We start from the raw sequence: 55,836 nt of genomic DNA, 5'->3' as shown, positions 1-55,836 counted from the left end.
GCCGGCGCCCACCTCTGCTAGAGACGCGCACCCGGAGCCGCCCGCCAGGCTCCGGTGGCAACGCCTCGGCGTCTGCCGGTGGCCTCGTGGCGGAGTGGTTACGCAGAGGACTGCAAATCCTTGCACCCCGGTTCGATTCCGGGCGAGGCCTCCACCGAATTCCTGACAAACCGCCTTTCATCCGACCGCCAGATCCCGTTCAGGCGGCGATGGGCCGCCCGGTCAGGCGGCCGCGACCTGGGTCAGGAACGTCTCGATCGCCTGTTGCAGGCTGTGCGTCCCGGCATTCACCCGCAGGGCGCTGCGTCGGACATGCTCGGCCTGCGACTCGTTCGCGGCCGCCGTGGCGCGCACGCCCGCGACACTGTCCGAGACCTTCCGGGAATCCATCGCCGCGCTGGTGATCGCCCGGGCGATCACTTGGCTGGACTGCCTCTGCTGATCCGCCGCGACGGCGACGTCGGAGGCGATCAGGCTCATCCGTTCGATCGTCTGACCGACCGAACCGATCGAGCCGATCGCCCCGACCGTATCGGCCGCCGCCGCCTGGATCGCCCCGATCTGATCGGCGATGCGATCCGTCGCCTGTGCGGTCTGGGCGGCGAGTGCCTTCACCTCGGTCGCCACCACGGCGAAGCCCTGTCCAACCGTACCGGCCCGGGCAGCCTCGATCGTGGCGTTCAGCGCAAGCAGGTTGGTCTGTTTGGCCACCGCGCGGATCAGCGCGACCACGGCCCCGGCCTCGCCGGCCGCCTGCGACAGGGTCGTCACGGTGTCGACCAGTCCCCTGGTGTCGGCGAGCGCCGTGGAGGCGATCTGACTGGTGTTCCGAACCTTGCCTTCGATCTCCCGGGCCGCCCCCGACAATTCCTCGGCTGCGTTGGCGATGCTGATGACGATCCCGGGCGTCTGGTCGGATGCCTCCGCCACCACGGCCGCCTGCGCGGCCGTCTCACCGGCCAGGCCCGACAGCGCATCGGCGGAGGCCTGCATGGCTGCGGCCGATTCCGCGAGATCCGCCACCGTGCGATGCGTCTCGCTCTCGAAGACTCGGGTCGCCGCGGCCAGCCGCTCGGCCCGGACGAGGTCGCGGGCGCTGCGCGTCTGCGCATCGCGATCAAGGGTGCGCCTCTCGATCAGGGCTTCGCGGAACGCCGCGATGGCGTCGGCCATCTGGCCGATCTCGTCCGGGCGACAGGTGAAGGGAACTTCGCTGTCGAGGTCGTCGGCGGCCAAGCCCAGCATCGCGGTCTTCAGCCGGTGCAGCGGCCTTTGGATCTGCGCAACGATGATCCAGATCGCGGCCAGCAGACCCAGGGTGAGCATCACGGTCGGCACCGCGATCAGGGCGATCCGCGCCCGATTGCGCTCCAGGGAATGGACGGCGCGCCGGGTATTGAGGTTGGCCAGAACCTCACGCCCCAGCGCGCCGATCTCCGCCACGATCCGCTCGCGGTTCTTCACGGTCGCCTCGTCGGTCGCCTGGATGAGGGCGGCCTTCGGCGAGATCGTCAGGCCCAGCTCGGCCGTATCCGTCTGGTAGGCGATGAACTCCTTCACGAACAGGTCGAACCGCCGGCGCCGGTCCGGCGGCAGTTGATCCTCCATCGCCTCCAGGAACGGAACGCGGATCTGCTCGACCGCCGCCAGCGCCTCCTGGAGTGCAGACAGACGCGTCTTGGCCTCATCGATGTCGCTGGCGGTGTACAGGGCGGTGGCCTGCACGACGGCATGCTCGATCGCTTGGCCGAGGGCACCGGCCTGCAGACCGGCATTCCAGATCTTGTCTATGGCGACGGCGCGCTCCTGCTCCCAGTCCGAATGGCGCACGGCGAAGACCGAGAGACCGGTCGCTACGACGCCCAGCAGGCCGACGACCGCGGCCAGCCTGAAACCGAGAGAGATGCGCATAGCGGACACAACACCTTTGCCGATCGGGCGGACGCGGACTGGACTTGCGGCGGCGCGGCTCATCGGCCGGTGACGATCCGGTTCCGGACGGACCCTGCCGCGCCTCGGGGAAAGCGCGCGGATCTCAAGCGGCGCGCGACGCGCGGCGGCCGTCCCGACGCTCGTGGGGCGGTCCGATGCGGTGGCGTGACGGCGCCCCGGCATCGACGCCGTGGCCGCGATGGAGCGTAGGCCGCCGGGCCCCGCGCCGGGACGCGCAGGCCATTGCCTGACACCGGGTCCAGCCGGATCGGCGGCCAACCACAAGAAGATCGAATCGGCGGATCACGTAGACCACACTGCATTGCGCCTATCCTATAGAGATACGAGGCCAAAACGCCGTCGGTCAATGCCTTACATGGGCATCTGAAATCTATAAATATCGAACATCTATATTTATATAAATCGATAGCGGCGCCGAATTTCGCTCAATGCTGGAAAATAGAAACCGATATCTATAAAAATTTATTTGTAATAATGATGAAAATTCTGAAACCTCTTGTCCTCGGGTCTCAGGCAGATTTTTGGCACGACGCGATTGCTTCGTCGACGCGCGCAGACGGGGATGCCAACGACCACACGCGCTTACGCTTTAGACGGCGGCCGGGATCACACGTCGCAGTACAAGGTCGCCCGATGCCGGATCCGGCGTTCTCGCACCGATGACGCCCGGCGAGGAACGGCCTCGAACCGGATCAGAGCAATCCCCCGCGGCGGCCATCGCCCGTCAGGCGGCTTCCACCTGCTGCAGGAAGGTCTCGATCGCCTGCTGCAGGCTGCGGGTGCCGGTATTGACCCGGGAGGCGCTGCCCCGCACCTGCTCGGCCTGCGCCTCGTTCGAGGCCGCAGCCGCCCGTACGCCGCCCACGCTCTCCGACACCTTGTGCGAATCCGCCGCCGCATCCGCGATGGCGCGGGCGATCTCCTGGCTCGCACTGCCCTGCTGATCCGCCGCCATGGCCACCTCGGAGGCGATCAGGCTCATCCGGGCGATCGTCTGGCCGATCGACGCGATGGCGTCGACCGTGTCGGCCGCGGCCCCCTGGATCGATCCGACTTGTCGCGTGATGCGGTCGGTCGCGAGCGCCGTCTGGCCGGCGAGCGCCTTGACCTCCGCAGCCACCACGGCGAATCCGCGCCCCGCGGCGCCTGCCCGCGCCGCCTCGATCGTTGCATTCAGGGCGAGCAGGTTGGTCTGCTCGGCCACCGTGCGGATCAGGGTCACGACGGCGTCGATCTCCGCGGCGGCGCGTGACAGGCTCGACACCGTGACCTCCAGCTCCTTCGTATCGGTCAGCGCCGAGGTCGCGATCTCGCTCGTGTGCCGGACCCGCCCCTCGATCTCCCGGGCCGAGGCCGACAATTGCTCGGCCGCGCTGGCGATGCTGTCGACGATGCCGGCGGTCTGGTTCGAGGCCCCCGCTACGATGGTGGCACGGGTCGCCATGTCCCCGGCCGTGCCCGAGAGCGTGTCGGCCGCCATCTGCATCGCCTCCGCCGAGCCGGCGAGATCCGCCACCGCCCGGTGCGTTTCCCCTTCGAAGGCGCGGGTCGCCTCGGCGAGCTGTTCGGCCCTTCGGCAGTCGCGGTCGCGGCGCGCCTGCGCCTCGGCGTCGAGAGTCCGCTTCTCGATCAGGGCTTTCTGGAACGCCGCGATGGCGCCGGCCATCTCGCCGATTTCGTCCCGCCGATGTGTGAACGGGATCACGCCGCTGAGATCATCGGCGACCAGGGCCGTCATGTCGGCCTTCAGGCGGTGCAAAGGGCGCCGAACCTGCGTGACGATGATCCAGATGGCGGCGAGCAGGCCGAAGGCGAGCGCCACGGCCGGCACGACGATCAGCGTGACACGCGACCGACTGCGGTCCGCAGCGTCGGCGGCCCGGCGTTCGTTCAGCCGGGCCAGCACCTCGCGCCCCAGCAGGCCGATCTCCGCGACCATGTGCTCGCGGTTCTTCACGGTCGCCTCGTCGGTCGCCTGGATGAGGGCGGCCTTCGGCGAGATCGTCAGGCCCAGCTCGGCCGTATCCGTCTGGTAGGCGATGAACTCCTTCACGAACAGGTCGAACCGCCGGCGCCGGTCCGGCGGCAGTTGATCCTCCATCGCCTCCAGGAACGGCACCCGGACCTGCCCGACCGCCGCGAGAGCCTCGTGAAGCGCCGAGAGGCGTGTCCGCGCCTCCGCCGTATCTTCGGCGGTGTAGAGCGCGGTGGCCTGCACGACGGCATGCTCGATCGCTTGGCCGAGGGCACCGGCCTGCAGACCGGCGTTCCAGATCTTGTCCGTGGCGGCCGCGCGCTCCTGCTCCCACAACGATTGCCGGACGGCGAAGGCCGAGATGCCGGCCGCGACGATGCCCAGCAGGCCGACGACCGCCGCCAGCTTGAGGCCGAGAGAGATGCGCATAAGGCAAGACGCCGCTTATCGCGAGAATCGAACGAACCGCGATCTGACACAACAACAATGTCAGCAACGTGAATATAGCCGGCAAATACGGGGCAGTTCGATTTTATAATGCCCGACAATAGTGGTCCGACAGCCGCAGATATCGACCCAAAATTATAGAGATCGCAAAAAAATATTCGGTCGTCGCAGCGGGCTCGCGGCGAGAAATCTGTGTTTCGCGGCCGGGTGCGACTGGCGGACGCGGGCTCAGGCGACGTGCGCCATCATCCAGTTCGCCGCGACGCCGACGAGCAGGAAAGCGAAGAGTGATACCCCGATGTAGAGCGGCATGCGGCTCTCGCGATGCGGATAGACCGCGGGCACGTCATCGAGCGAGTCTAGATCCCGCCACATCGTCAGCGACCCGCTGGCGTGACCGACAGGGCCTCGCGCAGCCGTGCGGTCGGGAGCCGGTGGGCGTCGACGATCTCCCGGCGCAAGTCGTCGCGCTGTACCTCGACGAGGTCGGGCAGGATGTCATCGTCGTGTTGATCGACGGCGGCGATCAACCGGGGACCGCCGACAGTCCACTCGAACGTGACCTGGACTTCACGCTCGGCATACGGGTCTTGTGGATCGAGACAGCAATAGATCAGCATCTGGGAGGTCGATGTCAGCCGGTCGTGCCGGCGAGGCCGGTCCCCTAGGCGGCGGCCGTGACAATCGCATGAACCGGCGGGTTTGGATTCCAGGCTGGCGCGGATCCGCAGCCCGTCCGGTCCGCCCCGAGACCGGTCTCAGAAGTTTGGTCACGCCGAGCCACAGGTCGGGTTGGTGCAGAATTACAACACTGACGCTCGTGCCGTCTTCGCACAGCACCCCGCGGACGGATCCGCAGAGAGCGCGCTCCTCGGAGACCGCGCAGATCTGGCATCCAGGCCCTTGCGTCGCGCGATCTCGGTGTGTAGAGACGCGACCGTGATCCCCGATAGCTCAGTTGGTAGAGCAGGCGACTGTTAATCGCCTTGTCGCAGGTTCGAGTCCTGCTCGGGGAGCCATCTCACAAACAACATCTTCGGAACGCACGCTTGCGTGTTGGCTGCTGCGCTGGCCGTGCGGTGCGGGAAACCCGTCTCCAACACGCCAGTCTGAGCGCCGACGCCTCTGGGTGACGACGGCTCGGCGATGTTTCAGCCGCGGACCAACGGATGGACGCCCCGGCGCGTCATTCGGATCGATGCGCATTTCCGTTCGGGTCCTTACGGTTCGAGGGCAGGGATGGCCGGATGCGCGCGGCCGGCGGCTGCGCGATACGGTCGATGTCGGCCTCGCCGCCCGCAGATCATCCACCCTCGACCGGCAGAATCTGCCGTGCGGCCGATCCTGCCGGTTCGGCGCCCGGTCCGGGGCTTGAAATCAAAAGGAAAAATCTGGAACGCGCCATGCCTGCACCCAGGCGAGAGTTCGCGAGGGCGCCACATGTCAGTCGGTTCGGTCACAAGCAGCAGCCTTCAGAGAGATCTCGTCACAGCCTTGCGGCAGACGCGGGCCGCCGCAGCGCCGCAACTCGACGCGACGGCGTTCGCCGCGGCGAGCCAGAACACGAGTGCGACAGCGGGGACGGGCGGTACGACGCCGACGGCCGGCTCGGCCTCCGGCCCGGCATTGTCGAGCGACCTGATGGCCTCGCTGCTTCAGGTGCAGTCCGATTACAGCCAGATCGGCGTGCAGGGCGGTCTCGCGCCCTCCACGGATTCGACGAGCGCCGCCGATGGGTCCTCGTCCACCGTCGGGGCGGATCCCAGCCAAGTATCGGGGGATGCCGCACCGGTCCATCACCGTCACGGTCATCACGGGCGCCCCGCCGCATCGGACTCCACGGACAGCACGGACCCCCGCCAATCGGACGGCAGCAGCGCCGCCGCTTCGGCATCGACCACGACCGCCGGCACGGGGACGTCGAGCAGTCTCGAGGACGGCCTGCAATCCATCCTGCAGCAGGTCACGAAGGCGATCGCCGCTTACGCCAGCGGCGGACCGGTCGGTCTCGCAGCCTCCGCGCTCACGAGCACGCCGAAAGCCTGAACCGTCGGCCCGCGGCAGGACAGAGGCGCCGCCGCGGCGGACTCAGCCCCTGGAGCGGCGAGCCGCCCTCAGGCATGATCGGTCGAACCGGAGATCGCCATGCCCCTGACCGTGCCCGTGATCCTTGGGAGCATCCGCTCCGACCGCATCGGCATCCGCGCGGCCCGCTTCCTCGTCGCCCGGCTCGAGGCGCGTGGCCATGCCGCGCCGCTGGTCGATCCCGCCGAGCTGGCACTTCCGCTCCTCGACCGGATGTACAAGGAATTCCCGGCCGGGACCGCGCCGGCCCCGCTGAAGCGCCTCGCCACCCTCTACCGCAGCGCGGACGCCTTCCTGGTGGTCTCGGCCGAATACAACCACGGGGTCCCACCGGCGCTCTCGAACACGCTCGACCACTTCCTGGAAGAGTATTTCTGGCGGCCGTCCGCGATCTGCTGCTATTCGGCCGGCCAGTTCGGCGGCGTCCGGGCCGCGATGCCCCTGCGTGCGATGCTCGCCGAGATGGGCATGCCCAGCATTCCCTCGCTCCTGCCGATCCCCCGCCTCCAGACGGCGCTCGACCGCGACGGCGCGCCCGCGGAGGCGTGGCTTGAAGAGGCCGCAGGCCGGTTCCTGGACGAGCTGGAATGGTACGCCGAGGCGCTGCACGAGCGGCGCCAGCGCGGAACGCCGTATTGAGTGCTGTCGGCGGCACGGCGGTCGCGATCGAACCCACGCCGCCGGCACGACCTCTTCCACGCCGTGCTTCCCCGGTCCGTCGAGCGTCGGCCCCATTGGATGAATCGTACGCGCATCAATTCACAACCCCTCGCAGTCTAAAAAATCCACAATTGGCCGTCAGCCTCTCAGTACGCGCGCCATTTTGCGGCAATAGACAGATCATCTTCCTCAACCGCGGCCATTGCGGCCTCGATAGCGCGGATACTTTCGACGACGAGACTGTATAGCCCTGTTGCAAAAAGGTGGCTGCACGATCCGCGCAAGTGTGAGATCTTGGTCCCGTTCCCGAAAACGGACCTATTCCGATGAAGATCGACGAGAGGGCGCTCCTTCAGGAGCGTGTGCGCACCCTTGTCCTCCGTCACGCCCTTGAGGCCGTGCTCGGGCGGCTCGCGGCCGCAACGCGGGAGACGGGCAAGGACCCCGAGGCCGAACTCCTCAGCCTGGAACATGCTCTGATCTCGGCGGCCCGCACCATCGCGGACCGCACCACCGCCCAGAAGCTGGCGGTTTTGATCGCGGTGGAGGATGCCAGCGCCACAGTCCGGGCCGCCTTCGACAACGCCCATAGCCGTCTGGACGCTGTCCGGCCGGCCCCCTTGTCGAGCGTCGAGCCCCTGAACGCGGTCGCGGCGTAGCCCGAGCGGCCGCGCGCTCGTCCAACGCGGGCGAGCCGCGCCGGATCGTGTCACCGCAGGGCGATCACTGCTTGGCGCGGTTGATGATCGTCCAGAGCACCCGGGCGACCGGCTCGGTCACGGTGCGGCGGTATTTGCGGTGAACGAGCTGGCCGTTGTGGTAGACGTCCTGCTCGACGTAGAGCCGCTCGCCATCCCACCGGACGATGTTGTCGGACTCGATGGTCTCCTCGACGCCGAGATCGCCCCGCAGGATCGTGTTTCCAGTCTGGGTGAGCATACGCGCGTCCTTGTTCACGCTGTCGATTCCGCGAAGGGGTGCGACCTCGCGGTCCGCGCGGTGCGATGCCCGGTCGGCCCCCACCGGGGCACCATAGGAGCGCACCGCCGCACACGCCAGCGACCCGGAGGACGCATTCAGACGACCGTAACCGCGGGCCGGTCCATCGAGCGCCTCACCACAGGTCGCGGGTCGGCTTCACGTGATCGATGTGCGTTTCGACACGCCAGATCGGGCGCGGAGATGGGATGCTCCGGTTGCGCGTCAGGGCTGCACTCCGGACATCTTCGGAGGCAGCAACGTCGCGCCGGAGGCGCCCATGCTCGCTCGCCCGTTCCGATACGTCGCCCCGGTGCTCGCGGCCTTCGGCCTGATTGCACTGCGGCTCGCCAGTCCTCTCATCGGGCCGGTGGCGGCGGCACCGCCCGGGGCCGCGGAGGACGGGCGGGTCGTGTTCCGGCACTACGTCTGAGGTTCAGCCGCGCCGGCTGAGAACTGCCCCCGGCACCGCGCAGGCGGGCAGGGCCGAGGGACCGAGGATGATGTCGCCCTGCCGTGGGTTGTTCACCGTGAACGGGGCGGTCTCCTGCGCGCCGAAGAAGCCGCGGCCGAGTTGGGGCGTGAACAGGTCGGTCCCGAAGCGCACGAAGCAGCGGTCGAGCACGGCCTCGTAGCCGAAGCGCGCCTGCGTGACCGGCGTCCCGCCGGCTTCCGGAAGGCCGCAATAGGCCGCCAGCTCGAACTGGCCCGGCTGCGACAGGCGCACCGGGAGGGACCTACCGGGGAGCAGGGTGGCGGGCGGTCCTCCGTCCTGGCGGGCGACGAGGACGTAGCTCGAGCGGTTGTAGATCCGGCGCAGGCAATCCGCGGAGGCGTCGGAGACGCCCGCGATTGTCCCGGTGAGGCCGAGGGCAACAGAGGCCCATGCGCACACAATACGCTTCGTCACCGTAAATCCTCCGCCGGTCGGCCGATCCATCAGCAGGACGGTCGGCCATGACTTGAACAGCCCCCGAGGCCGCCGCGCAAGACGAACGCGGCAACAGCGGCCGCGTTCGGCCACGCCGGCTTTAAATTCCCCGCGCTCGTCCGCGCCAAGGCGGAAGGGCAGTCCGTTCAGCGGCGCTCGTAGAGCAGCCGCGCCCGGATCGTGCCGGGGATGGCCCGGATCTGGATGAGCAGCGCCTCGGCATCGGCGTTCGTGGCGTCGGTCTCCAGCACCACGTAACCGACCTCGCCGTCGGTCTGATAGAACTGGGCCGCGATGTTCACGTGGCTGCGGGAGAACACGTCGTTGAGGCGCCCGAGCATTCCCGGGAGGTTGCGCTGAACGTGAATGAAGCGCGTGCCCGTCGGCCGGGCCGGCAGCTGCACCTGCGGAAAGTTCACGGCGCCGACGGTGGAGCCGATATCGGAATAGTCCACGAGCTTGCGGGCGACCTCGGCGCCGATGCGCTCCTGGGCCTCCTCGGTCGAGCCGCCGATATGCGGCGTCAGGATCACGTTCTCGATACCCTGGAGCGGGCTCACGAACGGCTCCGCGTTAGAGCCGGGCTCCAACGGGAACACGTCGACGGCCGCACCCTTGAGATGGCCGTCGCGCAGGGCCGACGCGAGGGCGTCGAGATCGACCACGGTACCGCGCGCGTTGTTGATCAGGAAGGCGCCCGGCTTCATCGCCCGGATCTCGGCCGCTCCGATCATGTTGGCGGTGGCCTCGGTCTCGGGCACATGCAGTGAGACCACGTCGCTCTGCGCGAGCAGGTCGTGGAGGGTCTCGGTCGGCTCCGTGTTGCCGTGGCGCAGCTTGTCGGTGTGGTCGTAGAATAGGACGCGCATCCCCATCGCCTCGGCGAGCGTCGAGAGCTGCGTGCCGATATTGCCGTAGCCGACGATGCCCAGTGTCTTGCCGCGTACCTCCAGGGATCCCACCGCCGACTTGTCCCAACGGCCCGCATGGGCGCCCACCGAGCGCGGCACAATCCGGCGCAGCAGCATCACGATCTCGCCGATCGTCAGTTCTGCCACCGAGCGGGTGTTGGAGAACGGCGCGTTGAACACCGGGATGCCGCGGTGGCGCGCCGCCTCCAGGTCGACCTGATTGGTGCCGACCGAGAAGCAGCCCACTGCGAGCAGTCGGTCTGCCGCCTCGAAGGCGGCCGCGTCGAGCTGGGTGCGTGAACGGATGCCCAGCATGTGCACGCCCTGCAGCGCCTCGTGCAGGGCCTCCCGATCCAGCGCCTTCGGAAGTCGGGTCAGATTGGTGTAGCCGGCCGCCTGCATCAGCCCGACGGCGCTGTCGTTGATGCCCTCAAGCAGCAGGACCCGGATCTTGTCCTTCGGCAGGGAGAGCTTGTCGGGGATCATGGGCGTCGTTCGTCTGGCGGCGGGGCGGACCCGTGCGGCGGCTTGCGGCAGCCGGCCTGCGAATCCGGGTTGCCCGGAGCGATACGAGGCTGCCCTGTGCGTTGCAACAAGGCGCCGGACACGGCAGGGCTGCACCGCGCACGCGCATCCCGGCGGACACCGATCGCGCCGTCCGAGCCGTGCCGCGTGGTCGGGCACCGGGTCCGGCGGAAACAGGAACGCGCAACGGAACCCGTGGCCCACTTGAGGTTTATCGGGCGCCATAGATCAGTCGCCCGCCCCTCGACACGGCTCGTCGCCGGTCCCGTCCACGGTTGTCCAAGATGCACGTCCACACCGGCTTCACGATCGCCTTCGTCACGTTCGGCCCGACGCCGATGAACCTGCTCCTGAATGTGCGGCCGGAGCGCCGGGGCGATCTCGTCACCCCGGAGGTGATCGCGTTCGATCCGCCGGTCCCGGCGCGCCAGCATGTCGACGCCTTCGGCAACGTCTGCACCCGGATCGTCGCCCCCGGCGGCCGCATCACCCTGTCGGCCGACTTCACCATCGCCGATAGCGGGCTGCCGGACGACCAGGTCCCGGATGCCCGCCAGATCCCGGTGGCTGCACTGCCCGATGACGTACTGATGTACATGCTCGGCTCGCGCTACTGTGACACGGACAAGCTCTCGGGGATCGCGTGGTCGCTGTTCGGTGGCACGCCCGAGGGATGGGCGCGGGTGCAGGCGATCCTCGATTTCGTAAACGACCGCCTGCGCTTCGACTACAAGCAGGCGGACGCGACGCGCACGGCCTTCGACGGTTATACGCAGCGGGTCGGCGTCTGCCGGGACTTCGCGCATCTTGCGATCACCCTGTGCCGGTGCATGAATATTCCGGCCCGCTATGCCACCGGCTACCTCGGCGACATCGGGGGGCCGAAGGATCCGGCGCCGATGGACTTCTCCGCCTGGTTCGAGGTCTATCTCGATGGTGCCGAGGGCGGCCGCTGGTATACGTTCGACGCCCGGCACAACCGCCCGCGGATCGCCCGGATCGTCATGGCCCGCGGGCGAGACGCCGCCGATTGCGCGCTGACGACCAGTTTCGGCACGGCGCATCTGGTGCGGTTTGACGTGCACACCGACGAGGTGATGGATACCCGCAACGCCTGGGCCAAGGCAGCCTGAGCCCACGGCCGCCCTGATGTTTCGTTGGCTGGCCCCGCGCAGACGCGAAGCGGGACCGCGGCTCCGGCCGGCCCGCGCATCGGAAAAGCGTTTCGGTTGAAGTCGCAGGCCCGATGCTGTATGGAGCGCGCGTCCTCCCGGATCCGCTCTCGCGCTCGTCTTCTCGCGTCCGCCGGGCCGCCGGCTGGACCGCCCTCGTCATCCGTATCGACGCGTCGGCAAGCCGGCTCCCAGGGGACCGGTCGCCTCTCCCGAAAGACAAAGGGAGCGGTCGCGGCGAACGGGGGTGCGTGCAACGCGAGCCGCCGACGCAACGGGCCTCCGCTGGAGGCCGTTCAGGAGACAGAATGACCGCAGGTACCGCTCTGGGGCGTGGCCCGAGCCGCGAGGATTTCGCAGCCCTCCTCGAGGAGAGCTTCCTCGAACACGAGATCACCGAAGGCTCCGTCGTCAAGGGTCGCGTCGTCGCGATCGAGAAGGACGTGGCCGTCATCGACATCGGCGCCAAGACGGAAGGCCGTGTCGCGCTCAAGGAATTCACCGGCCCCGGCCGTGAGGGTGAGCTGAAGATCGGCGACGAGGTCGAGGTCTACGTCGACCGGATCGAGAACGCGCTCGGCGAAGCCGTGATCTCGCGCGACAAGGCGCGCCGCGAGGAGAGCTGGGTCAAGCTTGAGAAGTCGTTCGAGAACAACGACCGCGTCACCGGCACGATCTTCAACCAAGTCAAGGGCGGCTACACCGTCGACCTCGACGGCGCCGTGGCGTTCCTGCCGCGCTCGCAGGTTGACATCCGCCCGGTCCGCGACGTCACCCCGCTGCTCGGCACCCCGCAGCCGTTCCAGATCCTCAAAATGGACCGTCGCCGCGGCAACATCGTCGTGTCGCGCCGCACCGTCCTCGAGGAGAGCCGCGCCGAGCAGCGCTCGGAGCTGGTGGCCAACCTCGAGGAAGGCCAGGTCATCGACGGCGTCGTCAAGAACATCACCGAGTACGGCGCCTTCGTCGATCTCGGCGGCATCGACGGCCTGCTGCACGTCACCGACATGGCGTGGCGCCGCGTGAACCACCCGTCCGAGGTCGTGACCATCGGCCAGACGGTCAAGGTCAAGATCATCAAGATCAACCACGAGACGCACCGCATCTCGCTCGGCATCAAGCAGCTGCTCGCCGATCCGTGGGAGGGCATCGCCGCCCGCTACCCGGAGGGTGCCAAGCTCAAGGGCCGCGTGACCAACATCACCGATTACGGCGCCTTCGTGGAGCTGGAGCCGGGGATCGAGGGCCTGATCCACGTCTCCGAGATGAGCTGGACCAAGAAGAACGTCCATCCGGGCAAGATCGTTTCCACCTCCCAGGAGGTCGAGGTTCAGATCCTGGAAGTCGACCCGGTCAAGCGCCGCATCTCGCTCGGCCTCAAGCAGACCCTGCAGAACCCCTGGGAGGCCTTCTCCGAGAAGCACCCGGTCGGTTCCGAGGTCGAGGGCGAGGTGAAGAACAAGACCGAGTTCGGCCTGTTCATCGGCCTCGAGGGCGATGTCGACGGCATGGTCCACCTGTCGGATCTCGACTGGAACCGTCCCGGCGAGCAGGTCATCGAGGAGTTCAAGAAGGGCGACATGGTCCGCGCCCAGGTTCTCGACGTCGATGTCGAGAAGGAGCGGATCTCGCTGGGCGTGAAGCAGCTCGGCGGTGACCCCTTCGCCGAGGCCGGCGAGATCAAGAAGGGCCAGATCGTCACCTGCGAGGTCGTCGAGGTGAAGGATTCGGGCGTCGAGGCGAAGATCGTCGACACCGACATGACCACCTTCATCCGCCGCGCCGAGCTCGCCCGCGACCGGGGCGACCAGCGTCCCGAGCGTTTCGCCGCCGGCGAGAAGTTCGACGCCCGGGTGGTCCAGTTCGACCGCAAGGCCCGCCGCGTCCAGGTCTCGATCAAGGCCCTGGAAGTCGCCGAGGAGAAGGAAGCGATGGCCCAGTTCGGCTCCGCCGATTCCGGCGCCTCGCTCGGTGACATCCTCGGCGCGGCCTTCAAGAAGGCTCGCACCGACGACGAGTGAGAGTTGGTTCCCGCTGCCCGGCTCAGCCGGGCGGCGGCTTCCGGAAGCTCAGGACTCGCGTGGGACACCAGTCCCGCGCGGGTCTTTTTTTCGTGCCTCACCCCGCTGCCGTGCAACGCGTCGGGGCCGCGGCGAGACGTCGACGCATTTTCTTCGCACGGCCCATATCCAGGCCCGCGGAAAATGCTCTAGAACACCGGCCTCGCGTGTCTCTGGCCGCGCGAGCCGAAGGAAACCAAGGACTTGCCCGGCGCGGGGCCTCACCCCCGCACCCCTGACGGGGTTGACCGGGGAGGCGAGGGGAAGCGTACGCATGGCAGCCGACGCCGAACTGCTGATCGACCGGCGGCGCCTGCGCCGCAAGCTGTCCCTCTGGCGTGTGGTCGGGGTCGGCGGCCTGATCGTGGCGGTGGGCGCCCTCGGCTACCGGGTCCGGACCGGCGCCGATGGCGCGTTCGCGGTGCGGCCGCAGATCGCCCGCATCTCCGTCTCGGGCTTCATCGCCGGCAGCGAATCGACCGCCAAGCTGATGCAGCGGGTCGGGGATTCCGATGTCGTGAAGGGTGTGGTCGTCTCGATCAACTCGCCCGGCGGGACCACCACCGGTTCGGAAGAGATTTTCCGCAACCTGCGTGCGCTGGCCGCCAAGAAGCCGCTGGTCGCTTTCGTGGATGGTACCGCGGCGTCAGGCGCCTACATCACCGCCATTGCGGCGGACCATATCGTCGCCCGCGAAACCAGCCTGGTCGGCTCGATCGGCGTCCTGTTCCAGTACCCGGATCTTTCGGGGCTCTTGGACAAGGTCGGGGTCAAGGTCGAGTCGGTTAAGTCCTCGCCGCTCAAGGCCGAGCCGTCGGGCTTCACGCCGACTACCCCGGAGGCGCGCGCTGCCCTCGCAGCCGTGGTCGGCGACACCTACGCTTGGTTCAAGGGTTTGGTGGTCGAGCGCCGGGGCATGGACGCGAACCAGATCACGGCCGTGTCTGACGGAAGGGTGTTCAGCGGCCGCCAGAGCGTACCCCTCAAGCTCGTGGATGAACTGGGCGGCGAGCGTCAGGCCGTGGCGTGGCTGGAGACGACCCGCGGCGTCCCGAAGGATCTCCCGGTCAAGGACTGGAAGCCCCGCAGGGAGAGTGATTTCTCGCTCTGGTCGGCGGCCGGCATCGGTGCAGACCTCCTGGGTCTCGAAGGCCTCGCCGCGCGCCTGCGGGCCGTCGGCGCCCAGGCCGAGACCGCCAGCGGCGGCCTGCTCGTCCTGTGGCGACCGGAGCCCTGAGCGCCCCCGTCCACGAAGCCCGCCCCGATCCCGCGAGAAGACGCAGACGCCATGATCAAGTCGGAGCTCGTCCTCAAGATCGCCGAGCAGAACCCGCATCTCTACCAACGTGACGTCGAGATCCTGGTCAACGCGATCCTCGACACCATCTCGGACGCTCTGGCCCGGGGCGACCGGGTGGAGCTGCGCGGCTTCGGCGCCTTCTCGGTCAAGCGCCGTGAAGCGCGGCGGGGACGCAACCCGCGCACCGGTGCGGCCGTTGCCGTGTCCGAGAAGGCGATCCCCGTGTTCAAGACCGGGAAGGAGATGCGTCAGCGCCTCAACGCCGCCGGCATCGGCGAGAGCGCGTCGGCAGCCGAATAGGAAGAGGTCTGTGAGCGCGATGATCCGTTTCCTGAAGAGCCTCCTGCTCCTGCCGATCGCCGCATTGGTGATCCTGCTGGCGGTCGCAAACCGAGCGCCGGTGCAGCTCTCCTTCGATCCGTTCACCGCGGATGCCCCCGTGTTCAGTGTCGACCTGCCGCTCTACGCGATCCTGTTCGGCGCCGTGGCCCTGGGCATCGTGGTCGGCGGCGTGTTCACATGGCTCGGCCAGGGCACGACCCGCGCTCGCGCCCGCTACCATCGGCGCGAGGCGAACCGCTACGAGCGGGAGGCGACGCGGCTGCGCGCGTACGCGCCGGACAGCGAGACGCCCGGCCCCTACACGGTTCCCAACACGAACCGCACAGCTCTGCCGGCACCGCGCTAGCGCGCCGCCTTCAGCCAGAGGCGCGGACGGCCGCCACGAAGGCCGCGATCCTGTCCGGGTCCTTGACGCCGGGCGCGGATTCCACACCCGAGGAGACGTCGACCGCACCGAGCCCGGTGCGAGCGAGCGCCGCACCGACATTCCCGGCATCGAGGCCGCCCGACAGCATCGTGCCCGGCGGCAGATCGGCGCCCGTGAGGATCGTCCAGTCGAAGCAACGGCCGTTGCCCCCGGGCAGAGCGGCCTCGGGCGGCGCCTTGGCGTCCAGCAGGATCCGGTCGGCGACGGCGGCGTAGGCCGGCACGCTTTCCAGGTCCGCGCGGGTCTCGACACCCAGCGCCTTCATCACTGGGCGCTTGGCCAGGGCACGAACAGCCGCGACGCGGGCGGGGCTCTCATGACCATGCAGCTGGATCAGGTCCGGATCAGCGGACTCGATGGCGGCCGTCACCAGGGCGTCGTCCGGATCGACCAGCAGGACCACGCGCTGGGCCCGCCCGCGGGCGAGGGCCGACAGGGCGGCGGCCCGGGCGAAGTCCACGTGCCGCGGGCTGCGCGGGAAATGCACCAGACCGATCCAGTCCACGCCGGCATCGAGCGCGGCCGCCAGGGTGGCGGCGGTGCTGAGGCCGCAGATCTTGATGCGGGCCGGCGGGATCGTTTTCGAAGTCATGGGCGCGTTATAGCCGATCGCGGGATTACGATCAGAGCCGGTTCCGCATCTTTTCCCGCACGCGGGTCGAGGGCGGAGGCCGTCTAGTACAGGGCCGGCAGGTAGACGTTCGGAATCGGAAATCCGCTGAAGACCAGACGCCCGTTGACGAGCTTGAGGGGCGGAAGGGGCTTCAGCGGCTCAGCATCCGCCCGCGCGTCCGGGCCGGGCTGTCGGCTCAGGCCCAGGAGACCGCCCACGAGCTGGCCGACCAGGGCGCCCTTGTCCGACCCGAAGCGCTGACCGACGATGCTGCCCACCAAAGCATCGACGCCCGCAGCCCGAAGGTCGAGCTGCCCGGCGGGACGGTGAGCGGCGTCCAGCGCGAGTTCGCCCGTCGCCTGGACGCGCTGAGCGCCCTTGGCGAGCGACAGGGACGTGAGATCGAGAGCGCCGCCGGCGCCGCGCCAGCGATCGAGTTCCCGCGCCACCGCCCCAGTCCTCAGCACGGTCGCATGAGTGAGGATCGCATCGAGCGATAGGTCGGCCGGAGCCGGGTTGCCGGTGAGCGCGTCGAGTTGCGGAACCTCGGCCTGCGCGAAGCGCAGGCTCACGTCGACTGCCCCTTCGGATTCGTAACGTCCGGGCGTCGGCCTACCATGCAGCTCCAGGTGCCGGCCCGCGACCGAGATCGGTCCGGGATCGGCCCCGGTGACGGTGACGTTCGGACGGTCCACCACAAGGGAGACGCGACTGAAGCCATCCGAGGCGCCGTGGAAGCTACCTTGGATCCCGCTCCAGGTTACCTCCCCGCTCAGCGCGCCCTGCTCGACATGGAAGGGTCCAGCGCTTTCGAACAGGACGAGGCGCGGCTCGTAGATCTGCGCCACCGCGGTGGACGGGCCGAGTCGGAACCGGCCGTCGGAGCGCTCGAGGGTGACGGCGCTGCAGCGCAGCTCGATCCGGAACGGGTAGCCGGCAAGCCTCCGGTCGGCACAGGTCCAGTTGCGGCCGGCCGCCGCCTCGCGGGCAACCCAGCCGTCGATCTCACTCGCCGCGCGACCGCGGATCCAGAACCAGCCGGCCGACCAAGCGACCGCGACGAGCGCCAGCAAGATGTAGGGCAGGAACAACCCGATCCGGAAACGCCCTGAAGTCCGCGACGGCAACGCCTGCGCGCCGCTGCCCGGCTGCGTCCGATCCTGCGTCATGCGTCCCATTCCCCCACCACGCGCCCCGCTCAGGGGCCTTACGACCCCGCCTTGAGGCCACGCACGGGGCGAAACTGGGGCGGAACCGGCCCCGGTCGACCGTGACCGAGACCCCTTCCGGGTCAGACCTGTGCCGGCTCGATCGTATCGACCTGCAGGTCCTGAACGATCGCCACCCGTTCGGCCTCGCCCTCGGCGAGGCGATGCACATGCATCTCGGTGGCACCTCGGCGGCGAACCCGGTCGAGCCATGTCCGCCGGAGGTGGTCGCGCGGGCTCTCGGCCGAGGTCGCGACCGACACCATCTCGGCAATGCCGGCATTGTCGCGGCGCACGGCGATCACCACCGCCTCCGCCATCTCGTCAAGGTCGAAGCCGCCGGCCGGATGGATCCCGACCACATAGCGGCGGCCCGAGCGTCCGCGCCACGCCGAGAGCGGGAGCGCGGGCGAACCGCGCAGGCCGGCGGTCGTCTTGAGGCGTTCTTCACGCACATCCTGTCTCCGCGTGCGATCGTCCTTGAGGTCGCGAAGCGCGGCCGACCAGGACAGGGCTCGTCTGTTCGCCATTTGTTCCAACCTAGCGCGCGATATCCACAGGCGTCAAGCGCGACGTTCCGCAGCAAGGATGTGGTGTTCGGGTGAGTTATCCACAAGCACCAGACGCCGCTACACCGCGGCGCTCCGACCCAGGAATCCCGACACGACGCGCCGGGATATTCAGCGCCGGGGTGCAGCCGCGGCGGATGCCTCGGCGGCCGGAGCCGGATGGCCCTCGGCGGCGAGCCCGTGAAGCCCGCCCTCCACCAGGGCGTTCGAGGCCGCCTCGATTCGCTCTTGCGCGAGGGCCTGGAAATCCTGGCGCGGCAGTCCGGGCGGGATCGGCTCCAGAAAGTGAATCACGGCCGTTCCGGGCCGGCGGAGGAGGCTGTTGCGTGACCAGAACAGGCCGGTGTTCAGCGCCACCGGCAGGCAGGGCACCTTCAACGCCACGTAGAGGTGCGATAGACCCTGTTTGTAGGACGGCGGAGCTCCGACCGCGCGGCGCGTCCCCTCGGGGAAGATGATGAGTTGGCGGCCTTGGCCGATCGCACTCGCAGCGGCGGCGTTCATCAAGCTCATTGCCCGGGCGCCCCTGGAGCGGTCGATCGCCACCATGCCGCTGCGGGACAGGTACCAGCCGATCAGCGGGATGAACAGCAGCTCGCGCTTGAGGATATAGGCGAAGTCCGGGAACAGGGTGCAGAGCGCCAGCGTCTCCAGGGCCGACTGGTGCTTGGCCGCGATCAGCAGCGGCCCCTCCGGGATGTTCTCGAGGCCGCGAAACTCGACCCGCGTGCCGGCAACCACGCGCAGCAGCCACAGGGTGATCCGTCCCCAGATTTGGGCCAGCCGCAGCACTGCGCGGTGGGAGACCACCGCGGGCAAGCCACCGATCGCGAGCAGCGTCGTGACGGCGTAGAAGCAGACGTTGAAGGTGAGAGAGCGCAGGGCGAGCATCGGGATCCGCTTCGTGGCGGTTCCCTCTAGCGCGGGCAGACGTCCGCGGCCAAGCGCGGCCGGTTCGACGGATGCCTTGGATCAGGCGCTTCCGTCATCACGATCGCCCCGGGACGGCCCGGCGCTGCGCCCCGCCACCAGCCAGTAGACGAGGCCGGCGCTCGCGCCGACGAGGAAGAGAATCAGCGTCAGGCGCGCCTCCGCGAGCAGGAGGCTCGGGTCCCGTCCGGTCGCCTCAGGCCGTGGCACGCCGCGGGTGAGCCAGGGTAGGGCGGCTGTCAGCAGACCGGATCCGGCGCCGTACCAGAGGAGGCCGCGCCGACCGAGGATCTCGCCGCCGAGACCGACCAGGGCCGGCGGAACGAACAGCAGGACGAACAGCGCCTTGGCGAGGCCGGCCACCAGCAGGGCGAGCCCTTCCGGCGGGAGGCCCGCGGAGAGGTCGGACAGGGCCATGTCGACGGTGGCGAGCGCCCCGCCGGTCAGCCACGCATTCGCCGCGGGATCGACGAGGAGCGCCAGCACGAGGATTGCGGCGCCCGCGGGCACCGCGAGCAGGAGCGCGAAGGCTGCGAGGAGGAGGCGGCCGAGGAGGTGCATGGCGCAAGCCTCTACACCGGCGGATGGCCCCCGTCGCGCAGGAGCCGCCCCCGACCGGTCAGGATCGGGCGCGGCTCCCGGCTGCGCAGCCTTGTGATCCGCCGGCAGCTTCCGGCAGCTCTCTTCAGCCGTGGGCGGGTGCTGCCCCGCCGTGGTCGTCGTGCGACGGCTTGCGCCGCAGGCGGCCGAGCCAGAGCGAGAAGTGCCGGATCACCACGTAGAATACCGGCGTCAGGAACAGGCCGAAGAAGGTCGCGCCGATCATCCCGAAGAACACCGCCGTACCCAGAGCCTGGCGCATCTCCGCGCCGGGGCCGGTGGCGATCACCAGCGGCAGGGTGCCGAGGATGAACGCGAAGGCAGTCATCAGGATCGGGCGCAGGCGGAGCCGACAGGCTTCCACCGCCGCCTCGACCGGACCCCGGTGCTCGCGCTGCTCGATGTCGTGCGCGAACTCGACGATCAGGATCGCGTTCTTGGCCGCGAGGCCGATCAGCACGATCAGGCCGATCTGGGTCAGGATGTTGTTGTCCTGGCCGCGGAGTTGCACTCCGGCCAGGGCCGCGAGCACGCCCGTGGGCACGACCAGCAGGATCGCCAGGGGCAGCGCCCAGGATTCGTATTGCGCGGCGAGCACCAGGAAGACCAGCAGTACGCCGAGAGCGAAGACGGCTCCGGCCGTCCCGCTCGCGGCCTTCTGCTGGTAGGCGATCTCGGTCCAGTCGTAGGCGTAGCCCTCGGGGAGCGCCTTCTTGGCGATCTCCTCCATGGCGGTCAAAGCCTGTCCGGTGGAGACCCCCGGTTTTGCCACGCCCTGCACCGGGACCGAGTAGTACAGGTTGAACCGCTGCACGATCTGGGGCCCGGTCACGTCGCGCACGGAGGCGAGCGTGCCCATCGGCACCAGTGCGCCTGTGGAGGAGCGTACTTTGATCTGCGAGATGTCCTGGATCGAGCTGCGGAAGGCCGCATCGCCCTGTAGGCGCACCTGGTAGATGCGGCCCAGGGTGTTGAAGTCGTTGACGTAGGTGCCGCCGAGATCCGCCTGGACCGAGGAGAACACGTTGGCCAGCGGCACGTCGAGCATGCGGGCGACGGTGCGGTCGATGTCGAGGAAGAGTTGCGGCGTCGAGTTGTCGAAGGTCGTGAACACGCGCTGCACGTCCGCGCTCTGGTTCGCCTGACCGATCACCTCGCCGGCCGCGGCCATCAGCGGGCCGATCTCGGAGGATTGGCGGCTCTCGATCTGCATCTTGAAGCCGCCGCCGCTGCCGAGACCGCGGACGGGCGGAGGCGGAATCACGATCACCCGGGCTTCCTGGATGTCGGAGGTCGCCTTGAGCACATCGCCGGTGATCACCGCGGCTGTACGTCCCTCCGCGGCGCGCTCCTTGGCCCCTTTGAGGGTCAGGAACATCACGCCGGCGTTGGTGGTGTTGGTGAAGGTCGCACCATCGAAGCCGGCAATGATCACCGCGTTGGCCACGCCGTCGACGGTCCGGGCCTGCTTGGCCGCGCGCAGGATCACGTCCGTGGTGCGGTCGAGGGACGCGCCGGAGGGAAGCTGGACGACTCCGATCAGGTAGCCCTGGTCCTGGTCCGGGATGAAGCCCGTGGGTGTCGTCTGCGCGAGGTGCAGCGTGCCGGCGATCACAGCTGCGTAGACCAGCAGCATCGCCACGAGCCCAACAAACCCGCCCGTCAGCACGCGGATCGTCCGGCCGTAGAAGTTGGAGGTAGCGTCGAAGGCCCGGTTGAACCCATTGGCGAGCCAGTTCACGAACCGGGTCAGGAAGAATTTCGGCTCCTTGCGCGCGTGATGCGGCACGAGCAACAGCTTGCAGAGCGCGGGGGACAGGGTGAGCGAATTGAATGCGGAGATGAGGGTCGAGGCCGCGATGGTGAGCGCGAACTGCTTGTAGAACTGGCCGGAGATGCCCGGGATGAACGCCGTCGGCACGAACACCGCGGCAAGCACCAGCGCGATGGCGATGACCGCGCCCCCGACCTCGTCCATGGTCTTGTGGGCGGCGTCGCCCGGCGACAGGCCCTCGGCCATGTTGCGCTCGACGTTTTCCACCACGACGATGGCGTCGTCGACAACGATGCCGATGGCGAGCACGAGCCCGAACAGGGTCAGGTTGTTGAGCGAGAACCCGAAGGCCGCCATCGCCGCGAAGGTGCCGATCAGCGAGACCGGAATCGCGATGACCGGGATCAGGGCAGTCCGCCAGCTCTGAAGGAACACCAGCACCACGATCACGACGAGGCCGACCGCCTCGAACAGGGTCTTGTAGACCTCCTGGATCGATTCCTCGATGAACTCGGTCGGATTGTAGGCGATCCGGTACTCGACATCCGGCGGGAAGTTCTTCTTGACAACCTCCATCACCTTCTTGACCGAGGCGGCCGCATCGAGGGCGTTGGTGCCGGGCCGCTGGAACGCGCCGATGCCCACCGCGGGCGTGTCGTTGAGGTAGGAGTTGGTCGTGTAATCCTTCTGGCCCATCTCGACGCGGGCGATGTCCTTGACCCGGACGAGGCGCCCGTCCTGGGCCTTGATGATGACCTCGGCGAATTGTTCTGGGGTCTTGAAGCGCGCCTGCGACTGAACGACGAGCTGGAACGCCTCGCCCCTGGCCGCCGGCGGCCCGTTGAGCTGGCCGGCCGCCACCTGAACGTTCTGCTCCTGCAGCGCCGTGGTGACGTCGGTCACCGAGAGGCCGTAGGCGGCGAGCTTGTTCGGATCGACCCAGATGCGCTCGGCGTATTCGTTACCGCCGAAGATCGTGATGTCGCCGACGCCGTCGAGGCGCAGCAGCTCGTCACGGATGTTCAGATAGATGTAGTTGGCGAGGTAGTTCTGGTCGTAGGTCTTGTTGGGCGAGAGCAGGTGCACGACCAGCATCAGGTCGGGCGAGGCCTTGCGCACTGTCACGCCGAGGTTGCGCACGTCCGGCGGCAGCCGCGGCTGCGCCACCGAGAGCCGGTTCTGCACCAGCACGTTGGCGATATCGAGGTTAGTGCCGACCTTGAAGGTCACGGTCAGCAGCATGTTGCCGTCGTTGGTCGACAACGACGTCATGTACAGCATGTTGTCGACGCCGTTGACCTCCTGCTCGATCGGCGTCGCGATGGTGGCGGCCACGGTCTCGGCGTTGGCGCCGGGGTAGGAGGCGCGCACGGTCACGGTCGGCGGCACGATCTCGGGATATTGCGAGACCGGCAGGCTCTCGTAGGCCACGAAGCCGAGGATCAGGAAAACGATCGACGTGACGGACGCGAAGATCGGCCTGTCGACGAAGAAATGGGCGAAACGCATCGGTCAAACCTCTGAGGCCCGCCGGTCACCCGGCCGGGGCCCTGCGTCGTCGGTGCGGCACGCGCGGCGCGGCGCGCTCGAAGGCAGTCGTGTCGAGCCTTGCAGGCTCACGTCTTGCTCGGTGGCAGCTCGATGGTATCCGGGCTCACCTTGGCCCCGGGACGGACGCGGGCGATCCCGTTGACCACCACGGTCTCGTCGCCCTTCAGGCCGTCGCGGATCACCCGGTAGCCGTCGACCTTCGGCCCAAGCACCACGTCCTTCTGCTGGATCACGTTGTCCGGCCCGACCAGGTAGACGATGCGCTTGTCCTGGTTGGCGGCCACCGCCTCGTCGGGGATCATCACACCCTGGAACGGCTTGGTGGCGGGCATCGACACGATGCCGAACAGGCCGGGCTTGATGAACAGGTCCGCATTCGGGACCGTGGCACGCAGCAGGATCGTGCCGGTGGCATTGTCGACGCGGTTGTCGACGAAGTCGAGGGTACCCTTCCGGGTCGGCTTGGCCTCGCCGGAGAGCGCGATCATGATCGGCACGCCCTTGCCCTGCTGGGTCTGCCCCATGCCGATACCGAGGCTGCTCTGGTACTTCAGGAACGACTTCTCATCGACCGTGAAGCTGAAATAGATCGGGTCGAGAGACACGATCGTGGTCAACAGAGTCTGGTCGGCGATGACGATGTTGCCCTCGGTTACCAGCCGCCGGCTGATGCGGCCGTTGATCGGGGCCTTGACCTCGCTGAAGTCGTAGTTGAGCTGCGCGTTGTTCAGGGCCGCCTGAGCGCTGTCGACGTCGGCCTGCGCGGTCTGCGAAGCCTGCCGGCGCTGGTCGGTGACCTGCTCGGAGATGTTGCCGCTCTTCGAGAGGGTCTGCGCGCGCTCGAGGTCGGTCTGCGAGAAGGACTGGCGGGCCTTGGCGGAGGCCAGGGCGGCCTGGGCCTGCTCCAGCGCCGCCTTGTAGGGGCGCCGGTCGATGACGAAGAGCACGTCGCCCTTCTTCACGGTCTGGCCGTCCGTGAAGTTGATCTTCTCCAAATAGCCGGTGACCCGCGCGCGGACCTCGACATACTCGATCGGGTCGAAACGGCCGGTATACTGGTCTTGCTCGACGATCTGGCGCACCACCGGCTTGGCCACGGTGACCTTGGGCGGAGGCCCGCCGGGCGCCTGCGCATGAGCGGACGGGGCGAGAGGCCCCGAGACGGCGAGGCCGGCGACGAGACCGGAGAGCACGGTGAGGAGGCTGGGAAGCCGGCTGCGCATCGGGTCCTGCTGTCCGTTGGCCGACCCGTCGGTCGAACCGAGCTTGACGATTAATCCACGGCAGACGCGCCGTAACCCGTGCGCCCCGTTATTCTTTGTGCGAGAGCGCACATCGCGGCCCATGGGGCCTGATGATCCGGGTGAGCTACTCGATTGCTTCGCCGGACCCGTACCAATCCTTGAAGCCGCCCTGGTAGTGTTCGGCGATATCGAGACCCGCGTTCTGGGCAGCCATCAGCGCGTGCCTCGATCGCACGCCCGCCGCGCAGGCTAGAACGGGTCGGCGCCCATCCTCGGCGATGAGCGCGGCGAGGGCCTGCGGGTCGAACGCGGAGAGCGGATGCGAGACGGCACCCGGGATGTGTCCGCCCTCGTATTCGTGTTCCTCGCGCACGTCTATCAACAGCATCGTGCCGTCGCTCAGCCCGCGCTTGACCGCGTCGCGATCGAGGTCGATCACCCGCATCGGCAGGATCTCCGTTCCGCCCAAGTCTCGGCCAGCCTTGCGGACTGACGCTTTTCCTTATTCGTCAGGTCGAACCGGCGCAACTCGCGCACCGCGGACAGTTCCGGTCAGATCGCCGCGAGTGTCGGTCCCACGGCCGCGAAATGGGCGTCCCAGCCGGGCGGCACGTAGCCGTTGAGGCGTCCCGCGAGTTCGGCCCGGAGCGAGGCGTTCGGCTGTGCGAGCGCCTCGATCGCCTCGGCCCAGCCCGGGCCGTCCAGGGGATCACGGAACAGGGCGAAGCCGCCGGCGATCTCCCGATGAACCGGTATGTCCGAAGCCACCACAGGGAGGCCCGAGGCCGCGGCCTCGACGATCGGGATGCCGTAACCTTCCGTGAACGAGGGCATCAGCAGCGCGGTGCAGCTGCGCGTCAAGGCGGCGAGACCGTGTGTCGAGAGCCCGGTGACCTCAATCACGTGAGCGCGCACGCCGGGGCAGCGCTCCAGCATGTCGATGGCGCTCTCGGCCTCCCACCCACGGCGTCCCACCACGACCAGGCGGGGTGTATCGGCGCCGTGCCGCTCGGCCAGAAGCCGCCAGAGCTGGAGCAACAGCAGGTGGTTCTTGCGGGACTCGATCGTGCCGCAGACCAGAAAGGTCGGCCGGTCCGGCCGGAACCGAGGCCCCGCACGCCCGAAAGCCGGCTCGACACCGAGATGTCCCACCGCCACCGGCGGCCGGGCGAATCCCTCCGCGGTCAGGTGGGCGAGGGTGCGCGCGCCGGTATCCTCCGAATTCACCAGGATCGCAGCGGCGTGTCGGCCGATCGTGCGCATCCGGACCCGGTGGCGGTCGGCCTCGCCGGGGCGACCGTATTCTGGATGCGTGATCGGGATGAGATCATGGACGAAGAACGCCGCGCGCACGTCCCGCCGCTCGTAGAGCCAGTCGAACCGGCGCGGGTTGTCGAGGCGCAGATGCGAGGTGTGCAGGTAGAGCGCATCCCGGGGCAGCGCCGCGATCGGGCGAGCACGCAGGGCGATGTCGGCCGCGCGCCGCGCCTGGATCCGGCGCCGCTCGGCGGCCCCGGTCCCGGGTCGCGGTGGCTGCCCGGTGGCGGTAGACGCCAGCGGGTCGCCGAGGCGCTTCGCCAGCCCGCGATAGACCGGATCGGAGGCCGCGTCTCGGTCCTCGACCCAGCCGGCCGACACCGCCTCCACGATGTCGACCGCGCGCGCGCGGTCGATGACGCGGGGCCCGAACGCCGTGGAGACCACGCCGACGCTCGGTCCCGGCCGCCCGAGATAGGCGCGCGCATAGGCGAGGTCGACGCGGTCGATCCCGGATGGGCTCGCGTGGCGCAGGCGCGTGACCAGGCGCGTGAGATCGAAGGCGATCGGTCGGTCCGTCATGATCCTCGATGGCATAGGCGACAGCCGCTCCCCGTAGCGGGACAGGCCGGCGAGGGCCAGGGCCGCCCTTAGCCGCAACCGCCGAAGGGGTTGCGCGGGCGGGGCACGAAGGCTATGAGCCCCGAGCCCTTGTGGCGTCGGAGTGTAGCGCAGCCCGGTAGCGCACCTGTCTGGGGGACAGGGGGTCGTCGGTTCAAGTCCGGCCACTCCGACCAAAATACCCCATTGTTTACAGCGAGTTATGCAAGGTGGCCGACGGGTCGCCATTCTCATTTCTGCGTTCTGGGGTTCACCTGGGGTGCCGATTTTCGGTGGAGATTGCCGGGGTTCGGAACCCCGGCGGCACCCCGGAACCTGCGGATCGGCTCACCGCCATCCAAGCATCACGACGAAGCCGGAAAATGTGAGGGCGGAGGCCGTGAGGGCGAACGCTATCGTGTCTATCGGTTCCGGGTGGCCGGCGGCCTGCATGCCGGCCCTCAGGCGTTCAGCCACTGCAGCATGGTGGCGGCGCCGCTACAAATAGTATCGGCGCTGCTTCACCGGATAGGTGGCCTATCCCGGGAGAAAGACGCACGCCCGACCTCACCCGGAGGTAACCGCGGTCGCCAATCATGCGGTCGGGCCGCGTTGCGTATCGGCGAACGCTTGTGAGATCGGACGCTTCCCCGCCCCGTGAGCGGATCCCGGCGGGTCCGAGCGGCCGATACTTTCGGGGGTCACGCCCATGACGGACGAGCCAGGCCAGAATCTGTCGGACGAGGAACTCGACCGGCTGGCGCGCAAACTGTTCGCTGAGGTTCGGGCTGAGAGCCCAGAGGCGATGGCGGGAAGGGCCCTCGAGACCGCCGGTGACGTGGCTGGGGACGTGATCCCCGGTCTGCCCGACTGGCTGCTGGATGCCGGCGATGACGCTGGTGATGGCGACAGCACCGACTGAGCCGGCCGCGTAGACCTGCGGTTGCCGGATCTTGCCCGGGTGGCGAGATCCCCTCAGGCAGCCCGGGAGAGCCTCATGTTGAACATCGATCCGCTGATCGCGGTGGGCGTAGTCGCCGCCACTGCCGTCACCGACGGGGCCTACGTCTTCTTCAATGCCGCCGTGGCCGCCCGCCGGCGCATTCCGGCCGCGAACTGGAGCGCCTGTTGGTACCTCCTCTCCGCGTTTGCCGTGATCAACTATACGGAGAACGCGGTTTACGTAGCCTTTGCCGCCCTCGGCTCCTGGCTGGGGGCTTTCGCGTCCGTCACATGGCTCGTGCGGCCTGCGCCTCCGCGATAGTGTGCTCGCTGGCGGTGGCGAGCCGGTTGGCGTGTGGTAGTGGCGCGGCCGCAACTGCGCGCGGCTGACCCCATCTTGTAAGCACGGCCGCCCGGCATCCCAAGATCCCACATTCTCCTGCTTACATCCGTCGTGGTGGACACTTCCGCGCTCGCCGGATCCTTCTCGCTTATCGCCGTGCTGGCCGATTAAGGCGGGCAACCTTCACCGACACCACGTTGCCCAGCCTCTGCTTCGCTACCGGTGCGGCAGGCCTACTTGACGCCCGCAACAGGCTTGTGCGGATTATCTTGGTCGGAAAGGCTGCCCAGGAACGCGCCCAGCTGATCCGCCCAAAGATCGGCGTGGAAAATGCCGGCATGCCCCCAGCCGCCCGGCAGCAGTACGAACTTGCCTGAGGCGAGGTGCTCAACGGTCTCGCGCGCAACAGGCAACGGGGCTGGGTTCACCTGGTCGTCAGCAAAGTTGAGGGCGAGCATCGGTGCCTTGATGCGGGCTACCTCAGGGGCGGGGTTGTAGTCGGCCGAACTCTCGTAGTCGTAGAGCGCGTCACCGGCATCGCGTCCCCGGTACTGCGCCGTCAGTTCGTCCTCGTAGGCCAGCGTTTTGGCCCGGTCCGGCCCGGCGGCCTGCAGGCGCTCGGGTGTGCTGACCATGAGTGCGAACATCAGCGCAGCGCTGCGCGTCCAAGCTGTCGGGGGATCCGCGCGATCATAGTCGCCGCCGTTCCACTTCGGGTCGCTGCGCACGGCGTCGGAGACGATCTGGCGCCACATCAAGTTCCGGCCGCTGATCTGAATCGGCATGCAGGCAATCGGCATCACCCCGTCCATGGCGTCCGGGTACTGCTCGGCCCAGAGCCACGTCTGCATGCCACCCTGCGAGATGCCGGCGACCAGCCGCAGATGGTCGATGCTCATGGCCTGGAGCATGGCATGCTGCGCCTCGACCTGATCGCGGTAGCCGTAATGCGGGAAGCGCCCGTGCAGGCCGTCAGATGGCTTGGTGGAGCCGCCGAAGCCGATGCCATCCGGCAGCACGATGTAGTAGCGCTGGGTGTCCAGCGGCTGACCCGGCCCGAACAGGTGATTGGCGAGTGTCGGCACGAGGAAGGTCTTGCCGGTGCCGGTCGTGGCGTGGAGCAGCAGGACCGCGTTGGTGATCTTGCCGGCCGCATCGCGCTGCGGTGTGCCGAGCGCGGTGTAATGCAGACGCAGCGGGGAAAGGCGCTCGCCATTGCGGAACGTGAACTCGGGTAGATCTACGTCTCCCTCATGCTGAACGGCCTGAAGGTTGGGCCCAGCAGGTGCTGTTGGCGCGGCTGCTGGCGGATCCGCGCGGGCAGGCAGGACCGGCACCGAGAGCAGGAGAGAGGCTGCAAGGAGAGCACAGCGGTGCCTATTCCGATCGACCATGCAGCGTCCCCATCCCAGGTTTTGTTGACCGACCCTCCTTCAGCGGAGGGCCAACCACAAGCCGTGGGTGAGCTGGGATAGTGACAGGGCGGGCACCTGCTCAACGCGGGCCTTGTGGGCTGCTGCCCCTGTGCCAACCGCGCATCGAGCGTGCGCCGGATCACGCCCGGGGCGGCTGCCTCCGCATCGCGCAGCTGCCGGGCTTCATGCACCTGCTTCCGGGACAGGGGGTCGTCGGTTCAAGTCCGGCCACTCCGACCATATCTTGTCCGCACACTTTGCGCCTTTGGCGCGTGCGGACCGGAAGGCGCACGCGGCCGACTTACCGAAGCCCTTATCGTCGACACAGCGTCGCTCATAGGTTGCGCGCCGCTCAGTTCCGTGAACCGGCGGCTTCCGATTCACCCCCCTTTAGGTCTTGATGCGGCAAACCTCCTTTCGGCACGGGGGAGACGGATAAAGACATGCCGGGTGAGACCTCGACCGCCTGGGGCCGCGGCGAACTGTACGAGACGCTGTGCCTGCTCACGATCGGCGCCGGGATCTGGTTCGTCGGCGCCAGCCTCGGGACGTTCGATCTGCTGAACGGCTTCATCAACGCGTACCACCTCAACGATCTGCTGATCCTGGCCGCCTGCATGGGTCTGGCCCTGTTCGGCGCCAGCGTCCGGAAATCGATCCTGTTGCGCCGGCTCATGCTGGAGCGGGACGCGGCGGCTGCGCAGGCGGAAGCCATCGCCCGGCACGACGGCCTCACCGGTCTGGCCAACCGCCGCCGGTTCCTGGAGGCGGTGGAGCGGGCGCACACGGCGGATCCCGAGCCGACATCGGCCGTGCTGCTGATCGACCTCGACCGATTCAAGCCGGTCAACGACCTCTACAGCCATGCCGCCGGCAACGCCGTGCTCTGCGCGGTCTCCGAGCGCCTCCAGAACCTCCTGCCGCCCGGTGGTGTGGCGGCGCGCCTCGGCGGCGACGAATTCGCCATGCTGGTCCCTCTGGACCAGGGCAGCGAGGGGCTGACGCGCTTGGCGCAGGCGGTGATCGCCAGCATCTCCGAGCCCGTCACCTGGAACCAGAATGACCTGAAGGTCGGCGCGACGGTCGGCGTCGCCATCGTCGCCGGCGATCATGCGGATGCCGACGCGATCCTGCACGCGGCCGACCTCGCGATGTACCAGGGCAAGAAGGACGGCCGCGGCAGCTACCGGTTCTTCCGGAGCACCATGGACGAGGAACTGCGCGCCCGGGCCCGGCTGGAGACGGAGCTGCGCACGGCGATCGAGACCGGCGCGATCGAGCCGTACTATCAGCCCGTGGTCTCGCTGCCCGGCAAGGAGATCGTCGGTGTCGAGGTGCTCGCCCGGTGGCAGCACCCGGAGCGCGGCCTCGTCGGACCCGCAGAATTCATCCCGGTGGCCGAAGAGACCGGGATGATCGGCGACCTCAGCTACAGCCTGATCCGGCGTGCCTGCCTGGATGCGCAGAGCTGGCCGGCCCACCTGATTCTCGCTGTGAACATCGCCCCGCACCAGTTCCAGGATGCGTGGCTGGCCGAGCGCATCCTGGCCATCCTGACCGAGACCGGGTTTCCGCCGGGGCGCTTCGAGGTCGAGATCACCGAGAGCGCCCTGATTCAGGATCTGGAGGCGACGCGCGCGACCCTGCTGTCGCTGCAGCACCTTGGCGTGCGCATCGCGCTCGACGATTTCGGCACCGGCTATTCGAGCCTTTATCATCTGCGCGAGCTGAAGTTCGACAAGCTGAAGATCGACCGGAGCTACGTCGACGCGATCACGATGAGCGACGAGCGCGCCAAGCTGGTCGATGCGATCATCAAGCTCGGCACGAGCCTGGGCCTCTCGACCACTGCCGAGGGCATCGAGACGGATGCCAGCGTCGACTGGCTGTCGGACCAGGGCTGCGATTTCGGGCAGGGCTACCTTTTCGGCAAAGCCGTGCCGAAGGCCGAGATGGATGGCATGCTGGGCCTCGACAGCCTTCCGCGAGACCGGTCGGCCCCGATCCGCGACCTGGCGGTCGCCTCGTAGCCGCCGGGCGGACGTTCACCGGACGGCGGCCCCGCGCACGGCACGGATGGACGTTTTCGGCGATCGACGCCCGGGTTAAATCGCCTTGCAGCGTGCCTCGGATCGCCGGGGCGGGCCCCGGCGACGGGCCAGTCCGTGCATCGCGTCAGGCGACGTGCACCCCATATTGCGAGCCTCGACGTTTTTCACCCGTTGCAGGTCACAGCATGGCACCGAGCCCGCTCGCCCTCATTGCGTCCACCGCCCTCGTGGCGCTGGTCGCCACCGGCACGGGCGCGATCGTCCTGCAGCAGGGTTCGCGGTTCAGCCATCCGCGCCGGGTCGGGGGCGCCTTCGCCATGACGGATCTCGACGGGCACCCGGTGAGCCAGGCCGACCTTCTCGGCAAGCCGACCGCCCTGTTCTTCGGCTTCACGCATTGCCCCGACGTCTGCCCGACCACGCTCGCCACCCTCGCGGGCGCCCTCGGCCGGATGGGCCGCGACGCCGACCGCCTCAACGTCGTCTTCGTCACGCTGGACCCGGAGCGCGACACACCCGCCACCCTTAGGGAATACCTGGCCTCGTTCGATCCCCGCATCCGCGGCTTCGTCGGCACGCTCGCGCAGGTCGCCCGCATGGCGGACGCCTACCACGTCGCCTACCGGCGCGTGCCGACGAAGGACGGCGACTACACGATGGAGCACTCCGCCACGGTCGCCCTGTTCGACAAGAGCGGCCGCATGGTCGGGGAGATCGGCTACGGCGAGGATGAGGATCGCGCGCTGTCCAAGCTGATCACGCTGGCGCTGCCGGGCCAGTGCGCCCCCGGGGGCGGTGCCGACCTCTGGGCCACCAACGGCACCACCAACGCCTGCGGCCCGAGGAGCTGAGTCACGCGCCCGCGCCCGGACGCGAAAAATTGCGCCGCCGCGCCAGCGTGGCTAGAGGGCGGCAGGGGCCGCATGGCCCGGCCGAATCCCGAGAGCGCAGCTTGATCACGCGACGCGTCCTGACAGCCCTCGGCCTCATGGCCCTCGCGCCGCTCCCGGGCCTCGCCCTGGCGGCTTCCGGCGGACCACGCCTGGCGCCTCCCGAGCCGATGGATTTCGACCGTCTGAAAGACCTCGCCCGGGCCCTGCGGGACCGGCCTTATGCGCCGCCCGCCGAAGCACCGGCTTCAGCCGCGCTCGATGCCCTGACCTACGGCCCCCTGCAGGAGATCCGCTATCCGCCCGGCCACGCGCTGTTTCCGGAGAGCCCGTACCCGGTCACCTTCTTCCATCTCGGCAACTTCTTCCGGCATCCGGTGAAGGTCTTTGCCCTCGAAGTCGGCCAAGCCCGCGAGCTCCTCTATTCCCGCGATCTCTTCGCCTACCCGGCCGGCAATCCTGGCAAGGACCTGCCCGACGGCGCCGGCTTCGCGGGCGTCCGATTCCAGAAGGTCCCGGCTGGCCAGCCGGGCGATGACGGCGACTGGCTGGCCTTCCTGGGGGCATCCTACTTCCGCGCCGCCGGGGATGGCGCGCAATACGGCGCGTCGGCCCGGGGCATCGCCATCGACACCGCGCCCGGCCCCGGCAAGACCGAAGAATTTCCCGTCTTCACCCGCTTCTACGTAGCGCCGGCCTCGGATGGGGCGGTCACCGTGCTGGCCCTGCTCGAAGGACAGAGCCTCACCGGCGCCTATCGGTTCACCGCCCGGAAGGAGCCGCACGTGGTGATCGACGTCGCCTGCACGCTCTACATGCGCAAGGCCGTCGAGCGGTTCGGCGTGGCGCCGCTGACCTCGATGCTCTGGTACTCGGAGGGGATGAGCCGGTTCCTTGCCAGCGATTGGCGCCCCGAGGTGCACGATTCCGACGGGCTGCTGATGCAGACCGGCGCCGGGGAGATGATCTGGCGCCCACTCAACAACCCGCCGCGCCTCAGCGTCAGCGCCTTCGCGGACCGCTCGCCCAAGGGCTTCGGCCTGCTTCAGCGCGACCGGGCCTTCGCCAACTACATCGACGACGGCTTCGAGGAGAACCGGCCCGACATCTGGGTCGAGCCGCAGGGCGATTGGGGGGCGGGCAGCGTGCAGCTCGTCGAGATCCCGACTCACCAGGAGACCGACGACAATATCGTCGCCCTGTGGGTGCCGGCCGATCAGCCGGCCGCCGGCGCGGAGCGCAGCTTCGCCTATCGCCTGCACTGGCCCGTCGCGGAGCCGGTCGCCACGGATCGCGCCCGGTGCGTCGCGACCCGGGCCACCAAGGCGTCCTGGCTGCCCGACCCGGACAGGCGCCCGGGCCGCGCGAACCTGGTGCGCCAGTTCGTGCTGGAATTCGAGGGCGCGGCCCTGGCTGGCCTCGATCCCGAGAAAGCCACGGTCGCCCTGACGCTCTCGCGCGGCAGCGCCGAGGAGGCCGGCGCGACCTGGGCGCCTTACGGCAAGCCGAGCCCGTGGCGCGTCTTCCTCAAGGTCTATGCCGAGGGCCCGGATCCGGTGGAAATGCGGCTGCAGCTGAAGCACGGCGAGCGGCTGCTCTCCGAGACCTGGGCCTACCAGTACTATCCGGAAGCACCCGGGCCGAGCCCGTGCCCTGGATCCCCATCGCCGCATCGGAGGCCGCCATGAACGGCGAACGACCGCCCGGCATCGAACTCCCCGAGACGCTGACGCGGCTGTTGAGAGCGCCCAAGAGCGCGATCTGGCCGACCCCCGAGGACAGGCATCGCCTGCGCCTCGGCCGCCAGCGGCCGCAGCAGCCGAGCCGGGCCGTGATGGGCGTCTGGCTCTGGGCGATCCTGTACAACCTGATCGGCTTCGCGATCCTCGCGACCCTGTGGCGGACGATGCATTGACCCGATGAACTTACCCGGCTCGAACCTTTCCCGTGCGCCCGGCCCGGCGGTGGCGCTGCTCCTTCTCGGCTTGGCCGGCGTGCCAGCCGCAGCACAGATGCCGGGAGGCGCCCTTAACGCGGATGACGGCACCGGGGCGATCAAGGTCTGCTCGCCGGTGGCGATGCCGCGCTGGCGCTCGATGACCCCGGTGCCCCAGACCTGGACGTTCCTGGATTGCATGGGCTTCTCGGGCGAGATGGGCGCGAGCCATTTCCAGCTCGGCTGCCTGTTCACCAACGTCACGCCCTACGCGCAGAAATACGCCTGGGGGCCGATGGTGCCGATCGAGAAGGCGGCGCTCGCCAAGCCTCAGCCGCCCGTCCCCAATTGCGGCTGGTAACGCAGCGGATCAGCGGCCTCCGGGCAGATCGTCCGACCAGTCCAGCGCGAGGTCGAGCCGGGCTCGGAAGACGACCAACCCGGCCTCGTCCCGCACCAGAGCCTCCATGTGAAGGCCGAGGCGGTCGCGTGTGAAGAGCGGCGCATGCCTGCACCGAAGCGTGTCGTGTGCGATTTCCACCAAGGCTTCCGCGGCCGATCGACAGGCCTCGCGTCGATCTCCGAATTCGAGCCCCTCCTCGTCGCGGGAAAGCGCTGAGCCGTCGATGAAGTCGGTGTAGTAACGCACGACGCATCGCCTCAAGAGGCAAACAGGAGGTCTGCCGCGACGCGTCTTGACTGTCGCTAACGTGTGTGAAGGCCCCCTGCACTATCGCCGCACAGGGCCCGGCCAGATGCGACCCGGGGTGAGACCCGGAGCGGGCGGCGGCAAGAACGTTTGCGTGACAGGCCCTTGAGCCGCATGGCCTCGCGCCGTTCAGACGAGGGTGCCGATGCCGACAAGGCGGCGCCCGCAAGCGCGCAAAGCTTCGTTAAAGACCCGCCCCGAGAGTCATCCGCGGAGACTTGCCCGCAGAGACGCAGCGACTGACATTTCGCGGCGCATCGAGCGGAATGTGACCGAGGGGCCACGCGATCGATGCGCACGCACAGTTTCCAACACCGAACTGCGGACGTACTTTGACGCGCGCTCTCGAACGGGCTAGTGATAATTTCACGCGAGTAGCAAGAACCATGCCGGAGGTAACGCAGCTCCGGTTGGCGGACCGCGCTGGAAAGGCTCGAGGCCTCGCATGAGTTTGGTGCAACGGCTGGAAGTGCGTCAGGGCCAGGCCCTGGTTATGACGCCGCAGCTCCTGCAAGCGATCAAACTCCTGCAACTGTCGCAACTCGATCTCGCCGCGTATGTCGAGGCCGAGCTTGAGCGCAATCCGCTGCTGGAGCGCGCCGAGTCCGATCTGCCCGCAACGAGTGAGCCCACCGAGGCGGGCGGGCATGGGGACGAGGCGGCCTCCGGCGACGGCTTCGACGCGGCAGATCCCGAAGCGTGGCTGCCTTCCGAACTCAATCCGAGTCGCGGCGAGATCGAGACCGATTTCGACACGCGGCTCGACAACGTCTTCCCGGATGACACCCCGACGCCGATACGGGAGGCGGGCGGCGGCGACATGCTCTCGCTGACGCCGCCGCCCTACGGCAGCGCCGGCGGCAGCTTCGATTCCGAGGCGCCCGATTTCGAGGCGACCCTCACGGCCGAGACCTCCCTGCGCGACCACCTCGCGGGCCAGCTCGATCTGGCGACCCGGGATCCCGTCGATCGGCTGATCGGAGGCTTCCTGATCGACGCGGTCGACGAGGCCGGCTACCTGCGCGAGACGGTCGAAGGGGTGGCCGAGCGCCTCGGCGCGGACATCGCCGCCGTGGCGCGGATGTTGTCGCTGGTTCAGAACTTCGACCCGCCCGGCATCGCTGCCCGGGACCTCGCCGAGTGCTTGGCGATCCAGCTGCGCGAGCGCGACCGGTTCGACCCGGCCATGCAGGCGCTGGTTTCGCGCCTCGATCTCGTGGCCAAGCGCGATTTCAGCGCCCTGCGCCGACTCTGCGGCGTGGACGATGAGGATCTGGTCGACATGCTGGGCGAGATCCGCCGGCTCGACCCGAAGCCGGGCCGGGCCTTCGGATCGAGCGCCGTCGAGGTGCTGATCCCAGACGTGTTCGTGCGTGCGGCGCCCGACGGGTCCTGGCTGGTCGAGCTGAACGGCGAGGCCCTGCCGCGGGTGCTGGTCAACCAAAGCTACTATGCCCGCGTCGTGCGCGGTGCGAGCGCCGAGGGCGACAAGGCCTTCCTGTCGGAGGCGCTGCAGACCGCCAACTGGCTCACCCGCTCCCTGGAGCAGCGCGCCCGCACGATCCTCAAGGTCGCCACCGAGATCGTGCGCCAGCAGGACGGGTTCTTCGTCCACGGGGTCACGCACCTGCGCCCACTGAACCTCAAGACCGTGGCGGAGGCGATCGGCATGCACGAATCGACTGTCTCCAGAGTGACCTCCAACAAGGCGATCGGCACGAGTCGCGGCACGCTGGAAATGAAGTACTTCTTCACCGCGGCTATTCCGGGCGCGGCCGGCATGGCGGCCCATTCCTCCGAGGCCGTGCGCCACCGCATCAAGCAGCTCGTCGACGGCGAGACGCCGGACGATGTGCTCTCCGACGACGCGCTGGTGCAGAAGCTGCGCAGCGAGGGCGTGGACATCGCCCGGCGGACGGTGGCCAAGTACCGGGAATCCCTGCGGATCCCGAGTTCGATCGAGCGACGACGCGAACACTACGCCCACGGATCCGCGCACCACGGTGCGCTCGCCCTGCGCTGAGACCCGCGGCCGCGGCGGCCTTGCGCTACGCGTCCGTCCGGCCCATCCGTCGCGCGCCGTATCACGACGCCTGGACCCGCGATGACCCCGACCGCAACGCCCCCGCGCAGCCTCACCGCCATCGTGCTCGCGGCCGGGAAGGGTACGCGGATGCGCTCGAACCTGCCGAAGGTGCTCCACCGGATCGCCGGGCGCAGCATGCTCGGCCACGTGCTCGCCGCCGTGCAGGCGGCCGGCGCCGGCCGGATCGCCGTGGTGGCGGAGCCCGGCCGCGCGGACGTCGCCGCCGAGATCGCCCGGGAGGCGCCCGGCGCGCAGGTCTTCCCGCAGGCCGAGCGGCTGGGCACCGCGCACGCGGTTCTGGCCGCCCGCGACGCGCTCGCCGAGCCGGGCGACGACGTGGTCATCGCCTTCGGCGACACGCCGCTGATCACCGCTGAAACGTTCCTGAGACTGCGTGCGCCTCTGGCCGAGGGCGCAGCCGTCTCCGTGCTCGCCTTCGAGACCGCCACGCCCGCCGGCTACGGCCGGGTGCTCACGGAGGGCAGCCGCGTCCTGGCGATCCGCGAGGAGAAGGATGCGAGCCCGGCCGAGCGCACCGTCACCCTGTGCAATGCCGGGCTGATGGCGCTGTCGGGACGGCACGCGCTGGCGCTGCTCACTCGCATCGGCAACGACAACGCGGCCGGCGAGTACTACCTGCCGGACGCGGTGGCCCTCGCGGTCGCCGATGGGCTCCCGGTCACCGTCGTGCCGGTGGACGAGGCGGAGGCGCAGGGCGTCAACGATCGGGTGCAGCTCGGCGTCGCCGAGGCCGCCATCCAGGCCCGGCTGCGCCGCAGCGCCATGCTGGGCGGCGCAACTCTCGTCGCCCCCGAGACGGTGTTCCTCAGCCACGACACGCTGCTCGGGCGCGACGTCGTGGTCGAGCCGCACGTGGTGTTCGGACCGGGGGTGCGGGTCGGCGACGGCTGCACCGTACGGGCCTTCGCGCATCTGACGGAGACGTCCCTGGAGGCCGGCGTCCGGATCGGGCCGTTCGTGCGACTGCGCGGGCACGCCGTCCTGGAGGCTGGCGCGGAACTCGGCAACTTCGTCGAGCTGAAGAACGCCCGGATGGGGCCCGGCGCCAAGGCCGCGCACCTCACCTATCTCGGTGATGCGGACGTCGGGGCGAAGGCCAATATCGGCGCCGGCACGATCACCTGCAATTACGACGGCGTGCTCAAGCACAGGACGACGATCGGCGCCGACGCCTTCATCGGCTCGAACTCCGCCCTCGTGGCCCCGGTCACCGTGGGGGAGGGCGCCTACGTGGCTTCGGGTTCGGTGATCACCGACGACGTGCCCGACGGCGCCATGGCGATCGCCCGCGGCCGGCAAGCGGTTAAGCCGGGATGGGCGGCGGAGAAGCGGGCCGCGCTCCTGGTGGAGAAGGCGCGGCGCGGCAAGGGCTCCTGACGACGGGAGGCCCGAGCGCGGCCGGGGCTGGCCCTGCGCGGCCTCGATCCGGTACAAGCCCCCGGGTCGGCACCGCCTTCAGCGGCGCGGCCCGGACCTTGCGCGGCCTGCGCGTGCACGGGGTCCGGGCGCCAGAGCGAGAGACAATTCCATGTGCGGCATCGTCGGCATCGTCGGACGCGACGCGGTGGCGGGGCAGGTGGTCGAGGCCCTGCGGCGGCTCGAATACCGCGGCTACGACTCCGCCGGCATCGCCACCCTGGAGCACGGGCGGCTGGAGCGGCGGCGCGCATCCGGCAAGCTCATCAACCTGGAGGAGCGCCTCGAGCGTGAGCCGCTCACCGGCACGATCGGCATCGGCCATACCCGCTGGGCGACCCACGGGCGCCCGAACGAGACCAACGCCCACCCGCACGCGACCAAGCGGCTCGCGGTCGTGCATAACGGCATCATCGAGAACTTCCGCGAGCTGAAGCGCGAGCTGGAGGCCGAGGGCGTCGTGTTCGAGACGGAGACCGACACCGAGGTCGTGGCCCAACTGGTGAGCCGCAACATGGACCAGCAGATGGGCCCGGTCGACGCGGTCGCCGCCGCCCTGCCGCGCTTGCGCGGCGCCTTCGCGCTGGGCTTCATCTTCGCGGGCGAAGAGAACCTGCTGATCGGCGCGCGGCACGGCGCCCCGCTCGCCATCGGCTTCGGTCACGGCGAGACCTATCTCGGCTCGGACGCCCTGGCGCTCGCGCCGTTCACGGACGCGATCACCTATCTCGACGAGGGCGATTGGGCGATCCTCAATCGGGACGGTGCGGAAATTCGCGACCAGACCGGAGCGCGCGTCGAGCGGCCGCGCCAGAAGATCGCCACGCAGGCCTACCGGATCGACAAGGGCAACCACCGCCACTTCATGGCGAAGGAGATCCACGAGCAGCCCGAGGTGGTGGGCCGCACGCTGGCCCATTACGTCGACATGGCGAACGGCCGGGTCCTTCTGCCCGAGGCGCTGCCCTTCGACTTCGCCAAGCTCAGCCGCGTGTACATCACCGCCTGCGGCACGGCCTTCTATGCCGGTCTCGTGGCCCGCTACTGGTTCGAGCAGGTCGCGCGGCTGCCCGTGGAGATCGACGTGGCTTCCGAGGCCCGCTACCGCGAGGCGCCCCTGGAGAAGGACGGGCTGACGCTGGTGATCTCGCAATCGGGCGAGACTGCCGATACGCTGGCCTCCCTGCGCTACGCCAAGAGCCAGGGTCAGCACACGCTCAGCGTCGTCAACGTGCCGACCTCGACGATCGCGCGGGAATCCTCCGTGGTGATGCCGACCCTGGCCGGTCCCGAGATCGGCGTGGCCTCGACCAAGGCGTTCTCCTGCCAACTCACCGTGCTCCTGTGCCTCGCCATCGCGGCGGGGCGCGCCCGCGGCACCCTCGACGCGGCGGGCGAGCGCCGGCTGGTCGATGCGCTGATCAAGGCGCCCGGCCTGATGGCCGAGGCGCTCACGCGTGAGCCGGAGATCGAGCTTCTGGCCCGGGAGGTCGCGAAGGCGCGCGACGTGCTCTACCTCGGGCGCGGCACGAGCTACCCGATGGCCCTCGAGGGCGCACTGAAGCTCAAGGAGATCAGCTACATCCACGCGGAAGGCTACGCGGCGGGCGAGCTGAAGCACGGGCCGATCGCGCTGATCGACGAGAGCGTGCCGGTGATCGTGATCGCGCCCCACGACGCGGTGTTCGAGAAGACGGTCTCGAACATGCAGGAGGTCGCCGCCCGGGGCGGGCGGATCGTGCTGATCGGGGACGCCAAGGGCGCGGCCGAGCACGGGCTCGACACCATGGCGACCGTGACGATGCCGGACCTCGACGCCACCGTGGCACCGATCGTCTACGCGGTACCGATCCAGCTGGTGGCCTATCACACCGCGGTGTTCATGGGGAAAGACGTCGACCAGCCCCGGAACCTCGCGAAGTCGGTCACCGTCGAATAGCCGCCTCACGGATTGCGGATGACCTGTAGACAGCCAAAAAGTCGGTCCAAATAATTATTTTGTCCAAAATGGCCTGAAAATAAAGTCTGGCCATTTGGACAAACGGAGGACGGGATCACGCCCTCATTGGGCATTGACCGTGATTTGACACCAAGCGCTGATCCGCCATGATCAATTTGTGTCCGTGGACGGTGTTGGTCATGCAGCCCATCGCAACCTCCAGTGTGTCCGAGCGCCGTCGCGAGAAAGAGCGCGCCCGGCAGGACGATCTCGTGCGCATTGAGCAGGGCCTCGAAACCCCGGCCGAGGTGCGTGACCGCAATGGGCTTTTCTCGGCCCTCGATCCGTCGCGCGTTCGCTTGGTCGGTCGCCGGCGTCGCATCGCTCTGGACGTCTGAGCGCGCATCGAACTGAGCCGGTTTACGGCCGTCAGCGTCATACTTATTCCGTCGCGTATGCGCCGAGCTTGGTTAGTTGCCGGTGGGCAGACATTCCGCCTGAACCGAGCGATCGACGTCCTGCGGTCAACGCGGACGCACACACCTCTCTCAATGGACTTACCTCGGAGAAGTGGAGAGCTCTTTCCATGAAGGAGGGGGCCACCGATGGCAGAACCCAAGAAGCAGGTCACACCTGAGTTTCGCGCGGAGGCGGTCCGGCTCGCCGAGACGAGTGGCCGCTCCCGCCGCGAAATCGGCGCCGATCTCGGGGTTGGGCTTTCGACCTTGCGCAACTGGATCGACGGCCGGCGCGATCGCGAGATGGACGCGCCGCCAGCCGACCGGCAGGAGGACATGGCAGCCGCGTTGAAGCGTCTGCGGCGCGAGAACGAGGTGCTGTGCCAGGAGCGTGAGATCCTGAAGCGGGCTACGGCTTTTTTCGTCAACGAGGGACGTCGATGAGGTTCCAGCTCATCGACGCGGCGAAAAGAGAGTTCCCCGTCCAGCGTCCGTGCAAGGTCCTCGACGTCAGCCCGAGCGGTTACTTCGCCTGGAAGGACCGGCCCGCTTCCCGCCGTCAGCGCGAGGATCTGGTCCTGCTCGCCCATGTCCGCTCCGCCTCCTCGCTCTCACACGAGACGTATGGCAGCCCGCGCATGACGCACGAGTTGCGCGAGCAGGGCCTTGTGGCGGGGCGGCGGCGTGTGGTGCGGCTGATGCGGGAGAACGGGCTCAGGGCCCGTCAGCCCCGGCGCTTCCGGCGCACGACCGACAGCCAGCATGCCTTCCCGGTCGCCCCCAACCGGCTCGATCAGGACTTCACCGCCGCCGCGCCCGATGAGAAGTGGGGCGCCGATCTGTCCTATATCTGGACGCGGGAGGGCTGGCTGTATCTGGCGGTGGTGATCGACCTCTACGCTCGGCGGGTCGTCGGCTGGGCGACCGGAGACCGGCTGCACAAGGAGCTGGCTCTGACCGATTTGCAGCGAGCTGTGGTCATGCGAAGATCAGCGGCTGGACTACTCCATCATTCTGACCGCGGCACTCAGTGTTGCTCTAAGGATTATTAAGCCGAACTACGACGACATGACATCGTGATCTCGATGTCCGGTAAGGGTAATTGCTACGATAACGAGATGGTCGAAACGTTCTTCAAGACGGTGAAGAGCGAACTCATTTGGCGTACCGCCTTCCAAACGCGGGCTGACGCGACCGAGGCTCTGGCCCGCTACATCGACGGCTTTTACAATCCCCGCCGGCCCCATTCCGCGCTCGGCTTCGTCAGCCCCCTCCAGTTCGAGAAGCGCAGCGCCAACCAAACCGCTCTCCACTAAACCGAAACAATCCCAGAACGTCGGCCCAGCAAAGGCTGACCGGCGACTGCGTGTTCCACCTGTCGTACCCGCGCCTGTCACGTAACGGACGTCGGTCAGGAGATCCGTCCGTCGCCTGCCGTGAAGAACACGCTGCCGGAACGACCTTCGAACTCACGGAAGTCGCTCGATGTCTCTGGCCCTGGCGAGCCTCGCGGCGATCAGTGCGCATAGGGTGGCCCAAGCCGCACCCGCACACCACCCAGCCGCAACATCGGTCGGCCAATGGACGCCGAGAGCGACCCGGCTGACGCCGAGGAGGACCGTGAGAAGGATCCCCGCTGCCATGAAGTAGTGCTGGATCCGGCATCGTGTCTCGATACGCGTCAACAGCGCGGCAAGGGTCAGGTAGGTGACCGCCGACAGCATGGCGTGGCCACTCGGGAAGCTCGCTGTGAATACCTCCGGCGCGTTCGGGATTAGGTCAGGTCGCGGTCTCTCGAAAAGCAGCTTCAACCCAGTCGAGAGGACCTGGCCCGTCACGACGGATGCGAAGACGAACAGCATCGCCATGCGCTTTCGGGTTATGGCGAGGTAGCCGAGGACGAGGGCGAGCGTGAGGCCGAGGATCACGGTGCTGCCCAGGCTCGTCAGATCACGCAGCATCGATGGTAGCCATGGTGGCCCCAAGAGGTTCGCGGGGTCACCGGCATGGCGGAAGAGCAGGATGATCCGCCGGTCGAAGGCCTGTGTATCGCCCTCCGAGACCTCCTCCGCCAGCCAGCCAAACAGCAGGAGCAGGGCGGCGCTCAGGAACAGCCCGGCCAGCCAGAGCTGTTCGGGCCTTGCGTCGTCACGGTCAGCCGGGGGCGACGGGTCTGTGGCTTCTGGATCTGTCACGAGCGCGTCGGCTCCGCTCCAGGATGGCGGCCTGCGCGCTGCGGCAGCAGGACGATCAGGGCGACGATGAAGGCCGCGATCACCGCCGAGGCGAGCGGCCGGCTCAAATGCAGGCCACCGTCGCTGACCGGCTTGTCGAGGAAGTCGCCCACCGTCGCTCCAAGTGGGCGCGTGAGGATGATCGCCGCCCAGAACAGGCCGACCCGAGAGATCTGTGTCCGGTAGTAAAGGAGGATGACCACAGCGAGGGCCGCCGCGAAGACGAGGGCACCGCCCTCGTAGCCGAGGCCGCCAGTGTCGGCGAGCCAGTCCCCGAGCGCGGTGCCCAGCGTCTGCGAGAAGGTAATGGCCGCCCAGTAGAATGCTTCGACCCGCGGGGTCGAGACCGTGTTCACCGAGACTGTGCCCTCCATCCGGTACCAAAGCCCGAGTACCCCGGCGAGGCAGGCCAACAGCAGGGTCGAGCCGCCCGTGTAGCCAATGCCGATTGAGCGGTCGGCGAAATCGGCCATGGTCGTGCCGAAGGTGGTCGAGGCGACGATGGTGGCCCAGTACAGGGCCGGGTGGAACCGCTTGGCCCGGATCTGGGCGACGACCAGGCCGATGAGCAGCAGGGCGAATAGAGCGGTCCCGGCGAGGTAGCCCCAGTCGAGGGTCATGGTGACGGTATCGCCCCCCGTCTCTCCGAGCGTGGTCGCCAGAATCTTGATGAGCCAAAAGCCGAGGGTGACTTCGGGGACCTTGCTCAAAGTATCTTCTCGGCTGTCTGTCATCGCTCCGTCTTTCGGCTTGTCGGGGCTGTGTTCTTGACGGCGCAAAATGCTTCAAGGCAGCGTCAGTTCTTCCTCGCTACCTCATCGCGGTAGAGGTCTAGGATCCGCTCCCCGGCCGCGCATCGCTCAGCCGCCGCCATGTCCGCGAGGTCGGCCATGGTTCGCGCTGCCACGTGTCCGATCTCATCGCGGGCGAACGCGTAGGGTGGCTCTCGATCGAGCAACGCGAATTCCGCCTCGGCCTCATCGATGGCGAGCGGGCGTTCGGCGGGTCTTGCGGCCCAACTGCACATCGCTGTGATCCAGAGCGCGGTCAGATCCCCGTCGGTGCAGCCGCCATAGATCCGCCCCCAGCGGAGGTACCGCATCGTGCGGTCCAGCCACAGACGCGCGGCCTCGGAATGCGCCACATTGAGAGCGAAGCTTCCATCGTCTGTATCCGTCATCGCGATCCCGTTGCCGCGGGGACGTATTCCAAGGGACAGCGCACGGGGACCGAACCCTGGAGGTTGCGGGCTCGCTTCTCGGCCAACGCACATCGAGGATCGGTGGCCGGATCTATACAGATCGGTATAGATCCGGCGCTTGGACCTGACTGGCGCGATCCGGCTCAAAGGGTCGACGTTACGAGATCGTATGGTTCGCCGGTCAGCGAACGCGGCTATGATCGGCCGCTTACCGCATGCACGATCCGGGAAGCATCCGCGTCCGATGAAGGTCTTGCTGATTGAAGATGACGCAGAGACGGCCGATTACGTGGGCCAGGGTCTGCGAGAGCACGGCCACATCGTCGATCTCGCCGGCAACGGACGCGACGGCCTCTTTCTCGCGGCCGGTGAAGCCTACGATGTCATGATCGTCGACCGCATGCTGCCTGGGCTGGACGGTCTCGGCGCAGTGAAGACCTTGCGGGCGGCGGGCGTTCAGACGCCGGTCCTGTTCCTCACCACGATGTCGGGGGTTGGACAGCGCGTCGAAGGACTTGAGGCCGGCGGCGACGACTACCTGACCAAGCCGTTCGCGTTCGCAGAGTTGTTGGCACGGGTTCACGCGCTCGGTCGTCGCCGACCGTTCGCGCAGGTCGAGACGGTTTTGCGCGTGGGCGATCTCGAGATGGACCTGATCGGCCGCAAGGTGCGACGCAGCGCGCGCACGGTCGAGTTGCAGCCGCGCGAATTTCGACTGCTGGAGTTCCTGATGCGCAACGCCGACCGCGTCGTCACACGCACCATGCTGCTTGAAAATGTCTGGGAGTTTCACTTCGACCCCAAGACCAATATCGTCGAGACGCACGTGAGCCGCCTGCGCTCGAAGATGGACCGGGGCTTCGGCTGCGAGCTGATTGAGACGGTGCGCGGCTCGGGATATTGCCTTCGTGGGCCGTCGATTTAACATCCTGCGCGGCAGCGGGGTCCGCTTCGCGCTGCTGCATACCGTGGTCTTCGTGATCTCAGTGGCCGCGGTCGGCGTCACCGCAGAGGCGCTGGTCACGCGCGCGCTCAAGCTCCAGGCCGGCCAGCGGGTCGAGGGCGAGGCGGCCGAGCTGCTCGACGAGTTCCGACAGTACGGCAGCGATGCGTTTCGCAAGCTGATCGACGCGCAGACCGCCAGCGGGGAGAGCCGCCTGCACTATGCGCTCCTTGGACGGGACGGTCAGCGCGTCGCCGGCGAGCACCTCGTCGCGCGCGCCGCGGCTTCCGTTCCGGCCGCTGGAGCGAGCACCCTGGCAGAAATCCGGCTCACAGGATCCGATAGGTTCCTGCTGAACCTTCGATCTCTCACCGACGGGACGACCCTTGTCGTTGCCGATGACCTCGGCAGCGTCGACGACGTGGAAGACGTCGTTGCGAACGCCTTCACGATCGTGCTCGGCATTTCCGTGCTCCTCGGCTTGGTCGCCGGCTTCCTGTTGACGAAGGGCGTCTTGTGGCGCGTCGAGGCTGTGACCCGCACGGCCGAGGCGATCATTGCCGGCGATATGACGCGGCGGATCGAGCCGACCGGGGCCGGCGACGAGTTCGATCGCTTGGCCACGAGCCTGAACGCGATGCTCGACCGCATCATGCAGCTGATGGACAGCCTGCAGCAGGTTTCCAACGACATCGCCCACGACCTGCGCACGCCGCTGTCGCGCCTGCGCCAGAACCTGGAACGTACGCGGATCCATCCGGCGACGACCCAAGACTACGCGGTTGCGGTCGAGCGTGCGATCGACGAGGCGGACGGCCTGCTTGCGACCTTCTCTGCGCTGCTGCGCATTTCTCAAGTCGAGGCCGGCAACCAACGCGTGACGTTCCGACCGGTCGATCTGACCGAGGTGGTCACGACGCTCTTCGAGGCCTACGCGCCTGACGTCGAGGAGGGTGGCCGTATTCTCACGTGCGCGGTCGCGCCGGGAATCGTCATCGACGGTGATCGCGAACTGCTGGCCCAGCTCTTGGCCAATCTCATCGAGAATGCGCTGGCTCACACGCCGCTGGGTACCGAGATCCGGGTCAGCCTCCTGAGGCCCGGTCGAGCCGAGCGTGGGCCGGCCATCGAGGTGGCCGATGACGGTCCGGGAATCCCAGCCGCCGAGCGCGACAAGGTGCTGCGCCGGTTCTACCGGCTAGAGCGGAGCCGCACGACACCGGGCAACGGCCTGGGACTGAGCCTGGTTGCGGCGATTGCCAAGCTTCACGGCGCTGCCCTTCGGCTCTCCGATCCGGAGCCGGGCCTGCGGGTGACCATAGCCTTCCCATGGAGGCTGCACGTGGAGGCGACGACGGGCCAGACCGCGCCGCTGGGGAGCTCGGGTACCTCGGTTTCGGGATCAAGCCTCGATCCTGCCATGATGCACCACACCTGATCTTGGCCGCGATGTATGCGAGCGATGCGCGATATTTTGAGGATTGCCTGAGCCTGAGATGTGCGGCGGTCCTCCCACTGACCGCGCTCGTGCTTCTGCTCGCCACCTCACTCCCTGTGCAGGCTGGTCCCCCGTACATCACCGATGATCCGGAGCCGACCGATACGGGGCATTGGGAGATCTATCATTTCGGCATGGGGACACGCACCTTCGGTGTCACCGCCGGTCAGGCGGGCATGGATATCAACTACGGAGCCTATAAAGATCTTCAGCTTACGGCGGTCATCCCGGCAGATTTCGAGCATGGGCCAACCAGTAATGTCGGAGTTGGCGACATCGAGCTCGCGGCGAAATACAGATTCCTGCACCAGGCCGAGGGTGACATCACGCCGGACGTGGCCTTCTTCCCGCGTCTGTTCCTGCCGACCGCCAATCGTACGTTCGGATCCGGCCGGCTGGAGGTGTTTCTGCCCGTTTGGGCAGAGAAGGATTTTGGTGACTGGTCGCTGTTTGGCGGGGGCGGCTATACGATCAACCCAGGCCTGAACCAGCACAACTATTGGCTCGGCGGTGCCGTGTTGCAGCGAACGATCACCGATCAGCTTAGTCTCGGTGTGGAAGTCTATCATCAGACTTCCGCCGCCGTCAGCACCGCGCCTTTGACTGGCATCAACCTCGGGCTGACATACAAGCTGTTCGATCATTGGTCCCTGCTGGCGGCGGGAGGACCACTCTTCGGTCACACGGGTCCAGGAGCGAGCTACAGTTTCTACGTCTCGCTGAAGGCCGACTATTGATCTGGGGCGTGGCGATGATCGGTCCCCACGAGGTGGTCCGAGTTCAAACTGAGCTTGTCGAAGGAGGCGAGGACGGCCGACATCGCTTTCCAGAAGCCGCGCCGGGACCAGCGGTTGAAGCGGTTGTAGACCGTGCCCCGCGGGACCTATCGCCGACGCTCGGGGAATAGGTCGCATCCGCACCGCTCAAACCGTCCGCTAGCTCTGCGGCATGGATCGCACCTTCCCCATGACCCGCGACGCCGGGCTCGACCGCCTAACGGCCTTCCTCGCAGGAGCCGGCACCAATTACGCCGCTGCCCGCAACACCGACCGCGGTCCCCACGTCGGGCCGACCACGTCGGCACTCTCGCCCTACCTGCGCCGGCGCCTGATCACGGAGGCCGAGGTGGTCTCCGCCGCCGACAACGCGTTCGGCGACGGGGGGGCCGAGAAGTTCGTGTCCGAGGTGTTCTGGCGGACCTACTTCAAGGGCCACTTGGAGACCCACCCCGCCGTTTGGACGGATTATCTCGCACGCGCTGCGGCGGGCCGGGAGCGGATCGCTGCCGAGCCAGGGCTGCGCCGGACCTACGAGACCGCGGTCGAGGGCCAAACCGGCATCGACGGCTTCGACGATTGGGCACGCGAGCTGGTCGGGACGGGCTGGCTGCACAACCATGCGCGGATGTGGTTCGCCTCGATCTGGATCTTCACGCTGCGCCTGCCCTGGGCGCTCGGCGCCGATTTCTTCATGCGCCACCTGCTCGACGGCGATCCGGCGAGCAACACGCTGTCCTGGCGCTGGGTGGCTGGCTTGCACACCCGTGGCAAACACTACGTCGCCCGCGCCGAGAACATCAGACGGTATACGGACGGTCGCTTCGATCCCGCCGGCCTCAACGAATACCCCGACCCACTCGACGAGGCGATGCCGCCGCGAGAGGTCGGCTTGCCGTCAGCGGATACGGCTTCGCAAGGCGACGTCGTCCTGCTGCTGCACCTCGACGACCTCCACCCTGAGAGCTGGCCGTTGAGCGGAGCACGGGTCGTCCGCGTCGGCGGCCTGCTCGCCCACGCCAGCGGTGCGTCGGATCGGGTGCGGGCGGCCGACGCGGCAGCGATGGCGGATGCCTTGGAACGGGCAGGGACGCATTTCGGTTGCGAGGCGGGAATGGCCACAGGCGACTGGTCCGGCGATCGTCCGACCGTCACGGCATGGGCGCCCGTCGGTCCTTCGGCGGATGCATTGCCTGCCGATTGCCTGCGCATCAGACGCGCATGGGACGAGGTGACTTGGCCGCTGTCCACCCGAGGATTCACCAGAGTGAGGAAGGCCATCCCGCACCTCTTGCCAGACTGATCTCCGAAGCTGCGGTCTTGACCGATTATGGAAGGGCACCACCAGCGCTCGCAGCCTCGGCATCTACAACAACTCAGGGCTTATCGTCAATTTCGTCGCTTGATGGGATCATTTCCACGTGCGGTTTCAGCAATACAGCGTCAGATCTCTCGATTTATCTCGCGCAGAACAATCTGTGAATAGCAATATATATTATAATTATTCGCATTTTTTATATCTTAAAATTACTATTATTGGTAGATGTATTTCTGCTGACAGGACAATATCTCGGATGGCAGAACCGAAGTAGCATTCCACGCCGCAATACCCTGCAGAGGCGGTGCGGCTCGCCCAGACGAGCGACCGGTTCCGCCGAGAGGTCGCCGCCGATCTCGGGGGCGGGCTCTCGACCCTGCGCGACCGGATCGACGAATTGCCTTGCCTGCCCACTGGCAGGAAGACATGGCCACCGAGCTGAAGCGCCTGCGGCGCGAGAATGAGGTGCTGCGCCAGGAGCGCGAGATCCTGAAGCGGTCATGGCTTTCTTCGGCACCAAGGGACTCGGCCCGAGCGACAACTTCGCCTGGAAAGACCAGCCCGCGTCCTGTTGCCCCTCTATGTCCGCTCGGCCTTCGCGCTGCCGCACCAGACCTGCGGCAGCCCGCGCGTGACACACAAGTTGCACAAGCAGGGCCTCAAGTCCGGGCAGCGACATGTAGCGCGGCGTGCGGGAGAACGGCTCAAAGCCCGGCAGTTCCGGCGCTTCCGGCGTGCGGCCGACAGCCGCCATGCTTTTTCGGCGGCGCCCGACCGGCTCAACCAGGTCCTCACCGTCGCGGCGCCCGACGGGAGGTGGCGCGCCGCGGGCGGCCCGCCCGCACCGCCGCCCCTTGCGTTCAATCAAAGTCGCCGCGGCTCACGCGCGTAAGTATATCGCCGCTCGGAGCATATTGCTGATGGCGCTCCGCCGACGCTTGATGATGCATTGAGGCACCGTCAGATCGATTGTGAAGGCCTGCGACCATGCGGATCATCGGTGTTGTGACCTTGCGCGCTGCTGCCCTCGGCATCGCGGTGAGCGTTCTGGGCGTCCCAGCAATCGCTCAGGGCGTTCGCGCCTTGCCGGAGACGGACAGCGCATTGGCGGCTCAAGCCGAACGTCTCGCGGCGGCTCCTGATGCTAAAGCGATCTTCATCGAGCCGACGGATGCGCCTCACCGCCATTGTTTCAGCGCTTGTTTGAAGAGCGGGAGCCTGCTCTGGATGTGCAAGCCCTCGCAGAGCTGTGCGCTGGATTGCAATACATCGCCACCGAGCATGCATTGTCACGAGGGGCGGCGGTAGGCACCGTGATCCGGTCGAACTGTCGAACTTGAGCCGCTCCTGCGCCTCCGCGGCGTATGAATGCTTGCGCTCGGCTCCGCATTCCTGGGCGACGACATGCCTGCGTTGACACCGGCGATTCAAATCCCGGCCCGGGTCGTCTCGAATATCCTGTCCCTGTCACAGGCGGCAAGCTTCGCGCGACGGGGCGGACAGGTCGGCCGCCCGGAGGCCTCAGAAGCCGTAGTAATCGGTGCAGTGGGCCGGGGCGACATCCCCTGCGTAACCCCAAATGCAGTCGTCGTAGCGGCTCCAGGGAGCATAGCCGACGCCAAGCGCCATCCGAGAACCTGCCGAGCCATCGGCGAAGCCTTCGGCGCGAGAACCCGGGCCCGGCAACCTGTATTCGGAGTATCGGCGGGCCCGATAGCCTGACCGGCGCCTGGAGGACCGAAGTGACTCCCGACGGACATGCCGGCAAACGCAAGCGGGATCCGGACCAGCCTCGACATGGGCGAATGGGAGCGCGGTGATCCTGGGACGCGAGAGCGCCGCTGTCGGCGCGGCCAGAATCGCGATGACGACGACGTAGCGGAGCATGGTCCGTCCCTCCCAGCATCTCAGCGGCGATGACGAATTTTAATCAGCCTCATCCTGCGTTCACGTCGGTCGTGTCGATGGCCTCGGTATAGGGCCGCAGATCCTCAGCGGTCCTGACTGGACCGGTATTTCGGCCCGGCTCTGGAAAGAAGCTACTGCGCGGCGGTGGCCAACGATAGCCGGACGGTCAAATTCGGGACGTTGCATCCGGCAGAAGCGCCCAGGTCCCTCGATTCTCCTCCGAGCAGAGCAGCGACACCGAGCCGGAAGGCGCGCGGTCTGGACAGGATCGCCGCGCTACAGCCGGCGCGCGGGCATCGCCGGCTCGATACGCGATGGCTGGCTCGGAGCGTTCCTGGCGACCGGCAAGACACAGCCGGCCGGCGACACGGCTGGTGCGGTGACCTCTGAGAAGATGAAAGAGTTGCGCGCGGTGGGCCGAGCTGAAGGTAGGCGTGGTCGATCTCCGTGTGGAGAATCGTGTCGTGTCCCCAGGCACCTCTTCCGCGCCCTGGAACGGTCGTAGCCCGGCGAACTTGCAGGGAGCGCAGTACGCCCGGCCCGCGGATCGGGATGAGAGCGGTCAATCGTTCGTGCTCCCGGCGCAACACTTTTATTCAAAATGTTTCCTGGCATGCCAGAGGGCCTTCCAGGCGATTGACCCCGAAGGTGGCCTCACTCAAATTCGAATACGATAAGAGATTGGATTTCGCGGCAGCGAGAGGCTTATTCGCGCCGCAATAGATCGATCTTGCAACAAATGGCGCTGGACGACCGTCGCTATGGCGGACAACGTCGAGTCAAAATCAAAAACATCACCTTGGGGAGGTCTGGAAATGCTGCTCGTGAAACGACTGTTGTTGAGTTCGAGCGCATTGCTGACCACGGGGGTTGCTGTTCAGGCGGCGGACCTCCCGATGACCAAAGCGGCTCCGATCGAGTACGTCCGCGTTTGCGGCGCGTACGGGAAGGGCTTCTTCTTCATCCCCGGGACCGACACGTGCCTGCGCATCTCGGGACGCGCGCGCTACGAGTACCTGAACGTACCGACGTCGAAGATCCGCACCGGCACGGGCGGTGACACATCGGAATCCCGGGCCTTGATGCGCCTCAACCTGGATGCGCGTACGCAAACGGCCTACGGAACCCTGCGCGCCTTCGTCCGCCTCGACGTCGCGTCGTTTCTCGGGAACCAGTCGGTGCTCGCACGCGCCCGTCAGGGCCTGTCCATCGTCGGCTTGGGTGCGGACGCCTACAATCGGGCCTTCAACTTCGTCAACGTCGACAAGGCCTTCATCCAGTTCGCCGGGCTCACCGCCGGTCGCGCCTCGTCGTTCTTCGATTTCTACGCGCACGACTTCGACATGATCGGCGCGATCCAGAGTTCGGACGTCTACAGCACCAACTTGCTCGCCTACACGGCGACCTTTGGCACTGGGCTGTCGGCAACGCTGTCTGTGGAAGATCCGACCAACCGTCGGCAGCCGATCTTCGGCACGGGCGCCGCCGTGGGGGCCTTCAATCCGGCGAGCGGCTTTGCGGGCTTCAATGCGACCTTCAACGGCTTCGGCGCAGGGACGTTCCTGGCTCCCATCGTGGTGGCGCCCGGCGTGGTCGCCTTCCAGGACGTCACCCAGAAGAACCGCATGCCCGACTTCGTCGGCGTGCTGCGTTACGATGGAGGCTGGGGCTCGGCCCAGTTCTCGGCCGCCGTGCACGAGATCAATGGCGGCAACGCGGTCTCGACCGTGACGGTCGGCAACGCCGCGACGAGCTTGCTCGGCGTCTCACCCGTGGGTCGCGCGCCCAACGAGTACGGCTGGGCCGTGCAAGGCGGCCTCAAGGTCAACCTGCCGATGATCGCCCCTGGGGACGCGCTCTACCTGCAGGGTGCCTACGGCGAAGGCGCGATGAGCTACACCGGGTATCAGTACTACTCGGCTCCGTATGACGGCCTCTCGACCGGCATCCAGGTGGGCTCGGGCCTGACCCGGTATTTCGCCGACGCTGTGCTGAACCCCTCGACGGGCCATTACGAACTCTCGACGAGCTTCACCGCCACGGCCTCGCTCCTGCACTACTGGACGCCGGAATGGCGCTCGGCCTTCTATGCCAACTACGGCGAGGCGGATTTCGGGTCGGCAGGCCGCAATGCCCTGGCTCTGCTGGGCTTCGGGTTCCCGCGCTTCACCGGGACGGCGGCGAGCCGGGCCGCCTTGGCGGCGAGCTCGACGCTGCGGGACGCCTACCAGATCACCGCCGGTGCGAGCCTGATCTGGTCGCCGGTCAAGGACCTCGACATCGGCGTGGAGGGTGCCTGGATCCGGGGCGGCGTGAAGAGCGGCCTGGTGCAGGACTCGACGAACCCGTTCAAGCTCATCAGCAAAGAGGACAATGCCCAGGCTCGCTTTCGCGTACAGCGGGACTTTTAGTGGGTGAAGCGTGACTCGTGCGGCGGCGGTCTGCGTCCTTCGGGGCTTGGGATCGCCCCGTTCCTGATACTGCTGGGGAACGGCTACGTGCCGGTTGGGTGAGGCGTGCGAAGGTGGACCGCCGGGTTCGCACGCCGGTTGTACTTCGCGTGCCCGCGCCCCCATGAGGGCCTCGTGTTCCTGGCCCGAGCGCAGTGACCCGAAGCGGCGCTGCGCGCGTGCAGCGTGATTTTACAAGGTAGGCTTTGCGGTCCCGCGCCGCGAAGCGGACGCGCACCCGAGAGGTCGGCACCGGCCCGCAGCACCGCGGTCAGGGGACCGCCGCTGAGCCGATGCCTCTCACCCGATCCGCCGCGCCGCCCACCACAAGCGCCACAGCCGGCGCCAGCGCGGCAGGTCGATGGCGGTGTTGAGCGGGTCGTAGCTCGCCCGCTCCATCACGGCGAGGTATGGCGCCACGAGCGCGACGGGCAGGAACGCCGCCCCGGCCGACGGAGCGATCGTGGGGCGCGAAGCCTCGAACGCCTTGAGGTGGCGCCGGGCGAGGTCGCGCAGATCGGCGCAGGCGCGGTACAGCCCGGGTCCGCCGCGGCCGGTAACGATATCCTCGCGGGTGACGCCGTAGCGGGCGAGCACGTCGGCAGGCAGGTAGACCTGGCCCGAACGGGCATGCCAGGGCAGGGCGCGGAGCAGCCCGGTGAGGCCGTAGGCCACCCCGGCATGGCCAGCCGCCCCAGCGCCGCCCGGCTCGGTGCCGTTGGCGATCACCAGGCTCGCCAGCCGGAACAGCGCCGAGGCGGTCTCGCCGCAATAGCCCTCCAGGTCGTTCACCCGGGGCATCGGATCCTCGTAGAGGTCGAATACCCGGGCATCGATCAGGTCGACGAAGGGTTGCCGCCCGAGGCGGTTCACCCGGATCGCCTCCTCCAGGGCGGCCGCGACCGGGTTCGCGCGCACATCACCGCGGGCCTCGCCCTGGAGGGCGTCGCGCCACCATTGCAGGCGGATCTCGCCGGCCATCGGGTTCGAGGCGGCCTCGCGCACCCGGGCGATGGTCAGGCTGAAGGCGTAGAGCGCGAAGAGGTGGGGGCGGGCGGCGGCCGGCGCGAACAGGGTGGCGTAGTAGCGGTCCGGGTCACCATCCCGCACCAGGGTTTCGCAATGCGCCTGCGCGAAGGCCAATCCGGTCTCGGCCGGCTTACCGTCGACCTCCGGCATCAATCGACCGCGATCAGAGCGGCGGCGACCTTGCGGTTCTCCGCGACCAGGATGTTGTAGGTGCGGGCCGCGGCTCCGGTCTGCATCACGTCGAGGCCGACGCCGAAATCCTTGAGCCATCCCCGCAAGGCGGGGGCGATCGCCGCGATGTCGAGGCCGGTTCCGACGAGCAGCAGTTCGATCCCGGCCGCCTCGGCCTGGACCGGGCGCAAGGCCGTCCGGTCGATCGCCTTCACGGACGCCACGTCCCAGGCGCGCACCCCGGAGGGCAGGAGCAGGATCGAACCGCGATGCGACATCCCGGCGAACCGGAAGCCGCCGTTGCCGTAGGTATCAATGATGTGGCGCCCCGGCACGAAGCCCGTTTCGAACCCCAGCGCTGTCTCCCGTTCGGCCATGTCCGGAACAGCTATTCCGCCGCCTGCGGGACTCCGGAGCGCTCGGACGCCGCGCGGGCCCCCGAGAGCATCAGCCCCAGATAGATCAACACCGGGGTCGAGACGAAGATCGCCGAGTATGTGCAGATCACGACGCCGCAGAGCATCACGATGGCGAAGCCCTTGATCGCCTCGCCGCCAAACAGGACCAGCGCGAGCAGCGACAGGCCCGATGAGATCGATGTCATCACGGTGCGCGACATGGTCGAGTTGATCGACAGGTTCAGCAGGTCGACGGTCGGGATGGTCTTGTACCGGCGCATCAGTTCGCGGGTCCGGTCGAACACAACCACGGTCTCGTTGAGCGAGTAGCCGACGATGGTGAGGATCGCGGCGATCGAGGTCATGTTGAACTCGATCCGGGTGATGATGAACACGCCGACCGTGAGCACGATGTCGTGGAGCGTGCCGACGATGGCGCCGAGGGCAAGCTCCCGCTCGAACCGGAACCAAAGGTACAGCAGCACCGCGACGACAGAGAGGACGACGCCGAGGGTGCCGGACTGGACCAGCTCGCCCGAGACACGGGGGCCCACGGTCTCGGTCCGGCGGAAGTCGTAGTCGGCATCGAAGGCGGTGTGCGCCTTGTTCATCACTGCCGTCTGGCCCTGCTCGCCCGGCTGAAGCGGCAGGCGCACCAGCACGGTGCCCTGATTGCCGAGTTCCTGCACCTCCGGCTCGCCGAAGCCGAAGCCGGCGGCCGTGTGCCGGATCGCCGCCACGTCCGCCTTGCCGGACTTGGCCTGCAGCTCGACCAGGGTGCCGCCCTTGAAGTCGATGCCGAAGTTCAGCCCGATCGTGAGGAACAGCACCACGGTGGCGAGCGACAGTACCGCCGAGAGCGGGAAGGTGAAGCGCCGGAATCGCATGAAGTCGAAATGCGATTCATCGGGCCAGAGGCGGAGCAGGCGCATGGTCGGTCTCGATACGTGGGGCTGCTGGGCGTTCTCGTCCTGCTCCGCCGTCATTCCGGGGCGCCCGCAGGGCGAGCCCGAAATCCAGAACCGCGGGCGAGCCGAGGTCGGCACCGTCGGCGGTCTGGATCCCGGGCTCCGCTGCGCAGCCCCGGGATGACGCGGCGGGTCGCCCGGCCGGGCGATCAGACGAAAGGCGCTTCGCCAACCTCCTGAAAAAGCTTTTGAGCGTGCATTGACCCTACCGTCAGAACGGCAGGGCCTTCGGCCGGAAGGTCTTGTACCACACCGCGATCATCATCCGGGTCAGCGTCACGGCGGTGATGACGGTGGTCAGGATGCCGAGGATGAACACCACGGCGAAGCCCTTCACCGGCCCGGAGCCGAGGAAGAACAGGATCAGCGCGGCGATCGCCATGGTCGAGTTCGAGTCGATGATCGTGGCGAACGCCCGGTCGAAGCCGGCCTGGAGCGCGGAGATCAGCGAGCGGCCGGCATGGCTCTCCTCGCGCATGCGCTCGTAGATCAGCACGTTGGAATCCACCGCCGTGCCGATGGTGAGCACGATGCCGGCGATGCCGGGCAACGTCATGGTGGCCTCGAGCACCGACATCAGGCCGAGGATCAGTCCGACATGGACCATGAGGGCGATGTTGGCGA

49 protein-coding genes, 3 tRNA genes and 3 pseudogenes (1 of these 55 cut by a window edge) are annotated in these 55,836 nt (G+C 67.9%); 30 read left to right on the top strand and 25 right to left on the bottom strand.

What is annotated here, in order from left to right:
- Positions 1–80 precede the first annotated feature (80 nt).
- Positions 81–154, top strand: a tRNA-Cys gene (locus tag Q8W67_RS08925).
- A 68-nt stretch (positions 155–222) separates the two neighbouring features.
- Here Q8W67_RS08925 and Q8W67_RS08920 read toward each other — a convergent pair.
- The 3 genes from Q8W67_RS08920 to Q8W67_RS08910 all read right to left on the bottom strand — a co-directional run bounded on the left by Q8W67_RS08920 (position 223) and on the right by Q8W67_RS08910 (position 4,995).
- Positions 223–1,911, bottom strand: coding sequence for a methyl-accepting chemotaxis protein (locus Q8W67_RS08920; RefSeq protein WP_305543914.1), 1,689 nt, complete (start codon positions 1,909–1,911; stop codon positions 223–225).
- A 766-nt stretch (positions 1,912–2,677) separates the two neighbouring features.
- Positions 2,678–4,357, bottom strand: coding sequence for a methyl-accepting chemotaxis protein (locus tag Q8W67_RS08915; protein ID WP_305543911.1), 1,680 nt, complete (start codon positions 4,355–4,357; stop codon positions 2,678–2,680).
- 395 nt (positions 4,358–4,752) lie between these two features.
- A complete protein-coding gene (locus Q8W67_RS08910) occupies positions 4,753–4,995 on the bottom strand; it encodes a hypothetical protein (RefSeq protein WP_305543908.1) in 243 nt (80 codons plus the stop codon).
- A gap of 323 nt (positions 4,996–5,318) precedes the next feature.
- Between Q8W67_RS08910 and Q8W67_RS08905 the strand changes: the two genes are divergently transcribed.
- The 4 genes from Q8W67_RS08905 to Q8W67_RS08890 all read left to right on the top strand — a co-directional run bounded on the left by Q8W67_RS08905 (position 5,319) and on the right by Q8W67_RS08890 (position 7,779).
- Positions 5,319–5,394: transfer RNA gene (locus Q8W67_RS08905), tRNA-Asn, on the top strand.
- Between the two features lie 313 nt (positions 5,395–5,707).
- Positions 5,708–6,421 carry a cell wall anchor protein gene (locus tag Q8W67_RS08900; protein WP_305543905.1) on the top strand — a complete coding sequence of 238 codons (714 nt, stop codon included), beginning with the start codon at positions 5,708–5,710 and terminating at the stop codon, positions 6,419–6,421.
- 99 nt (positions 6,422–6,520) lie between these two features.
- A complete protein-coding gene (locus tag Q8W67_RS08895) occupies positions 6,521–7,099 on the top strand; it encodes an NADPH-dependent FMN reductase (RefSeq protein ID WP_305543903.1) in 579 nt (192 codons plus the stop codon).
- Between the two features lie 347 nt (positions 7,100–7,446).
- A complete protein-coding gene (locus Q8W67_RS08890) occupies positions 7,447–7,779 on the top strand; it encodes a hypothetical protein (RefSeq protein ID WP_305543900.1) in 333 nt (110 codons plus the stop codon).
- A gap of 64 nt (positions 7,780–7,843) precedes the next feature.
- On the opposite strand, the gene Q8W67_RS08885 is transcribed toward Q8W67_RS08890, so the two are convergent.
- Positions 7,844–8,059: a hypothetical protein gene (locus tag Q8W67_RS08885; RefSeq protein ID WP_305544177.1), complete on the bottom strand. Its 216-nt coding sequence runs from the start codon at positions 8,057–8,059 to the stop codon at positions 7,844–7,846.
- 319 nt (positions 8,060–8,378) lie between these two features.
- Here Q8W67_RS08885 and Q8W67_RS08880 point away from each other — a divergent pair, with 319 nt between their 5' ends.
- On the top strand, positions 8,379–8,531 hold the full coding sequence (locus Q8W67_RS08880) for a hypothetical protein (protein WP_305543888.1): 153 nt from the start codon (positions 8,379–8,381) through the stop codon (positions 8,529–8,531).
- Between the two features lie 3 nt (positions 8,532–8,534).
- Here Q8W67_RS08880 and Q8W67_RS08875 read toward each other — a convergent pair whose 3' ends face one another.
- Together Q8W67_RS08875 and serA are read right to left on the bottom strand one after the other, a co-directional pair.
- On the bottom strand, positions 8,535–9,008 hold the full coding sequence (locus Q8W67_RS08875) for a hypothetical protein (protein WP_305543885.1): 474 nt from the start codon (positions 9,006–9,008) through the stop codon (positions 8,535–8,537).
- Positions 9,009–9,175: 167 nt separating this feature from the next.
- Positions 9,176–10,426 carry a phosphoglycerate dehydrogenase gene (gene serA / locus Q8W67_RS08870; RefSeq protein ID WP_305543882.1) on the bottom strand — a complete coding sequence of 417 codons (1,251 nt, stop codon included), beginning with the start codon at positions 10,424–10,426 and terminating at the stop codon, positions 9,176–9,178.
- A gap of 323 nt (positions 10,427–10,749) precedes the next feature.
- Between serA and Q8W67_RS08865 the strand changes: the two genes are divergently transcribed.
- The 5 genes from Q8W67_RS08865 (at position 10,750) to Q8W67_RS08845 (ending at position 15,685) form a co-directional block, all read left to right on the top strand.
- On the top strand, positions 10,750–11,598 hold the full coding sequence (locus tag Q8W67_RS08865) for a transglutaminase family protein (protein ID WP_305543878.1): 849 nt from the start codon (positions 10,750–10,752) through the stop codon (positions 11,596–11,598).
- A 347-nt stretch (positions 11,599–11,945) separates the two neighbouring features.
- Positions 11,946–13,658: a 30S ribosomal protein S1 gene (rpsA, locus tag Q8W67_RS08860; protein ID WP_305543875.1), complete on the top strand. Its 1,713-nt coding sequence runs from the start codon at positions 11,946–11,948 to the stop codon at positions 13,656–13,658.
- Positions 13,659–13,971: 313 nt separating this feature from the next.
- Positions 13,972–14,934 (top strand): signal peptide peptidase SppA, encoded by a 963-nt coding sequence (sppA, locus tag Q8W67_RS08855; protein ID WP_305543872.1) that lies wholly within the window; start codon positions 13,972–13,974, stop codon positions 14,932–14,934.
- Positions 14,935–14,985: 51 nt separating this feature from the next.
- Positions 14,986–15,297 (top strand): integration host factor subunit beta, encoded by a 312-nt coding sequence (locus Q8W67_RS08850; RefSeq protein ID WP_091785957.1) that lies wholly within the window; start codon positions 14,986–14,988, stop codon positions 15,295–15,297.
- A 19-nt stretch (positions 15,298–15,316) separates the two neighbouring features.
- Positions 15,317–15,685 (top strand): LapA family protein, encoded by a 369-nt coding sequence (locus Q8W67_RS08845; RefSeq protein ID WP_305544174.1) that lies wholly within the window; start codon positions 15,317–15,319, stop codon positions 15,683–15,685.
- A gap of 10 nt (positions 15,686–15,695) precedes the next feature.
- Here the strand turns inward: Q8W67_RS08845 and Q8W67_RS08840 are convergent, their stop codons facing one another.
- The 9 genes from Q8W67_RS08840 to Q8W67_RS08800 all read right to left on the bottom strand — a co-directional run bounded on the left by Q8W67_RS08840 (position 15,696) and on the right by Q8W67_RS08800 (position 26,094).
- A complete protein-coding gene (locus Q8W67_RS08840; protein WP_305543863.1) occupies positions 15,696–16,358 on the bottom strand; it encodes a phosphoribosylanthranilate isomerase in 663 nt (220 codons plus the stop codon).
- A gap of 83 nt (positions 16,359–16,441) precedes the next feature.
- On the bottom strand, positions 16,442–17,548 hold the full coding sequence (locus Q8W67_RS08835; RefSeq protein ID WP_305543860.1) for a DUF2125 domain-containing protein: 1,107 nt from the start codon (positions 17,546–17,548) through the stop codon (positions 16,442–16,444).
- A 122-nt stretch (positions 17,549–17,670) separates the two neighbouring features.
- A complete protein-coding gene (locus Q8W67_RS08830; protein ID WP_305543858.1) occupies positions 17,671–18,117 on the bottom strand; it encodes a hypothetical protein in 447 nt (148 codons plus the stop codon).
- 150 nt (positions 18,118–18,267) lie between these two features.
- A complete protein-coding gene (locus Q8W67_RS08825) occupies positions 18,268–19,047 on the bottom strand; it encodes a 1-acyl-sn-glycerol-3-phosphate acyltransferase (RefSeq protein ID WP_305543855.1) in 780 nt (259 codons plus the stop codon).
- Between the two features lie 81 nt (positions 19,048–19,128).
- Positions 19,129–19,647 carry a hypothetical protein gene (locus tag Q8W67_RS08820; protein WP_305543851.1) on the bottom strand — a complete coding sequence of 173 codons (519 nt, stop codon included), beginning with the start codon at positions 19,645–19,647 and terminating at the stop codon, positions 19,129–19,131.
- Between the two features lie 124 nt (positions 19,648–19,771).
- Entirely contained in the window at positions 19,772–22,969 is a 3,198-nt protein-coding gene (locus tag Q8W67_RS08815; RefSeq protein WP_305543848.1) for an efflux RND transporter permease subunit, read from the bottom strand.
- Between the two features lie 107 nt (positions 22,970–23,076).
- The gene (locus Q8W67_RS08810) at positions 23,077–24,234 is read right to left on the bottom strand and encodes an efflux RND transporter periplasmic adaptor subunit (protein WP_305543845.1); all 1,158 of its coding nucleotides are present in this window, start codon (positions 24,232–24,234) and stop codon (positions 23,077–23,079) included.
- A 145-nt stretch (positions 24,235–24,379) separates the two neighbouring features.
- Positions 24,380–24,700: a rhodanese-like domain-containing protein gene (locus Q8W67_RS08805; protein ID WP_305543842.1), complete on the bottom strand. Its 321-nt coding sequence runs from the start codon at positions 24,698–24,700 to the stop codon at positions 24,380–24,382.
- A gap of 107 nt (positions 24,701–24,807) precedes the next feature.
- Positions 24,808–26,094 carry a glycosyltransferase family 1 protein gene (locus Q8W67_RS08800; RefSeq protein ID WP_305543840.1) on the bottom strand — a complete coding sequence of 429 codons (1,287 nt, stop codon included), beginning with the start codon at positions 26,092–26,094 and terminating at the stop codon, positions 24,808–24,810.
- Between the two features lie 138 nt (positions 26,095–26,232).
- Here Q8W67_RS08800 and Q8W67_RS08795 point away from each other — a divergent pair.
- The 3 genes from Q8W67_RS08795 (at position 26,233) to Q8W67_RS08785 (ending at position 27,376) form a co-directional block, all read left to right on the top strand.
- A tRNA-Pro gene (locus tag Q8W67_RS08795) sits at positions 26,233–26,309 on the top strand.
- 512 nt (positions 26,310–26,821) lie between these two features.
- Positions 26,822–27,034, top strand: coding sequence for a hypothetical protein (locus tag Q8W67_RS08790; protein ID WP_305543837.1), 213 nt, complete (start codon positions 26,822–26,824; stop codon positions 27,032–27,034).
- A 75-nt stretch (positions 27,035–27,109) separates the two neighbouring features.
- Entirely contained in the window at positions 27,110–27,376 is a 267-nt protein-coding gene (locus Q8W67_RS08785) for a hypothetical protein (protein WP_305543835.1), read from the top strand.
- A 254-nt stretch (positions 27,377–27,630) separates the two neighbouring features.
- Here Q8W67_RS08785 and Q8W67_RS08780 read toward each other — a convergent pair whose 3' ends face one another.
- Complete coding sequence (locus tag Q8W67_RS08780; RefSeq protein WP_305543832.1) at positions 27,631–28,791, bottom strand: alpha/beta fold hydrolase; 1,161 nt, start codon at positions 28,789–28,791, stop codon at positions 27,631–27,633.
- Positions 28,792–29,255: 464 nt separating this feature from the next.
- On the opposite strand from Q8W67_RS08780, the gene Q8W67_RS08775 reads away from it, so the two are divergent.
- From Q8W67_RS08775 to Q8W67_RS08755, 5 genes are all read left to right on the top strand, one after another.
- On the top strand, positions 29,256–30,842 hold the full coding sequence (locus Q8W67_RS08775) for a bifunctional diguanylate cyclase/phosphodiesterase (RefSeq protein ID WP_305543830.1): 1,587 nt from the start codon (positions 29,256–29,258) through the stop codon (positions 30,840–30,842).
- A 206-nt stretch (positions 30,843–31,048) separates the two neighbouring features.
- On the top strand, positions 31,049–31,714 hold the full coding sequence (locus tag Q8W67_RS08770; RefSeq protein WP_305543827.1) for an SCO family protein: 666 nt from the start codon (positions 31,049–31,051) through the stop codon (positions 31,712–31,714).
- A gap of 101 nt (positions 31,715–31,815) precedes the next feature.
- Complete coding sequence (locus Q8W67_RS08765; RefSeq protein WP_305543825.1) at positions 31,816–33,441, top strand: glucan biosynthesis protein; 1,626 nt, start codon at positions 31,816–31,818, stop codon at positions 33,439–33,441.
- Positions 33,438–33,668, top strand: coding sequence for a hypothetical protein (locus tag Q8W67_RS08760; protein WP_305543822.1), 231 nt, complete (start codon positions 33,438–33,440; stop codon positions 33,666–33,668). The genes Q8W67_RS08765 and Q8W67_RS08760 overlap by 4 nt, the downstream gene beginning before the upstream one ends.
- 4 nt (positions 33,669–33,672) lie before the next feature.
- Positions 33,673–34,050: a hypothetical protein gene (locus Q8W67_RS08755; protein WP_305543820.1), complete on the top strand. Its 378-nt coding sequence runs from the start codon at positions 33,673–33,675 to the stop codon at positions 34,048–34,050.
- Positions 34,051–34,059: 9 nt separating this feature from the next.
- Here Q8W67_RS08755 and Q8W67_RS08750 read toward each other — a convergent pair whose 3' ends face one another.
- The gene (locus Q8W67_RS08750) at positions 34,060–34,338 is read right to left on the bottom strand and encodes a hypothetical protein (RefSeq protein ID WP_305543817.1); all 279 of its coding nucleotides are present in this window, start codon (positions 34,336–34,338) and stop codon (positions 34,060–34,062) included.
- A 505-nt stretch (positions 34,339–34,843) separates the two neighbouring features.
- Between Q8W67_RS08750 and rpoN the strand changes: the two genes are divergently transcribed.
- The 5 genes and pseudogenes from rpoN to Q8W67_RS08725 all read left to right on the top strand — a co-directional run bounded on the left by rpoN (position 34,844) and on the right by Q8W67_RS08725 (position 41,634).
- Positions 34,844–36,421 (top strand): RNA polymerase factor sigma-54, encoded by a 1,578-nt coding sequence (rpoN, locus tag Q8W67_RS08745; protein WP_305543814.1) that lies wholly within the window; start codon positions 34,844–34,846, stop codon positions 36,419–36,421.
- 81 nt (positions 36,422–36,502) lie between these two features.
- The gene (gene glmU / locus Q8W67_RS08740; RefSeq protein ID WP_305543811.1) at positions 36,503–37,882 is read left to right on the top strand and encodes a bifunctional UDP-N-acetylglucosamine diphosphorylase/glucosamine-1-phosphate N-acetyltransferase GlmU; all 1,380 of its coding nucleotides are present in this window, start codon (positions 36,503–36,505) and stop codon (positions 37,880–37,882) included.
- Positions 37,883–38,033: 151 nt separating this feature from the next.
- Complete coding sequence (glmS, locus tag Q8W67_RS08735; protein WP_305543808.1) at positions 38,034–39,860, top strand: glutamine--fructose-6-phosphate transaminase (isomerizing); 1,827 nt, start codon at positions 38,034–38,036, stop codon at positions 39,858–39,860.
- A gap of 200 nt (positions 39,861–40,060) precedes the next feature.
- Entirely contained in the window at positions 40,061–40,258 is a 198-nt protein-coding gene (locus Q8W67_RS08730; protein ID WP_305543805.1) for a hypothetical protein, read from the top strand.
- A gap of 207 nt (positions 40,259–40,465) precedes the next feature.
- A pseudogene (locus Q8W67_RS08725) lies at positions 40,466–41,634 on the top strand (IS3 family transposase).
- A 153-nt stretch (positions 41,635–41,787) separates the two neighbouring features.
- Here the strand turns inward: Q8W67_RS08725 and Q8W67_RS08720 are convergent.
- The 3 genes from Q8W67_RS08720 to Q8W67_RS08710 all read right to left on the bottom strand — a co-directional run bounded on the left by Q8W67_RS08720 (position 41,788) and on the right by Q8W67_RS08710 (position 43,732).
- On the bottom strand, positions 41,788–42,513 hold the full coding sequence (locus tag Q8W67_RS08720) for a phosphatase PAP2 family protein (RefSeq protein WP_305543803.1): 726 nt from the start codon (positions 42,511–42,513) through the stop codon (positions 41,788–41,790).
- A complete protein-coding gene (locus Q8W67_RS08715) occupies positions 42,510–43,286 on the bottom strand; it encodes a hypothetical protein (RefSeq protein WP_305543800.1) in 777 nt (258 codons plus the stop codon). The genes Q8W67_RS08720 and Q8W67_RS08715 overlap by 4 nt, the downstream gene beginning before the upstream one ends.
- A 62-nt stretch (positions 43,287–43,348) precedes the next feature.
- The gene (locus tag Q8W67_RS08710; RefSeq protein WP_305543797.1) at positions 43,349–43,732 is read right to left on the bottom strand and encodes a hypothetical protein; all 384 of its coding nucleotides are present in this window, start codon (positions 43,730–43,732) and stop codon (positions 43,349–43,351) included.
- A gap of 265 nt (positions 43,733–43,997) precedes the next feature.
- On the opposite strand from Q8W67_RS08710, the gene Q8W67_RS08705 reads away from it, so the two are divergent.
- From Q8W67_RS08705 to Q8W67_RS08695, 3 genes are read left to right on the top strand one after another with little or no spacing between them, the layout of a single operon-like run.
- Complete coding sequence (locus Q8W67_RS08705) at positions 43,998–44,678, top strand: response regulator transcription factor (RefSeq protein ID WP_305543794.1); 681 nt, start codon at positions 43,998–44,000, stop codon at positions 44,676–44,678.
- 43 nt (positions 44,679–44,721) lie between these two features.
- The gene (locus tag Q8W67_RS08700; RefSeq protein WP_305543791.1) at positions 44,722–46,134 is read left to right on the top strand and encodes a HAMP domain-containing sensor histidine kinase; all 1,413 of its coding nucleotides are present in this window, start codon (positions 44,722–44,724) and stop codon (positions 46,132–46,134) included.
- Between the two features lie 11 nt (positions 46,135–46,145).
- Positions 46,146–46,931 (top strand): hypothetical protein, encoded by a 786-nt coding sequence (locus Q8W67_RS08695; RefSeq protein WP_305543788.1) that lies wholly within the window; start codon positions 46,146–46,148, stop codon positions 46,929–46,931.
- A 65-nt stretch (positions 46,932–46,996) separates the two neighbouring features.
- On the opposite strand, the pseudogene Q8W67_RS08690 reads toward Q8W67_RS08695, so the two are convergent.
- A pseudogene (locus Q8W67_RS08690) lies at positions 46,997–47,074 on the bottom strand (IS5/IS1182 family transposase); the annotation flags it as partial.
- An 86-nt stretch (positions 47,075–47,160) separates the two neighbouring features.
- Here Q8W67_RS08690 and Q8W67_RS08685 point away from each other — a divergent pair.
- The 3 genes and pseudogenes from Q8W67_RS08685 (at position 47,161) to Q8W67_RS08675 (ending at position 52,607) form a co-directional block, all read left to right on the top strand.
- The gene (locus Q8W67_RS08685; protein ID WP_305543786.1) at positions 47,161–48,273 is read left to right on the top strand and encodes an FAD-binding domain-containing protein; all 1,113 of its coding nucleotides are present in this window, start codon (positions 47,161–47,163) and stop codon (positions 48,271–48,273) included.
- 319 nt (positions 48,274–48,592) lie between these two features.
- Positions 48,593–49,108: pseudogene (locus Q8W67_RS08680) on the top strand (IS3 family transposase); the annotation flags it as partial.
- Positions 49,109–51,011: 1,903 nt separating this feature from the next.
- On the top strand, positions 51,012–52,607 hold the full coding sequence (locus Q8W67_RS08675; RefSeq protein WP_305543775.1) for a porin: 1,596 nt from the start codon (positions 51,012–51,014) through the stop codon (positions 52,605–52,607).
- A 339-nt stretch (positions 52,608–52,946) separates the two neighbouring features.
- Here Q8W67_RS08675 and Q8W67_RS08670 read toward each other — a convergent pair whose 3' ends face one another.
- The 4 genes from Q8W67_RS08670 to secD form a co-directional block, all read right to left on the bottom strand.
- Positions 52,947–53,825 (bottom strand): phytoene/squalene synthase family protein, encoded by an 879-nt coding sequence (locus tag Q8W67_RS08670; protein ID WP_305543772.1) that lies wholly within the window; start codon positions 53,823–53,825, stop codon positions 52,947–52,949.
- Positions 53,825–54,223, bottom strand: coding sequence for an Mth938-like domain-containing protein (locus Q8W67_RS08665; RefSeq protein ID WP_305543769.1), 399 nt, complete (start codon positions 54,221–54,223; stop codon positions 53,825–53,827). The genes Q8W67_RS08670 and Q8W67_RS08665 overlap by 1 nt, the downstream gene beginning before the upstream one ends.
- 11 nt (positions 54,224–54,234) lie before the next feature.
- Complete coding sequence (gene secF / locus Q8W67_RS08660) at positions 54,235–55,176, bottom strand: protein translocase subunit SecF (RefSeq protein WP_305543766.1); 942 nt, start codon at positions 55,174–55,176, stop codon at positions 54,235–54,237.
- A gap of 247 nt (positions 55,177–55,423) precedes the next feature.
- Positions 55,424–55,836, bottom strand: partial view of a protein translocase subunit SecD gene (gene secD, locus Q8W67_RS08655; protein WP_305543764.1) — the 3' end only. The gene runs 1,192 nt beyond the window's last position; 413 of the gene's 1,605 nt are visible here — the last part of the coding sequence; the start codon falls outside the window, past its right edge — the gene reads right to left on this strand; it ends in the stop codon at positions 55,424–55,426.

The sequence above is a fragment of the Methylobacterium sp. NEAU K genome (assembly GCF_030700285.1).
Classification (GTDB): Bacteria; Pseudomonadota; Alphaproteobacteria; order Rhizobiales; family Beijerinckiaceae; genus Methylobacterium.
Note: the sequence above shows the minus strand (reverse complement) of the source record. Positions and strands in the feature narration are given on the sequence as shown.

Coding starts and splice junctions, on each gene's coding strand:
- Q8W67_RS08815 (WP_305543848.1), bottom strand. CDS start 22,969: ATGCGTTTCGCCCATTTCTTCGTCGACAGGCCGATCTTCGCGTCCGTC.
- Q8W67_RS08830 (WP_305543858.1), bottom strand. CDS start 18,117: ATGGCGAACAGACGAGCCCTGTCCTGGTCGGCCGCGCTTCGCGACCTC.
- Q8W67_RS08885 (WP_305544177.1), bottom strand. CDS start 8,059: ATGCTCACCCAGACTGGAAACACGATCCTGCGGGGCGATCTCGGCGTC.
- Q8W67_RS08810 (WP_305543845.1), bottom strand. CDS start 24,234: ATGCGCAGCCGGCTTCCCAGCCTCCTCACCGTGCTCTCCGGTCTCGTC.
- Q8W67_RS08890 (WP_305543900.1), top strand. CDS start 7,447: ATGAAGATCGACGAGAGGGCGCTCCTTCAGGAGCGTGTGCGCACCCTT.
- Q8W67_RS08755 (WP_305543820.1), top strand. CDS start 33,673: ATGAACTTACCCGGCTCGAACCTTTCCCGTGCGCCCGGCCCGGCGGTG.
- Q8W67_RS08895 (WP_305543903.1), top strand. CDS start 6,521: ATGCCCCTGACCGTGCCCGTGATCCTTGGGAGCATCCGCTCCGACCGC.
- Q8W67_RS08865 (WP_305543878.1), top strand. CDS start 10,750: ATGCACGTCCACACCGGCTTCACGATCGCCTTCGTCACGTTCGGCCCG.
- Q8W67_RS08840 (WP_305543863.1), bottom strand. CDS start 16,358: ATGACTTCGAAAACGATCCCGCCGGCCCGCATCAAGATCTGCGGCCTC.
- Q8W67_RS08800 (WP_305543840.1), bottom strand. CDS start 26,094: ATGACGGACCGACCGATCGCCTTCGATCTCACGCGCCTGGTCACGCGC.
- Q8W67_RS08780 (WP_305543832.1), bottom strand. CDS start 28,791: ATGGTCGATCGGAATAGGCACCGCTGTGCTCTCCTTGCAGCCTCTCTC.
- Q8W67_RS08760 (WP_305543822.1), top strand. CDS start 33,438: ATGAACGGCGAACGACCGCCCGGCATCGAACTCCCCGAGACGCTGACG.
- serA (WP_305543882.1), bottom strand. CDS start 10,426: ATGATCCCCGACAAGCTCTCCCTGCCGAAGGACAAGATCCGGGTCCTG.
- glmU (WP_305543811.1), top strand. CDS start 36,503: ATGACCCCGACCGCAACGCCCCCGCGCAGCCTCACCGCCATCGTGCTC.
- Q8W67_RS08685 (WP_305543786.1), top strand. CDS start 47,161: ATGACCCGCGACGCCGGGCTCGACCGCCTAACGGCCTTCCTCGCAGGA.
- Q8W67_RS08805 (WP_305543842.1), bottom strand. CDS start 24,700: ATGCGGGTGATCGACCTCGATCGCGACGCGGTCAAGCGCGGGCTGAGC.
- Q8W67_RS08670 (WP_305543772.1), bottom strand. CDS start 53,825: ATGCCGGAGGTCGACGGTAAGCCGGCCGAGACCGGATTGGCCTTCGCG.
- Q8W67_RS08825 (WP_305543855.1), bottom strand. CDS start 19,047: ATGCTCGCCCTGCGCTCTCTCACCTTCAACGTCTGCTTCTACGCCGTC.
- Q8W67_RS08695 (WP_305543788.1), top strand. CDS start 46,146: ATGTATGCGAGCGATGCGCGATATTTTGAGGATTGCCTGAGCCTGAGA.
- Q8W67_RS08835 (WP_305543860.1), bottom strand. CDS start 17,548: ATGACGCAGGATCGGACGCAGCCGGGCAGCGGCGCGCAGGCGTTGCCG.
- Q8W67_RS08790 (WP_305543837.1), top strand. CDS start 26,822: ATGACGGACGAGCCAGGCCAGAATCTGTCGGACGAGGAACTCGACCGG.
- Q8W67_RS08675 (WP_305543775.1), top strand. CDS start 51,012: ATGCTGCTCGTGAAACGACTGTTGTTGAGTTCGAGCGCATTGCTGACC.
- Q8W67_RS08915 (WP_305543911.1), bottom strand. CDS start 4,357: ATGCGCATCTCTCTCGGCCTCAAGCTGGCGGCGGTCGTCGGCCTGCTG.
- Q8W67_RS08665 (WP_305543769.1), bottom strand. CDS start 54,223: ATGGCCGAACGGGAGACAGCGCTGGGGTTCGAAACGGGCTTCGTGCCG.
- Q8W67_RS08820 (WP_305543851.1), bottom strand. CDS start 19,647: ATGCACCTCCTCGGCCGCCTCCTCCTCGCAGCCTTCGCGCTCCTGCTC.
- glmS (WP_305543808.1), top strand. CDS start 38,034: ATGTGCGGCATCGTCGGCATCGTCGGACGCGACGCGGTGGCGGGGCAG.
- Q8W67_RS08710 (WP_305543797.1), bottom strand. CDS start 43,732: ATGACGGATACAGACGATGGAAGCTTCGCTCTCAATGTGGCGCATTCC.
- Q8W67_RS08775 (WP_305543830.1), top strand. CDS start 29,256: ATGCCGGGTGAGACCTCGACCGCCTGGGGCCGCGGCGAACTGTACGAG.
- rpsA (WP_305543875.1), top strand. CDS start 11,946: ATGACCGCAGGTACCGCTCTGGGGCGTGGCCCGAGCCGCGAGGATTTC.
- sppA (WP_305543872.1), top strand. CDS start 13,972: ATGGCAGCCGACGCCGAACTGCTGATCGACCGGCGGCGCCTGCGCCGC.
- Q8W67_RS08880 (WP_305543888.1), top strand. CDS start 8,379: ATGCTCGCTCGCCCGTTCCGATACGTCGCCCCGGTGCTCGCGGCCTTC.
- Q8W67_RS08920 (WP_305543914.1), bottom strand. CDS start 1,911: ATGCGCATCTCTCTCGGTTTCAGGCTGGCCGCGGTCGTCGGCCTGCTG.
- secF (WP_305543766.1), bottom strand. CDS start 55,176: ATGCGCCTGCTCCGCCTCTGGCCCGATGAATCGCATTTCGACTTCATG.
- Q8W67_RS08705 (WP_305543794.1), top strand. CDS start 43,998: ATGAAGGTCTTGCTGATTGAAGATGACGCAGAGACGGCCGATTACGTG.
- Q8W67_RS08730 (WP_305543805.1), top strand. CDS start 40,061: ATGCAGCCCATCGCAACCTCCAGTGTGTCCGAGCGCCGTCGCGAGAAA.
- rpoN (WP_305543814.1), top strand. CDS start 34,844: ATGAGTTTGGTGCAACGGCTGGAAGTGCGTCAGGGCCAGGCCCTGGTT.
- Q8W67_RS08845 (WP_305544174.1), top strand. CDS start 15,317: ATGATCCGTTTCCTGAAGAGCCTCCTGCTCCTGCCGATCGCCGCATTG.
- Q8W67_RS08850 (WP_091785957.1), top strand. CDS start 14,986: ATGATCAAGTCGGAGCTCGTCCTCAAGATCGCCGAGCAGAACCCGCAT.
- Q8W67_RS08770 (WP_305543827.1), top strand. CDS start 31,049: ATGGCACCGAGCCCGCTCGCCCTCATTGCGTCCACCGCCCTCGTGGCG.
- Q8W67_RS08910 (WP_305543908.1), bottom strand. CDS start 4,995: ATGCTGATCTATTGCTGTCTCGATCCACAAGACCCGTATGCCGAGCGT.
- Q8W67_RS08715 (WP_305543800.1), bottom strand. CDS start 43,286: ATGACAGACAGCCGAGAAGATACTTTGAGCAAGGTCCCCGAAGTCACC.
- Q8W67_RS08785 (WP_305543835.1), top strand. CDS start 27,110: ATGTTGAACATCGATCCGCTGATCGCGGTGGGCGTAGTCGCCGCCACT.